Origin of the sequence: Limosilactobacillus vaginalis DSM 5837 = ATCC 49540, assembly GCF_000159435.1 — a bacterium.
Taxonomy (GTDB): Bacteria; Bacillota; Bacilli; order Lactobacillales; family Lactobacillaceae; genus Limosilactobacillus; species Limosilactobacillus vaginalis.
Genome location: NZ_GG693413.1, coordinates 331,950 through 387,199 on the forward strand (window position 1 = coordinate 331,950; position 55,250 = coordinate 387,199).

The 55,250-nt window shown below is 41.6% G+C and carries 50 protein-coding genes, 1 other RNA gene, 1 pseudogene and 1 riboswitch; of the genes and pseudogenes, 20 read left to right on the forward strand and 32 right to left on the reverse strand.

Going from position 1 to position 55,250, the window contains the following annotated elements:
• Positions 1 to 100 precede the first annotated feature (100 nt).
• Positions 101 to 1,348 carry a DUF2075 domain-containing protein gene (locus HMPREF0549_RS04745; RefSeq protein ID WP_050754858.1) on the forward strand — a complete coding sequence of 416 codons (1,248 nt, stop codon included), beginning with the start codon at positions 101 to 103 and terminating at the stop codon, positions 1,346 to 1,348.
• A gap of 16 nt (positions 1,349 to 1,364) precedes the next feature.
• Positions 1,365 to 2,057 (forward strand): TVP38/TMEM64 family protein, encoded by a 693-nt coding sequence (locus HMPREF0549_RS04750; protein ID WP_040531221.1) that lies wholly within the window; start codon positions 1,365 to 1,367, stop codon positions 2,055 to 2,057.
• 45 nt (positions 2,058 to 2,102) lie between these two features.
• Here the strand turns inward: HMPREF0549_RS04750 and HMPREF0549_RS04755 are convergent, their stop codons facing one another.
• From HMPREF0549_RS04755 to HMPREF0549_RS04765, 3 genes are read right to left on the reverse strand one after another with little or no spacing between them, the layout of a single operon-like run.
• Positions 2,103 to 4,628 carry an excinuclease ABC subunit UvrA gene (locus HMPREF0549_RS04755; RefSeq protein ID WP_003717130.1) on the reverse strand — a complete coding sequence of 842 codons (2,526 nt, stop codon included), beginning with the start codon at positions 4,626 to 4,628 and terminating at the stop codon, positions 2,103 to 2,105.
• A gap of 26 nt (positions 4,629 to 4,654) precedes the next feature.
• Complete coding sequence (locus tag HMPREF0549_RS04760) at positions 4,655 to 4,993, reverse strand: CrcB family protein (protein WP_003717131.1); 339 nt, start codon at positions 4,991 to 4,993, stop codon at positions 4,655 to 4,657.
• A complete protein-coding gene (locus tag HMPREF0549_RS04765) occupies positions 4,990 to 5,367 on the reverse strand; it encodes a fluoride efflux transporter FluC (protein ID WP_040531225.1) in 378 nt (125 codons plus the stop codon). The genes HMPREF0549_RS04760 and HMPREF0549_RS04765 overlap by 4 nt, the downstream gene beginning before the upstream one ends.
• A 103-nt stretch (positions 5,368 to 5,470) precedes the next feature.
• On the opposite strand from HMPREF0549_RS04765, the gene HMPREF0549_RS04770 reads away from it, so the two are divergent.
• On the forward strand, positions 5,471 to 5,863 hold the full coding sequence (locus HMPREF0549_RS04770) for a VOC family protein (RefSeq protein ID WP_003717133.1): 393 nt from the start codon (positions 5,471 to 5,473) through the stop codon (positions 5,861 to 5,863).
• A gap of 101 nt (positions 5,864 to 5,964) precedes the next feature.
• Here HMPREF0549_RS04770 and HMPREF0549_RS04775 read toward each other — a convergent pair whose 3' ends face one another.
• The 3 genes from HMPREF0549_RS04775 to HMPREF0549_RS04785 are packed head-to-tail and all read right to left on the reverse strand — an operon-like array spanning position 5,965 to position 9,121.
• Complete coding sequence (locus HMPREF0549_RS04775) at positions 5,965 to 6,912, reverse strand: YdcF family protein (RefSeq protein WP_003717134.1); 948 nt, start codon at positions 6,910 to 6,912, stop codon at positions 5,965 to 5,967.
• On the reverse strand, positions 6,909 to 8,675 hold the full coding sequence (locus HMPREF0549_RS04780) for an ABC1 kinase family protein (protein ID WP_003717135.1): 1,767 nt from the start codon (positions 8,673 to 8,675) through the stop codon (positions 6,909 to 6,911). The genes HMPREF0549_RS04775 and HMPREF0549_RS04780 overlap by 4 nt, the downstream gene beginning before the upstream one ends.
• A 14-nt stretch (positions 8,676 to 8,689) precedes the next feature.
• A complete protein-coding gene (locus HMPREF0549_RS04785; protein WP_003717136.1) occupies positions 8,690 to 9,121 on the reverse strand; it encodes a CopY/TcrY family copper transport repressor in 432 nt (143 codons plus the stop codon).
• A 148-nt stretch (positions 9,122 to 9,269) separates the two neighbouring features.
• Between HMPREF0549_RS04785 and HMPREF0549_RS04790 the strand changes: the two genes are divergently transcribed.
• A complete protein-coding gene (locus HMPREF0549_RS04790) occupies positions 9,270 to 10,637 on the forward strand; it encodes a DHA2 family efflux MFS transporter permease subunit (protein WP_040531228.1) in 1,368 nt (455 codons plus the stop codon).
• 75 nt (positions 10,638 to 10,712) lie between these two features.
• Here the strand turns inward: HMPREF0549_RS04790 and HMPREF0549_RS04795 are convergent, their stop codons facing one another.
• From HMPREF0549_RS04795 to HMPREF0549_RS04805, 3 genes are all read right to left on the reverse strand, one after another.
• The gene (locus tag HMPREF0549_RS04795; RefSeq protein ID WP_003717138.1) at positions 10,713 to 11,051 is read right to left on the reverse strand and encodes a branched-chain amino acid transporter permease; all 339 of its coding nucleotides are present in this window, start codon (positions 11,049 to 11,051) and stop codon (positions 10,713 to 10,715) included.
• A gap of 3 nt (positions 11,052 to 11,054) precedes the next feature.
• Entirely contained in the window at positions 11,055 to 11,750 is a 696-nt protein-coding gene (locus HMPREF0549_RS04800; RefSeq protein WP_003717139.1) for an AzlC family ABC transporter permease, read from the reverse strand.
• A 156-nt stretch (positions 11,751 to 11,906) separates the two neighbouring features.
• Complete coding sequence (locus HMPREF0549_RS04805; RefSeq protein WP_003717140.1) at positions 11,907 to 12,434, reverse strand: GNAT family N-acetyltransferase; 528 nt, start codon at positions 12,432 to 12,434, stop codon at positions 11,907 to 11,909.
• 176 nt (positions 12,435 to 12,610) lie between these two features.
• Here HMPREF0549_RS04805 and HMPREF0549_RS04810 point away from each other — a divergent pair, with 176 nt between their 5' ends.
• A complete protein-coding gene (locus HMPREF0549_RS04810; RefSeq protein WP_003717141.1) occupies positions 12,611 to 13,252 on the forward strand; it encodes an endonuclease III domain-containing protein in 642 nt (213 codons plus the stop codon).
• Here the strand turns inward: HMPREF0549_RS04810 and HMPREF0549_RS04815 are convergent.
• Positions 13,241 to 14,068: a glycosyltransferase family 8 protein gene (locus HMPREF0549_RS04815; RefSeq protein WP_003717142.1), complete on the reverse strand. Its 828-nt coding sequence runs from the start codon at positions 14,066 to 14,068 to the stop codon at positions 13,241 to 13,243. The two genes, HMPREF0549_RS04810 and HMPREF0549_RS04815, sit on opposite strands and share 12 nt — an antisense overlap.
• 70 nt (positions 14,069 to 14,138) lie before the next feature.
• On the opposite strand from HMPREF0549_RS04815, the gene HMPREF0549_RS04820 reads away from it, so the two are divergent.
• Positions 14,139 to 14,795, forward strand: coding sequence for an HD domain-containing protein (locus HMPREF0549_RS04820; protein WP_003717143.1), 657 nt, complete (start codon positions 14,139 to 14,141; stop codon positions 14,793 to 14,795).
• A 44-nt stretch (positions 14,796 to 14,839) separates the two neighbouring features.
• Here the strand turns inward: HMPREF0549_RS04820 and HMPREF0549_RS04825 are convergent, their stop codons facing one another.
• Both HMPREF0549_RS04825 and fakB read right to left on the reverse strand, forming a co-directional pair.
• The gene (locus HMPREF0549_RS04825; protein WP_003717144.1) at positions 14,840 to 15,469 is read right to left on the reverse strand and encodes a hypothetical protein; all 630 of its coding nucleotides are present in this window, start codon (positions 15,467 to 15,469) and stop codon (positions 14,840 to 14,842) included.
• The gene (gene fakB, locus HMPREF0549_RS04830) at positions 15,466 to 16,344 is read right to left on the reverse strand and encodes a DegV family protein (protein ID WP_040531231.1); all 879 of its coding nucleotides are present in this window, start codon (positions 16,342 to 16,344) and stop codon (positions 15,466 to 15,468) included. The genes HMPREF0549_RS04825 and fakB overlap by 4 nt, the downstream gene beginning before the upstream one ends.
• Positions 16,345 to 16,557: 213 nt before the next feature.
• Here fakB and HMPREF0549_RS04835 point away from each other — a divergent pair, with 213 nt between their 5' ends.
• Entirely contained in the window at positions 16,558 to 18,246 is a 1,689-nt protein-coding gene (locus tag HMPREF0549_RS04835; protein ID WP_003717146.1) for an Rqc2 family fibronectin-binding protein, read from the forward strand.
• Positions 18,247 to 18,311: 65 nt separating this feature from the next.
• Here the strand turns inward: HMPREF0549_RS04835 and HMPREF0549_RS04840 are convergent, their stop codons facing one another.
• The 5 genes from HMPREF0549_RS04840 to HMPREF0549_RS04860 form a co-directional block, all read right to left on the reverse strand.
• The gene (locus HMPREF0549_RS04840) at positions 18,312 to 20,801 is read right to left on the reverse strand and encodes an ATP-binding protein (protein ID WP_003717147.1); all 2,490 of its coding nucleotides are present in this window, start codon (positions 20,799 to 20,801) and stop codon (positions 18,312 to 18,314) included.
• Complete coding sequence (locus HMPREF0549_RS04845; protein ID WP_003717148.1) at positions 20,801 to 21,883, reverse strand: carbamoyl phosphate synthase small subunit; 1,083 nt, start codon at positions 21,881 to 21,883, stop codon at positions 20,801 to 20,803. Before HMPREF0549_RS04845 ends, HMPREF0549_RS04840 begins: the two co-directional genes overlap by 1 nt.
• Before the next feature lie 131 nt (positions 21,884 to 22,014).
• Positions 22,015 to 22,932 carry an RluA family pseudouridine synthase gene (locus HMPREF0549_RS04850; RefSeq protein ID WP_003717149.1) on the reverse strand — a complete coding sequence of 306 codons (918 nt, stop codon included), beginning with the start codon at positions 22,930 to 22,932 and terminating at the stop codon, positions 22,015 to 22,017.
• Positions 22,929 to 23,381 (reverse strand): signal peptidase II, encoded by a 453-nt coding sequence (lspA, locus tag HMPREF0549_RS04855; protein WP_003717150.1) that lies wholly within the window; start codon positions 23,379 to 23,381, stop codon positions 22,929 to 22,931. The genes HMPREF0549_RS04850 and lspA overlap by 4 nt, the downstream gene beginning before the upstream one ends.
• Complete coding sequence (locus HMPREF0549_RS04860; RefSeq protein WP_040531235.1) at positions 23,378 to 23,779, reverse strand: EbsA family protein; 402 nt, start codon at positions 23,777 to 23,779, stop codon at positions 23,378 to 23,380. Before HMPREF0549_RS04860 ends, lspA begins: the two co-directional genes overlap by 4 nt.
• Positions 23,780 to 23,818: 39 nt before the next feature.
• Here HMPREF0549_RS04860 and HMPREF0549_RS04865 point away from each other — a divergent pair, with 39 nt between their 5' ends.
• Together HMPREF0549_RS04865 and HMPREF0549_RS04870 are read left to right on the forward strand one after the other, a co-directional pair.
• Positions 23,819 to 24,208 (forward strand): ribonuclease HI family protein, encoded by a 390-nt coding sequence (locus HMPREF0549_RS04865; protein WP_003717152.1) that lies wholly within the window; start codon positions 23,819 to 23,821, stop codon positions 24,206 to 24,208.
• 120 nt (positions 24,209 to 24,328) lie between these two features.
• Entirely contained in the window at positions 24,329 to 26,863 is a 2,535-nt protein-coding gene (locus HMPREF0549_RS04870) for a M1 family metallopeptidase (protein ID WP_003717153.1), read from the forward strand.
• A 67-nt stretch (positions 26,864 to 26,930) separates the two neighbouring features.
• Here the strand turns inward: HMPREF0549_RS04870 and asd are convergent, their stop codons facing one another.
• The 7 genes from asd to lysA are packed head-to-tail and all read right to left on the reverse strand — an operon-like array spanning position 26,931 to position 34,188.
• The gene (gene asd, locus HMPREF0549_RS04875) at positions 26,931 to 28,028 is read right to left on the reverse strand and encodes an aspartate-semialdehyde dehydrogenase (RefSeq protein ID WP_040531239.1); all 1,098 of its coding nucleotides are present in this window, start codon (positions 28,026 to 28,028) and stop codon (positions 26,931 to 26,933) included.
• A gap of 18 nt (positions 28,029 to 28,046) precedes the next feature.
• Positions 28,047 to 29,231, reverse strand: a complete 1,185-nt coding sequence (locus HMPREF0549_RS04880) for an aminotransferase class I/II-fold pyridoxal phosphate-dependent enzyme (RefSeq protein WP_003717155.1) — start codon at positions 29,229 to 29,231, stop codon at positions 28,047 to 28,049.
• 12 nt (positions 29,232 to 29,243) lie between these two features.
• Entirely contained in the window at positions 29,244 to 30,023 is a 780-nt protein-coding gene (gene dapB / locus HMPREF0549_RS04885; protein WP_003717156.1) for a 4-hydroxy-tetrahydrodipicolinate reductase, read from the reverse strand.
• A gap of 19 nt (positions 30,024 to 30,042) precedes the next feature.
• Entirely contained in the window at positions 30,043 to 30,960 is a 918-nt protein-coding gene (gene dapA / locus HMPREF0549_RS04890) for a 4-hydroxy-tetrahydrodipicolinate synthase (protein WP_040531241.1), read from the reverse strand.
• A 15-nt stretch (positions 30,961 to 30,975) separates the two neighbouring features.
• The gene (locus HMPREF0549_RS04895; RefSeq protein WP_003717158.1) at positions 30,976 to 32,121 is read right to left on the reverse strand and encodes an N-acetyldiaminopimelate deacetylase; all 1,146 of its coding nucleotides are present in this window, start codon (positions 32,119 to 32,121) and stop codon (positions 30,976 to 30,978) included.
• Positions 32,122 to 32,130: 9 nt separating this feature from the next.
• Positions 32,131 to 32,841, reverse strand: coding sequence for a 2,3,4,5-tetrahydropyridine-2,6-dicarboxylate N-acetyltransferase (dapD, locus tag HMPREF0549_RS04900; RefSeq protein ID WP_003717159.1), 711 nt, complete (start codon positions 32,839 to 32,841; stop codon positions 32,131 to 32,133).
• Between the two features lie 36 nt (positions 32,842 to 32,877).
• On the reverse strand, positions 32,878 to 34,188 hold the full coding sequence (gene lysA, locus HMPREF0549_RS04905) for a diaminopimelate decarboxylase (RefSeq protein ID WP_040531243.1): 1,311 nt from the start codon (positions 34,186 to 34,188) through the stop codon (positions 32,878 to 32,880).
• 90 nt (positions 34,189 to 34,278) lie between these two features.
• Positions 34,279 to 34,458: riboswitch (Lysine riboswitch) on the reverse strand.
• A gap of 199 nt (positions 34,459 to 34,657) precedes the next feature.
• On the opposite strand from lysA, the gene HMPREF0549_RS04910 reads away from it, so the two are divergent.
• From HMPREF0549_RS04910 to HMPREF0549_RS04930, 5 genes are all read left to right on the forward strand, one after another.
• Complete coding sequence (locus HMPREF0549_RS04910) at positions 34,658 to 35,965, forward strand: NCS2 family permease (protein ID WP_003717161.1); 1,308 nt, start codon at positions 34,658 to 34,660, stop codon at positions 35,963 to 35,965.
• Between the two features lie 427 nt (positions 35,966 to 36,392).
• Positions 36,393 to 37,757 (forward strand): aspartate kinase, encoded by a 1,365-nt coding sequence (locus tag HMPREF0549_RS04915; protein WP_040531245.1) that lies wholly within the window; start codon positions 36,393 to 36,395, stop codon positions 37,755 to 37,757.
• A gap of 10 nt (positions 37,758 to 37,767) precedes the next feature.
• Positions 37,768 to 38,757: a diaminopimelate epimerase gene (gene dapF, locus HMPREF0549_RS04920; protein WP_003717163.1), complete on the forward strand. Its 990-nt coding sequence runs from the start codon at positions 37,768 to 37,770 to the stop codon at positions 38,755 to 38,757.
• A gap of 214 nt (positions 38,758 to 38,971) precedes the next feature.
• A complete protein-coding gene (locus HMPREF0549_RS04925; protein ID WP_003717164.1) occupies positions 38,972 to 40,105 on the forward strand; it encodes a THUMP domain-containing class I SAM-dependent RNA methyltransferase in 1,134 nt (377 codons plus the stop codon).
• 489 nt (positions 40,106 to 40,594) lie between these two features.
• Entirely contained in the window at positions 40,595 to 41,731 is a 1,137-nt protein-coding gene (locus tag HMPREF0549_RS04930; RefSeq protein WP_003717165.1) for an IS110 family RNA-guided transposase, read from the forward strand.
• Positions 41,732 to 42,236: 505 nt separating this feature from the next.
• Here the strand turns inward: HMPREF0549_RS04930 and HMPREF0549_RS04935 are convergent.
• From HMPREF0549_RS04935 to HMPREF0549_RS04945, 4 genes and pseudogenes are all read right to left on the reverse strand, one after another.
• Positions 42,237 to 43,044 (reverse strand): annotated as a pseudogene (locus HMPREF0549_RS04935) (aldo/keto reductase).
• Between the two features lie 145 nt (positions 43,045 to 43,189).
• Positions 43,190 to 43,565: RNase P RNA component class B (gene rnpB, locus HMPREF0549_RS09505), an RNA gene on the reverse strand.
• Between the two features lie 14 nt (positions 43,566 to 43,579).
• The gene (gpsB, locus tag HMPREF0549_RS04940) at positions 43,580 to 43,942 is read right to left on the reverse strand and encodes a cell division regulator GpsB (protein WP_191336754.1); all 363 of its coding nucleotides are present in this window, start codon (positions 43,940 to 43,942) and stop codon (positions 43,580 to 43,582) included.
• Positions 43,943 to 44,039: 97 nt separating this feature from the next.
• Complete coding sequence (locus HMPREF0549_RS04945) at positions 44,040 to 44,621, reverse strand: SLOG family protein (RefSeq protein ID WP_003717168.1); 582 nt, start codon at positions 44,619 to 44,621, stop codon at positions 44,040 to 44,042.
• A gap of 343 nt (positions 44,622 to 44,964) precedes the next feature.
• On the opposite strand from HMPREF0549_RS04945, the gene recU reads away from it, so the two are divergent.
• Positions 44,965 to 45,576, forward strand: a complete 612-nt coding sequence (gene recU / locus HMPREF0549_RS04950; protein WP_040531299.1) for a Holliday junction resolvase RecU — start codon at positions 44,965 to 44,967, stop codon at positions 45,574 to 45,576.
• Between the two features lie 12 nt (positions 45,577 to 45,588).
• Positions 45,589 to 47,841 (forward strand): PBP1A family penicillin-binding protein, encoded by a 2,253-nt coding sequence (locus tag HMPREF0549_RS04955; protein ID WP_003717170.1) that lies wholly within the window; start codon positions 45,589 to 45,591, stop codon positions 47,839 to 47,841.
• Between the two features lie 138 nt (positions 47,842 to 47,979).
• Here HMPREF0549_RS04955 and HMPREF0549_RS10110 read toward each other — a convergent pair whose 3' ends face one another.
• The 3 genes from HMPREF0549_RS10110 to HMPREF0549_RS04965 form a co-directional block, all read right to left on the reverse strand.
• Positions 47,980 to 48,459, reverse strand: a complete 480-nt coding sequence (locus HMPREF0549_RS10110; RefSeq protein ID WP_003717171.1) for an SH3 domain-containing protein — start codon at positions 48,457 to 48,459, stop codon at positions 47,980 to 47,982.
• A gap of 132 nt (positions 48,460 to 48,591) precedes the next feature.
• A complete protein-coding gene (locus HMPREF0549_RS10115; protein ID WP_003717172.1) occupies positions 48,592 to 48,897 on the reverse strand; it encodes a GH25 family lysozyme in 306 nt (101 codons plus the stop codon).
• Between the two features lie 42 nt (positions 48,898 to 48,939).
• Positions 48,940 to 50,427, reverse strand: a complete 1,488-nt coding sequence (locus tag HMPREF0549_RS04965; RefSeq protein ID WP_003717173.1) for an amidase — start codon at positions 50,425 to 50,427, stop codon at positions 48,940 to 48,942.
• 129 nt (positions 50,428 to 50,556) lie between these two features.
• Between HMPREF0549_RS04965 and HMPREF0549_RS04970 the strand changes: the two genes are divergently transcribed.
• The 3 genes from HMPREF0549_RS04970 (at position 50,557) to HMPREF0549_RS10120 (ending at position 52,685) form a co-directional block, all read left to right on the forward strand.
• Positions 50,557 to 51,234, forward strand: a complete 678-nt coding sequence (locus HMPREF0549_RS04970) for an amino acid ABC transporter permease (protein WP_003717174.1) — start codon at positions 50,557 to 50,559, stop codon at positions 51,232 to 51,234.
• 128 nt (positions 51,235 to 51,362) lie between these two features.
• Positions 51,363 to 52,211 (forward strand): transporter substrate-binding domain-containing protein, encoded by an 849-nt coding sequence (locus HMPREF0549_RS04975; protein WP_003717175.1) that lies wholly within the window; start codon positions 51,363 to 51,365, stop codon positions 52,209 to 52,211.
• Positions 52,212 to 52,223: 12 nt separating this feature from the next.
• Complete coding sequence (locus tag HMPREF0549_RS10120; protein ID WP_003717176.1) at positions 52,224 to 52,685, forward strand: LysR family transcriptional regulator; 462 nt, start codon at positions 52,224 to 52,226, stop codon at positions 52,683 to 52,685.
• Between the two features lie 488 nt (positions 52,686 to 53,173).
• Here HMPREF0549_RS10120 and HMPREF0549_RS04985 read toward each other — a convergent pair whose 3' ends face one another.
• The gene (locus HMPREF0549_RS04985) at positions 53,174 to 54,391 is read right to left on the reverse strand and encodes an oxidoreductase (RefSeq protein ID WP_081446184.1); all 1,218 of its coding nucleotides are present in this window, start codon (positions 54,389 to 54,391) and stop codon (positions 53,174 to 53,176) included.
• 187 nt (positions 54,392 to 54,578) lie between these two features.
• Here HMPREF0549_RS04985 and HMPREF0549_RS04990 point away from each other — a divergent pair, with 187 nt between their 5' ends.
• Positions 54,579 to 55,226: a sunset domain-containing protein gene (locus tag HMPREF0549_RS04990; RefSeq protein ID WP_003717179.1), complete on the forward strand. Its 648-nt coding sequence runs from the start codon at positions 54,579 to 54,581 to the stop codon at positions 55,224 to 55,226.
• The last annotated feature ends 24 nt before the right edge of the window (positions 55,227 to 55,250 follow it).

A 55,250-nucleotide genomic window follows, 5' to 3' on the forward strand; every position in this document is an offset into this window, starting at 1 on the left:
ATTTTAACACTTTTTAAAGTTCGCTACAGAAATTCGTCATTACTAAAATTGACGAATACCGCTTCCTCATTTAAAATTAAGCATGATTATCAAAAGAGGGATGAGTGTGTTGAACCAGCTTACCAATAAAGCTACCGAAAAATTATCGCCATTTAAAACCTTAACAACTGAGCAGGAAACATTAGTTAATTCCATTACTGAATTTACAGCAAAGCATTTAAAAAACGACTTTCCTGCAATCTATACGATTTATGGTGATGCCGGAACGGGAAAAAGTGTTGTTTTATCAAACCTCTTCGAACGATTCCAATTAGCAGCTCGTCAGGATCCAGCTTCGCCATTTTTTAAAACTAAAAATTACTTCCTGGTTAATCATCCAGAAATTCTAAAAGTTTATCGCGAAATTGCCGGCCCAATTAAGGGACTTTATAAAAAGGACTTCACCCGTCCCACTTCGCTAATTAACCAGTTAGATAAGAAACAGCAAAATATTGATATTGCCGTAATTGACGAAGCTCATCTCCTATTATCGAAAGCTGATCACTACAATAATTTTTATCACGATAATCAGTTAGTCGAGATTATAAAACGGGCTAAAGTCGTTGTTTTAGTTTTCGATCAATATCAAGTTTTAAGGATGAAGAGTTTATGGACTCCTGAACGGCTTGAAAAAATCACTCACCAATACCCTCATAAAGAGTACCATCTCCATCATCAATTCAGGATGACCGCTAGTGATCAGCTGATCGACTGGTTTAATCACTTTACAGATCAATATGAACTTGCAGCAATTCCAAAGAATAGTCGTCAAAATTATGACTTTCGGATTTATAACGATGCGGAAAAAATGCGTCAGGCAATTGTTAAGCGAAATGATGAGGTTGGCCTTTCACGAATCTTATCGACTTCCGGATACCCTTCAACCCTTGACGGCGGTAAGCACTATATTAAAGAGGGACAATTCAGGTTACCCTGGGATCAATATAACTATACGGTCACTCCTTGGGCTGAACTCCCCCAAACAATTAATGAGGTTGGCTCGATTTATACCTGTCAAGGCTTTGATTTAAACTATACGGGAATTATCATTGGTCCGCCAATTAGTCAACTTCCCGGAACCAAGAAGCTGCAAATTAATCTCGATAAATATACCGATTCAGAAGCATTTAAAAAGCGCGATGATCTAACGGATCCGCAAGAAATTAAAGCTCTTGAAGAACGAATGATTATGAATTCTCTTAATGTTCTTTTTAAGCGGGGCGTGTATGGCACATACATTTACGCTCATGATCCGCTTTTGCGTAATTCGCTCGTTCAGCTCTTCAAAGATGCTGGCCTTAATTATTAAGAAAGTAGAGTACACAATGAAAAAAAAGACTCTTAACAAAAAATTGCTAATTGCCCTAGGAGTTCTCTTAGCAATTATTATTGTGATTTTTGTTTATCAAAACTATAAACCAGAAATTGATGTCCTAATCCACCCCGTACCACACGAAAAAGAAATTCTCCTTCACATGATTAGAGCCCACGGGATCGCTAATTCTCTACTTCTCCTTGGCTTAATCGCTGTCTTAAACTCTATTCCCGGCCTTTCAAATTCAGTTATTTGTATCCTTTCGGGGCTTTGTTACGGCCCCTTCTTTGGCTTTATTATTAACTGGATGGGAAATGTTCTTGGAAACTGTATTGTAATGAGTTTGATCAGAAAAATTAATTTTTCAAAAAGGGTTAAACAACACAAACTAATTAAATCATTAATGCACCAAAAACATCCCCTTATTGGTCTGACAATTGGTTTTATGATCCCAGTTATTCCCAGTATCCTTGTTAATTACGCTGGTGCTCAGTTAAACGTCAACCGCCGACAATATATGGCAATGGTTCTGGTAGGAATGGCACCAACATCATTTCTCTATGCCTTTGGTGGGGATGCGATCTTCCGGGGTAGTCTCAAACGAATTATTAGTGCCGCCATTTGCATCCTAATCCTTATTGGTATCTACCTGATTGTAAAAAAGATCGATGACGAACATAAAAAACGGTTAGAAACTGAATAACTAAAACAACTCTCCAAGTCAGGGAATCCTCCTTGGAGAGTTGTTTTAATTTTGGAAACGGCTAACGAATTCTGCAAGATACTGAGTGGTTAAGCTCTTCGGGTTATGAATGAGGCTAGTTGGATGACCTTGGGCAACAATCCGTCCACCATTTCTACCCCCACGTGGTCCCAAATCAATTAAATAATCAGCGTTTACCATTAAGTTGACATCATGAGTAATGATAATAATCGTTGCTCCCCGATCAATTAACCGTTGCATTACCTGAAGCAAGACTTGGACGTCAAGGGGATGGAGACCAACCGATGGCTCATCGAAGACAAAAAGAGTTGTTTTTTGTTGACGATTCAAATGCTTAACGAGTTTCAACCGCTGAGCTTCTCCACCAGATAATGTTGGCGTACTTTCACCAAGATGAAGATAGCCAAGGCCGACCTCGTCAAGAAGCTTTAATTCACGCTGAATTTTCGGTATATCCTTAAAGATCGGAATTGCATGGCGAACATCGAGGTTTAACAAATCAACGATTGAATAATCATGCCACTTAATTTGTTGAATTTTCTTATTATACCGATCACCGTTACAAACGGGACAAACCTGCTGCATGTCCGGTAAGTATTGTATATCAAGGGTTACGATCCCTGTCCCACCACAGTTTGGACAAGCGCCCTGTTTATTATTGTAAGAGAAGTAACTTGCAGTCCAGTGCTTCTCCTTTGCAGCTGGTTGAGCCGCAAAAAGCCGCCGGAGATTATCCATGATACTTGTATACGTCGCAACTGTTGAACGGGTACTCTTTCCCACCGGAACAGCATCAACACTGACAACACTTTTGAGTGGAGTATCTAAGTTGTCGACCTGTTTGGGAAGTGGTTCCCCTTTCTCTTGAGCTTTTAAAGCCGGAACTAAGCTATCAAGAATTAGACTAGTTTTCCCCGCACCCGAAAATCCAGTGACTGCGGTAATTCGATTTGTTGGAATCGTGGCAGTAACATTTTTTAGGTTAAAGTAGTCACTAACTGTAAAATTAGTTTCAGAAGCTGCCCGTTTACTTGATGTTTTGCGAACTTTGATCCGGGCTTTACCGTTCAAAAATGGACCAATTAGTGAACTTTTCTTCCGCTTTAATTCAGCAGGAGTCCCCTGATCAATTACCTTTCCTCCTTCGGCACCAGAACCAGGACCAATCTCAATCACCCAATCTGCAGCACTAATAATATCAATATTATGGTCAACCACCACCAGTGAATTACCTTGTTCAACCAGTTCATGAAATACATGAAGGAGACCGTTAATGTTATCGGGATGGAGACCAATCGACGGTTCATCCAGAACATACAAAACGCCTGTTGTCTGTGTCCGTAATGTCCGGGATAATTGAATTCGCTGTAACTCACCAGTTGATAAGGTATTACCGTTCCGTGAAAGGGAAAGGTAATCTAAACCAAGCTCTAACAATGGGCGAAGATTGTCATCAAATTGCTTAAAGATTGCAGTTGCCATTTTACCCATGTTCGTTGGCAATTCGCTTAGAACCTTTTGCTTCCATTGTTCAAGTTCGCCAAGAGTTAAATCAGTGACTTCTGCAATGTTTTTTCCGCCAGCTAGTTGAGTTAGAAGTTCCGGTCGTAAGCGGGTCCCATGGCAAACAGGACAAACGGATGAATGAAAGAACTCATTAATTCGTTGCTGTGCCCGAGCACTTTTACTTGTCTTTGCCGACTCAAGAACTGCTTCATGAGCATTTTCATACAAGGCATTAAAATCATGAAAGACTCGACCAGTTCCCGAGACAAAATCCATCTTGTATTTCTTGCTTGGTCCATTCAAGACAAAGTTCTTTTCCTTAGGTGAAAGATCCTTATAGGGGACGTTAATTCGGACGCCAGCCTGCTCAGCAACTTGAGGCATAAAATTCCGACCAGGAAGGTGCCATGAAGCCACTGCACCTTCATCCAGCGTCAGATTCTCATCGCCAATTAGTTTTTCTTCGTCTAGTTCACGAACTCGGCCAGTTCCTTGGCATCGTTTGCAGGCCCCATCAGAATTAAAGGCAAAGTCTTCAGCGGAAAAGGCATTAAACTTCACGCCGCATTCAGGGCAGGTTAAAACGCCCATTTCGTCTCCAGACTTGCTCATCGCCTGTGCTACCTCAAGACTTGGCTTTAATCGGTGGCCATTTGGACAGACAGGTGAACCTAAGCGAGAAAAAATTAGTCGAATTACATTAAAGATCTCACTCATTGTTCCAACAGTTGCTCGCTCAGACGGAACTGCTGGACGTTGATGAAGTGCTAGTGCTGACGGGATTTGTTTAACGCTATCAACCTGTGCCTGGGCACCCAATTTGATCCGCCGTCGCGTATACGTAGATAAAGCTTCCAAGTACCGCCGGGAACCTTCTTCATACAGGATTCCCATTGCTAACGAGCTTTTCCCAGAACCAGATAAACCAGAAATTGCGACAAATTTATGTAGCGGAATATTAACGTTAATATTTTTCAAATTATGAACCCGACCACCCCGCACTTCAATTTCTGCAGGAATCGTTGATTGCACTGCCTTATTCAAAAGCTCTTCCCCTTTTCTTTAAAAGCTTAAAGCTGCATTCCAAGCCAAGCAAGGCTAAGTCCACCAAGATATGATAAAGTGCCATAGATTATTAAACTGCGCCACTGATGCTCATTATACATTGCAATTAATTCAGTGTTTAACGTTGAAAAAGTTGTGTAGCCGCCTAAAAATCCGGTTTCCCAAAAAAGGATCGTAAACTGACTAGTGGGAAAGCGGTGAATTAATATTCCTAAACAAAACGCACCAGTAAGGTTAATGAGTAATGTTGCTCCTGGCCAGTCGACTTGCAATTGCTTCCACAAATAAGTAAATAGGTAACGAAGGAGGGCACCGCATGATGCACCAAAACCAACTAAAATCATTTATCTTCCTCCATTCTTACCAATAATTGCGCCAAAATAAAACCAATAATGGCTGCAAAGAACCCTCCTAGAAGACTAACCAGAAAGTAACCACTGCCAACCCAAAAATTGCTTTCACTAAGTTTTAAGACACTAGTAATAAATGACGAAAACGTTGTAAAGGCCCCAATCAATCCCGTTCCTAATCCTAAGTTCAACCAACCGGCTAAAAGATCCCGTTCAATTACATAATAGGTAAGAAATGATAACAAAAAGCACCCTACAAAATTAGCGATCAGGATCCCCCATTCACCTAAATTAAAACTGAATAGATAGCGAAAAATACCACCAAAGAAAGCGAAAGCAGCAACCGCAACCAAATTTTTTATTTTCATTTTTATCCTCCATTTCCACCAACTGATTTTACGCTTTGAATTCCTGTTTGCCAATCTAAAACGGAACATCGTATAATAATAGCCGAGAAAAGAGGAATCAGTTATGAAAATGCGAAGAATCGATCATATTGTATTGACCGTTAGCAATCTTGAAGAGTCCATGCGCTTTTACCATGAAGTCTTTGACATGCCAGTAATTGACCAGCAAAGTAATGATGATGTAATTACTCTCCGGTGTGGTCACCAGCTTATACGGCTGCAAAAGGTTGACCGACCAACTAAATTGGTGGCTAATCATCCAACCGTCGGATCAGCTGACCTTTGTTTAGTTGCTGGAGATAAGGTCGACGATATTCTTCACCACTTTAATAGTTATTACGTCGATGTTGTTGAAGGGCCTGTAGAAAAGCAGGGTTCTGAAGGAGCAATGACTTCAATCTACGTTCATGATCCCGACAAGAACCTAATTGAAGTTTCGGTTTATGCAAATAAATAAAGAAAGCCTTGATTTAGACACTTAGACGCGGTAAGTTCGAAAGCATTAACAAATAAGTAGAGACCTGGAAAAATTTTGTCTTTCCAGGTCTCTACTTATTTTCATCCAAGCAACTCAGCAATAACCAGGATAACAAGCAGGATGGCTAACCAACTACGATAATGATCACGAATAATTCCTAAATAGTCTCGAACAACGGTTAAAGGCTGCAGCTTCCACGGAGTCTTGCTAGAAACAAGCGGCCAGGATAACTTCAGCTTTCGTAAATAATTAAAGGTTCTGAAGATGTGGAATGAGCTAGTTATAACGACAATTTTTTGCTTAGGATCAGCTTGCTTTTGCAATAACCTTTGGCAGTTGCGTAAATTATCCCAGGTATTCATCGCCTGCTCCTCTAAAATAATCCGGTCTTGAGGGATTCCGTGATTAATCAAATATTTTGCCATTGCTTGGGCTTCAGATAATTGCTCACCATGCAAAATACCACCAGTAACAATAATTGTAGCGTTATGATTTAACTTCCAGCAGGCAATGGCTTGTTGCAGTCGCGCTGTCAGAACAGGCGGCACTTTGCCCTGACGCAGGCCAGCACCGAGGGCAATTAAATAATCAGCCTTAACAGGTCTTGAAAGGAGTTGTGCAGTAATAATTGCACCCCAGAAAATTACTAATCCAAGAGTGGTAATCCCATTAACTATTAGTGCAGTCAAAATTACCTGGTGGTTAAACCAGGTAAAATATCCTTGATACTTAAATAGTAGCGGTAAGCAGATAAATAGGTTTAAGAACATTAAGCCAAATGTCTTCTGATTATACTTAATCAGCTGCGCGTCTGTTGAAAAGTGACGAACCAAAATTGCCCTAATTGATTCCAGCCAGCTCAAGAGACTTGCAACTCCTAAGCTAACCGCAGTAAATGTTTTCGGGTAGCCAATTTGTCCGCCGATCAAAATTAATAGCAAGCCAGTCCAGCACAACGCCCACTCATTCTTTTTGGGTAACGGCCACCACAGGAGAATGATCAACAAAGAAAGAGTTAAAATAATCATTTCTTCCCGTACTCCTTTTTCTGCCGACGATATTTTCGGTAGCGACGAATCAATTCACTAACCGCCATTGTGACAATTATAATGATTGCTAACGAATAGCCAAAGACACCAAGACGGTAGATGTGCGGATGGTCAGTACTGCCCTCTACTAACAACGATGAGCCAACAATAATTGCTGCTAAAATAATTGCAATAATTATCCGGTTAACAATCCGACTAAGCCACTTCATTAGATTTTCCTGGTCAGCGTAATGAAAATTAATTCGAGCATCCCCATCACTAATTGCATCAAAAAAGGTGTTCAGCTTCCCTGGCATTTGGGTAATATTCTTCACAGCACGATAACTTCCCCACAAGCTATTATCTAATTGAGTACGCAAATCGAAATGCTGCTTCAAGTACTGCTTACCAAATGGTCGGGCAACCTCCAACATTGAAAGTGAAGGATCAAGCTTAGCAATAATTGTTTCTAGGATCCCAAATGCCCGTACCAGCATCGTCACTTGGGAATGAATCTGGAGATTATTATTTTGACATAATTGAACGATCTGATAGAGCATCTTAGTGAAATTAATTTCAGCAAGGCCAGCATTCAAGTACGGCCGCAGGAATTTACCAAGTTCCCGATAGAATTTCTGCTCGTCAAGCGGTCCCACTTGCTCACACATTGGAATAATTGATTGACCGATCTCATGAATATCCTGTGAATTAACGGCCAATACTATTTTGGCAATTCCGTCCGCTGTTGCTGGCGAAATTCTTCCCATCATCCCAAAGTCAATCCAGATAACCCGGTATGGTGGAAGGCTCTTCTCTTGCTGATAGCTGATTTTAGTAGGGCCAATCTGCTTCTCTAATTTCTTTTCTACCTCAACCTGGTCCGTTTGAGCTTCATCCTGAGACAGGTGACGAATTAAGATATTCCCTGGATGCGGATCAGCCTGAAAGAAGTGATCGACAAAGACTTGCCTAAGGAAGTTCTTAACTAATACTTGGGCAATCTCATGGCGAACCTGTCGTTGCGTTTTTGCTTGTTCAGGGTTCGTACTTAATGAAGCGTTAGCCAGGTACTTAATACTCTTCCCCGGCATATATTCATTAACCAAAATTTTAGGGGCGCAGTATTTGAAGTAAACCTTAGGAACCCGAATAATTGACTGGCCATTATTAAGGCGGTAAAATTCAACCCCGTTTTTGGCTTCTTGAATTGTGTCAATTTCACTCCTTAGCGAGTCACTTAAAGCGTTGAAGATTTTTACGGGATCAACAACAGTAATCCCAGTTGGAACGTATTTCAGTAGTTCAACCGCCCGTTTTAAAAGCGCCAAATCTGTATCTACCAATTTAGTAACATCAGGATGCTGAATTTTAACAACTACCGACGTCCCATCCTTTAACTCAGCATGATGAACTTGACCGATCGAGGCTGAGGCAAATGGTTCTTGATCAAATGTCTTAAAAACTTCACTGATCTTTTTTCCAGTTTCCGTCTCAAAAGTCTTTTTAACACTTGCGAAGCTATCAGCCGGAACATCATCCTGAAGCTTTCGTAAGGCCTTTATATATTCTGGGCTTACCAGGTCTGCACGAGTAGAAAGGATTTGCCCCATTTTAATAAAGGTTGGGCCGAGTTCTTCTAATGCCTGACAAACTTCTTCCGGATTTTTTTGATGATAAAAATTGCTCAAAAAGTGATATTGACGCATTACCTGCATGATCCGCCGAAGACGTTTTCTTGGGGATGGTACTGTTTCTTCAGCCATTAATAAGATCCTCCTTACTCACAATCCATGGGCATCCCCGGAACACAGTTGCATTCAACCTTCTCTGGGGCATTTTTCTTCTTTTCAGCTAACAATTTTTGAAGTTGTTCAATATCCTTTCGACTAAGAACGGCATCATCTATTACATGGCTAAGCGTAGCACCAACATGCATCTCGCAAATGCTGTTAAACAAATGATCTGCGGCTTCGTTCATGGTAATCTGCTCCTTAATTAATGGGGAGTAGATAAAGCCACGGCCTTGACGGGTTGTCTTTAATGCTCCTTTTTCCACTAGACGCCGGAGTAATGTCTTAATTGTTGCGGGTTTCCAATCAACTTTTTGTTGAAGGATTTCAATTACTTGGGTACTAGTTGCTTTACTGAGGGTCCAGATAATTCGCATTACTTGCCATTCTGCTGGCGTAATATCTGTTTTTTCTTCCATGTCCTCACCTCAATTTAAAATCTACACCTGTCGATAAAAAGCGTCAAACAATTTCTGGTTTAATCCAAATACTTATTGTGACCTAGATCAAGATCTGCTAAACTACTGCATTAGTTATGCTAATTTTTCTAAAAAGGAGTCGATGTTCTTGAGCGACCAGCGAATTAGGCGTGCCCTAATTATAATGGTTTTTGGAACTTTCTTCGGGATTCTTTGTTCAACCTTAATGAATATTGCATTGCCAACATTTATGGACGTTTTTCATATTAGTGAAGCCCACGTTCAATGGGTAACGAACGGCTATATGTTAGTCAATGCGTTAATGATTCCGGTTAGTTCCTACCTTATTAAACGATTCTCATTTAAATGGCTATTTATCTTCTTTACGGGAATTTTTCTTTGCGGAACCTTAATCGGCGGGTTAGCGAATTCCTTTAACCTCCTAGTAATTGCTCGGATGATCCAAGCAATCGGTGCCGGAATGATGATGCCCCTTGTCAATGTTCTTGCAATTCGTTATGCTCTCCCAGGGAAGAAGGGCCGAATAATGGGAATTATTGGTCTTGCATTTAACTGTGCACCAATCCTTGGACCCGCGGTATCAGGTTTTATGCTTGATTACCTCTCGTGGCGATACCTATTTATTTTGATTATCCCCTTTGCAGTGATTACATTACTTTTATCACTTTGGATGCTCCCTTATATTCCCCATAACGAATTCCCCCAATTTAACGGTTTAGGTTTTACGGTAATTACCCTCGGCTTATGGTCCTTATTAATGGGCCTTTCAAATGTTTCTAATTATCCGCTATTATCGTTTAATGTTGGTGGAATGGCAATTATTGGGCTAGTATTCATTGTTATTTTTTATCTCAATCAACGAAGAAGTACCCACCCATTGATTAACCTCAGTGTGTTTGAACATCGACAATTTCTCCTGGCAACCGTCATTAATATGCTAATTACCGCGACAATGTACGGCAATGCTATTTTGATTCCGTTGCTTGTTCAGATTGTTCTTGAAGAAAGTACCGTGATCTCCGCAATCGCTGTTCTTCCAGGGGCAATCCTTACAGGGCTATTGTCAACAACTAGCGGTCGATTCTATGATCACTACCCTATTCAATGGCTTGTTGGTGCTGGACTACTAATTGATATTTTCGGGACAACCGGACAGGCAATGATCGGTGCCCGGAGTTCAGTGGTTATCATTACGGTTTTTCAAACGGTACGCCAATTTGGACTAGTAACAATGTTAATTCCACTTCAGACACAGGCGCTTTCACTCTTACCCAACGAAATTGTTCCCGATGCGGTGGCCTGTTTTAATACCTTGCGACAAATTGCAGCAGCATTTGGGACCGCACTAATCGTCTCTGTTGTCGGGATCGTAAACCACCTTATCCATAACTCAACCTCCCATTTAGGAATCCAATCAGGATTTGCTTTTTGCCTAGTTCTTCTCTTGATTTCTCTCATTCTCAGCAGGAAGCTTTATCACCAAATAAAAAGTTAGAATATAAAAATAAAGTCGGACAATGGACCGAAAATGGTTCATTGCCCGGCTTTTTAACAAGATCAAGATTTCTTTTTAGAAAACAAAATTCACTAAAATAATGTAGCTAACCGTCCCCACCAATAGCGACAAACACATGCTTCGTTTTCGTAAGTGGACGAGGATTGTAATAATACTAGCAATAATTTCTGGTAAGCCAAAATCGCCACTAAGGAAGTGAACATTTCTAAAGCAATAGACCACGAGCATCCCCATAATTGCTGGTGGAAGAAAATCACCTAGTCCTTCAATAAAGGGACTCAATTCTTCTTTACCATTTCGTTGGCGGCCAAAAACAAGGAATGGAACGACACGGGTAAAGAAGTTAGCGACTGCAGCGATCGCTATTGAAATCACTTGTTGAACAACTGTCATTTCTTAATCATCCCCCTTTGCATGACGCCTTGTTAAATAGTAATATTCCGCAACCAGCAAGAGTAAGGTAACAATCAAAAAGTACGTCTTGCCAACAGCCAGCAAGCTAATGATGGTAATTAAGACCCCACTAATGGAACTAACATGACTCTTTTCTTGTAAGAATTGATCCAATGCCAAAACAATGAATAGGGCCGTCATAACAAAATCAAGTCCCTTAACTTGGAGCTGGAAGACACTTCCCAAGAAGCCGCCTAAGAAGGCCCCAAGAACCCAATAACCCCAATCCAAGACCGTGATCCATGTATTAACCTTTACTTGACTCATTTCTTGTGGAACTTTGGTGTAGTGGTTAATAACAAAGGTCTCATCAGTTAGGCCAAAGATTAACAGCCACTTTCGCCATCCAGCATGTCGGTACTGTTTGAGCATTGATAGGGCATAGAATGACTGACGAAAACCGACCACCAAGGTAATTAAAAGGACGTTCAAGGGATTAAAATGTTGGACTAGCATATTGGCAATCACAAATTCAACTGATCCTCCATAAATCGTTAGCGCCATCAATGTCGGATACCAAAAAGAAAACCCCAGGTTGTGCATGTAAAGGCCGTACCCCAGACCCAGTGTCACATAACCAAACAGGACTGGCATCGACTTTCCCAATGCAAAGCGGAATTCACCATCCAGCTTTTTCATTACTTACTCCCCCTCGGAATAAAAAATCAATTGACTTTTATTTTAGCGAACGACCTTGATGCATACAAGAACTAAATTGTATGCATTACAGTGCGACCGCAAAAAAAGACATGATACCGATTAACCATCGGTACCATGCCCAAGATTACAATTTGTTTAATCCTTTTGTGTTACTAGTTCGTAAACGTAGGATTCTTCTTCAGGACGATATACACCGTGAAGTTCACCAACTTTAGTGAAGCCATTCTTGGTGATTAAGTGTTGCATGATTTCGTTGTTTTCATGGGTATCAATCCGAAGAGACTTAATATCCTTCCGATTTTCTTTGATATAATCAATCACACTTTCAAAAAGTCGTGAAGCGTAACCGTGACCGGCATGCTTTGAATGGATCGCAACCCGGTGAATAACTTGGTACTTATCAGTATCTACCAACCACTTGCCATCCAGAGCATCGTATGAGTGGTCTGGTGCATCCACAATGGCTAAGGCACCTACAGTTTGGTCATCGTCTGACTCAACTAGGTATGCCCAACCGTGCTGAATATCTTCCTTAATGTGTTCTTCGTTCGGGTAATCACCCTGCCATTGATCAATTCCCCGTTCTGCTAATTGGTTACGACCATCGCGAAGAATATCCATCACTGTATCCAAGTCTTCCATGGTAGCTTTGCGTAATTGCATTCGTATTACCTTCCCTTCTGATAAATTGAAATTTAATTTTCACAAATTAACAACCATACTAACTTACCATATTAACAATGACATGTGCAAGCCAAAAGTTTTGCTTCCCTTAATCCTACCGCAAAGCCCGGTTTAATGATAAATTAAGGGTATCATTACGAGGAGGAAAAGGAAGCATGAATCTTACCATTACGGAATTATATGAGAAAATGCACCAAAATATGGGAAATTCCGGTTGGTGGCCTGCTGAATCAAAAGCCGAAATCATCGTTGGTGCAATCATGATTCAGAATACCAATTGGCGAAATGCCGATAAAGCTGTTGCTGGGTTTCGAAAGCAAACTAATTTTGATCTCAATAAAATTCGCCAACTAACTACTGAGGAATTACAGGCTCTCGTTCGACCAGCAGGATTTTATAAGAATAAAAGTCGAGCAGTTGCGGCTATTTTTACCTGGCTATTGCAATATGACAACGACTACCAACAAGTTTGCCAAGTTCTAGGCCCAAAATTACGACAAGAACTGCTCAAACTTCACGGAATTGGTGATGAAACCGCTGATGTCCTGCTCACCTATATTTTTGAACAGCCAACGTTTATCAGCGATAAATATGCCCGGGTATTGTTCACCCAACTAGGCGTTCCCAACCTTACTAATTACCAAAGTCTCGCAAAGCAAGTTAAACTGCCTGCTGACTTCACTAGTACAGCTGCTCAAGACTTTCATGGTTTAATTGACGAGTTTGGCAAAATCTATTTTCATCCACTGACAAAATTTCAAGAAAGTTTTCTTGCTGGTGATCAGCTAATTCTGTAAACTTGACTGAAGTTTTGCTGTCATGTGGAAATACTGCTTATATAGAGCCGTCAGTCTCCCTGAGTTTTTCGTTGGCAACCACGGCTTTTCACGACCACAGTAATGTAAAATCACCGTATTTTTGATTACCCAATCAAGGTCCCACTCGCCAAGCGAAATCGTTTCATAAATTTTTCCGTTGCGGGTATCAAAGTTATATAATTGGTCAGGAATTGTTTTGATCCGCTCACTATAGAGCGCATTTAATACATCCTGATCGGGAAGAAGCAAAATGTGGCGGCGAATGTAATCAAAAATTTGATCAGCATCAACCTCTTGACGCATCAAATCAAGATTCATTAAGAGCACCCCTGAGTTATAATAGCCATCTGCTCCGAAGTTCTGTAAACGAATCTTATTAATTACGTCAGTAGTATTCGTTAAGCTGGCATGGATTGCTGAAGCGAAAAGGTTATTGCCCAATGCAGTACTATATAAGGGTGAAAGGTCATTAATACAAAGTATGTCAGCATCCAGATAAAGGATTTTATGGAGATCCTGAGGAAGCATTTGGTGAGCTAGTAGTCGGTAATAAATCGTGGTTGGGTAGCGATCGGTTACCGGAGCATTTTCAAATAACGATTGCTTAACCATTACTGGATGGTACGCCATCTTTAAGTGCTTGCAAAAAGCAGCTAATTCCGCTTCCTTTGTCAGCCGATTTTTCTGCAAAACATAAATATTGAATTCCTGAGACTTGGTGTTTAAATGAATCGACAGTAAGACGGTTTCTAACTGTTGAACAAAATTATCATCAATCGCAAATAATAAGTTCATTATAAATTTCCTCCAAACACTACTAATTATATCAATTGTACTAACTAAAATACTTGAAAGGATTGATTTGATGAATCAAGAACAACAACTAGCGACAGTTAAGCAATTTACGGTTAATAAACTCGCCAATGATCGGACTGGTCACGGGATGGACCATATTAATCGAGTTGTGAAGAATGCCGCCCGGATTGCGATCGGTGAGGGTTATGATCCCTTCCTGCCCCAAGTAGCGGCCTATCTTCACGACACAGTAGACGAAAAGATTGTTGATAGTGTTACTGCTGCTCAAAATGAGGTCAAAGGATTTCTTCAAAAAATCGGAATGACCACCGAGCACGTGAACACCGTGATGGAAACAATTGATAACATCTCGTTTGCTCATACCCTAGAGGGACATCAGATTCAGCTTAGCAAAACAGCCCAGATTGTGCGAGACGCTGACTGGTTAGATGCAATTGGGGCAATTGGAATCACCCGTGCAATCTACTATGGTGGTGCTCATGGCGAAGTTATTTATGACCCGAAAATTAAGCCACGGAAAAAAATGAGCAAACAAGAATACCGTAATCTTGACGATGAGACAATCATTAACCATTTTGACGAAAAGCTTCTTGGGCTAAAAGACAAACTTTTTACGCCAACCGCACGCGCAATTGCTGAATATCGACAACAAGTAATGCTTGATTTTCTTCATGAATTTCATCAAGAATGGGACGCTAAAGCATAAAAACATCTCTGTAGTTAACACAATTGTTAATTACAGAGATGTTTTTATTTTTGCTTATCCTGATCTTTTTTCTTCTGATTATTACCCATATCAATAATTACCGAATCGTTTGAAGTATCGTGGTTTGTTGAATCAGGTAACAATTTTTTACCAAGATGTAACAATAGAATACTAAGTGGCGGAACTAATAATGCGTAGCAAAGGCCTGTTAATAAAGAAGTAGGCAATGCTAACCGGGCAATTTCAATCATCCCGTTGCTACTGCCAGTTAATCGCCAGCCGACAATTAAGTAGGCAAGTTCGAGCAGCACAAGAATGATCAATCCACTACTAATTCCAATAGTAATCATTTGTTGATGACGTAACTCTTGTGAAGTTGCTTGCTGCCACCTAACTACCCAGCCACTGAAAAGTGTGGCTAAAGCAGTTACCACCACGGTTAACCAATCGCTTTGGCTAAACCCTAATAAAATCAATTGGGAAGCAACAATTAATAACGCAGAATTCAACATTCCTAACAATGGAATCGTTGCGATTGCTAGTAGAGAAGTCACCGGAGCAATAATTGTTCCGCTAGGTAAGACGCCATGCAGGTTTAGCGGTGATAGCAGACAAATAGCTAATAGGATAATTAACCAAACAATAACGTGAAATAAACGAATTCTCTTCATCATGGCAAAGGCTTCTTTTCCGTATCTTGCAACCAAGCAAGAGCCAGTGCCCCCTGTCCCAAGTGAACACCAACGACCGGACCAAAGTAAGATAATTCAAATTTAATGTCAGGATGATCCGCTTGTAGCTTAGTTAGCCACTTCTCTCCTGCTTCCTTATCGTTAGCATGGAGAACAATTGCACGTACTGGATAATCCAGCTTTTCAATTGACTCGTTAAAAAGCTGTTCACACCGGGCCTTTGCCTTCTTCATTGACCGGACCTTTTCAAAAGCTTCGATATCATGATTAGGATTATCAAAAGAAAGCAATGGCTTAATCCTTAAAATTGATCCAACAAAGGCGGATGCGTTTGATAGTCGTCCCCCACGCACTAAGTTTTGCAAGTCATCAACAACAAAGACATCACGGAACGTATCTCGTAACTCAGTTAATTTCTTTACGATCTCGTCAACGTCTGCTCCTTGCTTAGCTAATTGTGAAGCTTCAATTGCAAGATACCCCATTAACTTAACCGTGATTCCAGAATCAAAGGGAACAATCTTAATCGTATCCTTCATTTGTTCTGAAAGCTGGGTAATATTGTTGAGAAATCCTGAAATAGTCTTTGTAAGGTGGATACTAATCACAGCATCATAGCCATCATCAGCAAGTTTCTGGTAAAGCTCCATCATCTCACCAATTGAGGGCTGAGACGTACTGGGGAAAGTACTAGCCGTCTTTAATTGATCATAAAATTCCTCGGTGGTGATATCAACACCTTCATGGTAAGTCTTACCATTGAGGATAAACGGGATTGGTACCACATGAATATTATTGGCTGCGATCTCTTCTTTAGAAAGATAGCAGGTACTGTCAGTTACAACAGCTATTTTCATTAATACTACCTCCATTGGAATGTTGTTATTAATGATTAAAGAATAATTGCATAGTAAAGGTATTCTAACAACATCGTAATAGATATAGAATACCACATCGCTGTACAGAAACCAATAATCCTAATCCTTTGAATTGTTTATTTGGCAAAACAAACGGTATAATAGTAATCGCTATAAAAAATCGTTTAATGAAATTAAAGGAGGAACTAACTAATGGCATTTGATGGTTTCTTTACCCATGCAGTCGTCCATGAATTAGATCAGACTCTGTCGACTGGACGAGTGGCCAAGGTTAACCAGCCTTACCCTGCAGAACTAATTATGACCATCCGCGCACACCGGCATAATTATTCTCTGCTTCTTTCAGCCAACCCGACATATCCGCGAATGCAAATTACGCAAATTGCCTACCAAAATCCAGCAGTTCCCAGCAATTTTGCAATGACTATGCGTAAATACCTTGAGGGAGCAATTTTAGAATCAATTGAACAGGTTGATAACGACCGGATTATTAAGATGAACTTTAAGACGCGGGATGAATTGGGAGATCAACAACGGCTTGTCCTCGTAATCGAAATAATGGCCCGTCATAGTAACGTTTCATTAGTTAACGAAAAAAATCATAAAATTATTGATACGATTAAACACGTGGGATCCGATCAAAACCGTGTCCGCCTGCTTCTCCCTGGCGCAACCTTTGTAATGCCGCCAAAGCAAGATAAAGTTAACCCGTACCTGCCTAATCAAATCTATACGGATCTAGTTCGTAAGGATCTCGATGAAAACGAACTAGCTAAACAACTTCAAGCACGTTATCAGGGATTGGGACGCCAATCTGCTCAAGAACTAGCACGCGAACTTCAAGCAAGTTCTGATTTACCAACGACTTATCACACTTTTTTAAAGCAGTTTGAAAATCCAGATCCCGTGATTTATGACGACAATAATGGAAAACGGCAATTTGCAGCATTTCTGCCAAGCAATATTAAAGAAGAACAGCTGACCCATTATGATACCCTTTCTGTAATGCTTGATGCTTTCTATGCCCAAAAAGCCGAACGGGATCGGTCTAAAGAGTTAGCTGGTCAGGTTCTTAAAGTACTTCATAACGAACTAAAGAAGGACCGCCGTAAAGTTAAGAAACTAAAGCAACAACTTGAGGATGCGGCAAAAGCAGATTATTACCGGATTCGTGGTGAAATCTTGACGACTTATTTAGGGAAGCTGACTGCGGGGATGACGGAAATTACCCTGCCAAACTTTTATGATGATAATAAGCCACTCAAGATCAAACTCGATCCAGAGCTCTCCCCTTCTCGCAATGCTCAAAAATACTTTACAAAGTATGACAAGTTAAAGACGTCGGTCGATTACGTTAAGGAGCAACTGAAACTAGCCAATGACGAAATTAACTACCTTGCAAATATCGAGAGTCAAATCGATCTTGCTTCACCAGCTGATATTCAGGAAATTCGCTTAGAGCTTCAGCAACAAGGTTACATTAAGCAAAAACGACAAAAAAGTAAGAAACGGCGAAAAGTTAGGGTAAGTAAGCCAGAAGAATTTCATACCAGCAACGGGACAACTGTTCTTGTTGGTAAAAATAACCTGCAAAACGATCGCCTTAGCTTTAAGATTGCCAACAAAAATGATATTTGGCTTCACGTTAAGGATATTCCTGGTTCACACGTTATCATTCGTGATAGTGATCCGGATGAACAAACCCTGCTTGAGGCTGCCCAACTCGCTGCCTACTTCTCAAAGGGACGGAATTCTGATAACGTCCCTGTTGATTACCTGCCCGCTAAGCGTCTCCATAAGCCAAATGGTGCTAAGCCCGGTTTTGTAACTTTTACCGGCCAGAAAACATTGTATGTCACGCCACATAAACTGAAAAATTAAACAAAACAGAGACTTGGAGTACGGTTAAGCCGTTTTTCCGAGTCTCTGTTTTTTGTAATTACTTACTAGTTCATAAATTGGATTTCTGCACCGATAATCTTATTTGGGCCAAGAATTCCTTGGGGCTTCATCCGGAGCGACTCAAAGGGAAAAGTTGCACGGTAGGTTACAGTTCCCTTTGGTTGCGTGATTTCAGTATCAGCAAGGTTAAAGTCCTGATCACTAACAATCTTCCCCAGAAGCGCTGGGAGGTTAATCCCTAGTGATTTTGAAAGGAATGCTACTTCTGGAAGACTAATTGATTGAACGGTTAGTGCCTTATATTCTAGTCCGTCTTGCTCAAAAATTACCTGATAAAAACCTGGATTCGACTGCTGCTCAACTACCTCACGAGCAGTAGCCTGCATTTTCTTTAGTTCCACATCATTGACTGCGGCTGGTAGCTGTAGATTAATCATCTCATAATCAAAATTAGTGGCAGATTGTAAAGCCGCGGTTGAAGCAAGAAACTTTTCATTTTCACCGTCCCAGAGATAATCAAGTGCTACCAACTGGTTAGAGCGTGGTTTCAAATTACCTAAACGGTCATCTGGCAAGGTAATAACTTTGCTTTGCAAGTCGTATTTCTTTAACGTTTCTAAGAGATTAGTGTAGCTAGCAGGAATAAAAATTAACTGTGGTTGATCGATTTCAACAACCGAAAGAACATTCTCTGCTGATGCAGGCTCAATATACCGCTTATCAGCAATCAGCGTATTAAGGGTGACAGAACTGGGATTACAATTCATGATAATTGTATGAAACTTCTGCCGGTGAAGCTGCATCATCATGGAAGCAACAAAGAAGTCTCCGGCATTACTAAGTCCCAGTCGTAGCCCCCCTGTTCCGATAAATAAGGCACTTGGTTGAGGCAACGTTAATGCTTCATTTTCATCTTCATAGGCTGAATAGAACGTCTGGGTGTGCTGATCAAATTCACCAGCAGACGGTTCAACTTCCTTATACTTTACTGTAAGGTTATGGTCCTGCATCATTTGGTAAATCTGCTTAGGAGTTGTTTTCCAGAGCTTAGCAATTAGCTGGTTGCTTAACCCGTTATGCTTTGCCTTAGCCAAAACCGGCTCTTTCCCCGGATGTTCAACTAATTCGGTTATAAGCTCCTTCATTTTTGCTAGTTGATCAAAGTAGAAGGGATCAATCTTGGTCATTTCAACCAGTTCATAGGCGGTATAGCCCCGCTGCATTGCTTCCAAAAGAGAAAATAGCCGTTCAGCATGCGGATGGACCAGTCGATCCACCAACTCATCATCGGACAACTTTGCCTGTGATTGGATGTGGAAGTCAGTCGGTTCATGGTAACGTGACTCAATCGCCTTAAATAATGCTTCGGCTGGACTTCTACCAATACCGAAGACCGTTCCAACAGACTTCTTTTCAGTACCCAATAATTGCTTTTGCGCTTGTTCTGGACTAAATCCCCAAACTGGTACCCGTGCCGCAATATGATCCATTGCTGGCTCAATTAAGGCCGCATGTTTAGCGAATCCCGGTCCTAAGTCAATCTCACGCAAGGTTTTACCTAAATATAATTGGGAGCTCACCATCGCAACCGGGTAGCCAGTCGACTGGGCAACGAAGGAAACCATTCGGTCAAAGTATGGGCTGCTCTTAATGACATAAAAATTATCATTAACTGGATCCAAGGCAAATTGAACATGATTAACCCCAACAATTCGTAACTTCCGGGTAATTGCAAATGCAGTATCCCGCATATCTTGGATTTGCCGATCAAGAAGCGTCTGTGCTGGATTAAAGGCAATCGAATCACCAGCATGAATCCCAATTGGATCCATATCTTCGACCATCCCGAGCATCATCATTGTTCCGGATTGATCACGCTGAACAACCACTTCAATTTCCTTATAGCCACCAAGACTTTGCTGAACGTAAACCTGTTCTGCTCGCGATTGACTAAGACACTTGCTAACAGCAGCTGCTAACTCGCTTTGATCGTGGACGATCTGCCTGGTACTTGTAATCTTAGGTAAGACGGAGCGAATAATTACCGGATAACCAAGTCGCTGAGCTTCTTCTAGCGCATCAGGATAATTATTAACCGTGACGATCTTCTTCATCGGTGCACCCATTTGACGAAGAGTTCGTTCAAGCAACACTGGATTATTAACTTGGCGCACGGTTGCTTCCGGTACCCCGAGAAGTTCAATCTCCTTTTTTCGCAAGATTCCCTTTTCAAGTAATTCCTGTGTAAGAAGAAATGCTTGCCGATTACCTAATGTCGGCAGGATTGCCCGTGGTTGGTATTTTTCGATCAATTCGATCAGATGATTAACGGTTAATGGTCCAATTGATGAGTGATCGATCACGGAAGAATCATTCAGGCTATAAGAAAATGGGTTGTTGTCCGCTAAGATCGTGGTAACGCCAGCTCGACGAAGGTAGGTTGCTACCTGGTAAGTTGCGGAATCAACTTCATCCCCATGCTGAATATTATTCGGTCCAGCACCGATAATCAAAATTGATTTCTTATTTGTCACTACCGCCGTTCCTCCTTCCGCTTCATTGTATCAATAAACTCGTCAAACAAGCCATCTGTTTCATCTGGGCCTGGTGCGCCATCCGGGAAGAACTGGACAGAGAAGGCCGGAAACTGCCGGTGACGTAATCCCTGAACACTGCTATCAATCATATCAGTATACGTAACGAGTAATTTTGACCGGTCTACTGTACTCCAATCAACGGTATACCCTTCTGATTGGTTCGCATAAACGATGTGATCGGTAATAATTTCCTTAATTGGGTGGTTCATCCCGTGATGCTCAACACCAAGCGGAATTACTTGAGCACCATTAGCTAATGCAAATAATTCGTGACCAAGGCCAATTCCAAAGAGCGGTACTTGTTCCTGAACTTTTCGGATCATTTCGAGAACCGCTGATTTTACATAATGCGGATCGCCAGGGCCACTTGAAAGAACTACGCCGTCAGGATCAAGCCGTAAAATTTCGTCAGCAGTCGCATTATATGGCAGAACAGTGACGTTGCACTTTCGCCGACTCAACTCTCGAAGGATCCCGTTCTTTAATCCAAAATCGACTACAACCACGCTCATCCCAACTCCAGGATTAGGGTATGGCTTAGGTGTCGAAACCTGAGCTACTTGCTGGTTGGTCAAAACAGTCGCGTGCAGCTGATCAAAGGCATGGTCATCAGGAACCGGAACGATACTCCCTTTTAATGGTTTGCCAGCATCACGAAGCTTATGGGTAATTGCCCGAGTATCAATGTTAGTAATTCCGGGAATATTCATTTGTTTTAAATATTGATCCAGGGTTAATCGACGAATATTATCGGTTGCTACATTTGATAATGAGCGAACGATTACCCCTTTAATAGTGGGGACAATTGATTCATAAATGTTCCGTTGGATTCCGTAACCGCCAATATTGGGTTGGGTAAAGGTTACGATTTGGTTATCGTAAATCTGATTAGTAATAATTTCCTGGTAACCCGTCATGCTGGTATTAAAAACCACTTCGCCAAAGGTTACTGCTGGTGAGCCAAATCCATCTCCCTCAAAGATGGTTCCGTCTTCAAAAATTAGGTAGCGTGCTGCCATAGCGCTCACTCCTTTTTCAACGCATTTGTTTCCTTAACCATTATATAAATGATCGGAAGCGTTTCAAAGAGCTATTAAATAAAAAATCCTAGCAAATTTTAAAAATCGTCTGCTAAGCGTTCAATAATTCACTATGAAGGTCGATCCGTTTTTTCTAAATGATCAATCATTTTTTGAAAATACTCCGGTAGCGGTGACGTAAAAGTCATCTGCTTACCTGTCCGGGGGTGTTTAAACCCTAACAACCGTGCATGAAGGTATTGACCATTACCAGGAAGGGTCTTCCGTGGCCCATATAGTGGATCACCTGCTAGCGGGTGCCCAATATACTTCATGTGAACACGAATCTGGTGCGTCCGTCCGGTTTCTAACCGACAGCTAACTAGCGTATAATGCTGGAAAAGTTCCAAAACTTTAAAATGGGTCACCGCATGACGACCATCCTCAACCACTGCCTGCTTTTTCCGATCCTTCTTTGATCGACCAAGTGGCGCGTCAATCGTCCCCCGCTCTTCTTTAATTACCCCATGAACTAGGGCAACGTATTCCCGCTCATTAGTCTTTGCCTTTAATTGCGCAGCCAATGACCGATGAGCAAGATCATTTTTAGCAATCATTAATAATCCAGAAGTATCTTTATCGATCCGATGAACAATTCCCGGACGAAATTCACCATTAATTGTAGATAAGGGTGAATGATATAGAAGAGCGTTAACCAGGGTATGGTTGGGGTGCCCTGGAGCCGGGTGTACTACCATTCCTTGTGGCTTATTAACAACAATCACGTCATCATCCTCATACACAATATCTAAAGGAATATTTTCTGGCTCTAAATCTATTTTTTGTGGTTTTTTAGGTTGAACAACAACCCTATCGCCAACTACAAGCTTATATTTGGGCTTAACTTTCTCTCCATTTACGGTAACGTTACCGTCTTCAATCCATTTTTGCAATTGGGATCGCGAAATATCCGTTAAATGGTGGGCAAGTTCTTTATCAATTCGTCCAGTCATCGCTGAGTCAATCGTTAACTTCAACTCATCTGTCACTTTTCATCATCCTCACGAAGCACAATAATAATCAGCATAATTACCCCAAGCGTTAGGCACATATCCGCAATATTAAACACCGGGAAATTAACTGGTAAGAATTCAAACATATCAACGACATAGCCCTGAAGCAAGCGGTCAATAAAATTACCAATTGCCCCTGCCAGAATTAAACTCAGGCACAGTAAAATCGGGTGACGGTGACGAAATCGCCAAAAGCAATAGCCAATTCCCGCAATCACAACAACCGTTACAATACTGAAAAACAGTTGCTGCCCCTGAAACATACTCCAGGCAGCCCCATAGTTATGAAGGTTGGTTAAATCCATGACTCCGGGAATGAAGTGTTGGCTGTGACTCAACGCAATATTAGTACTTACCCAAATCTTCAGCCATTGATCAAGGCAGATTAAAGCGAGGACCAATAAGAGGTAGCTAAAAAAGATCATCCCTGTTGTTCCCCCTTTAAGTTGTTCAATGCCAGTTTTAAGCGTCGAATAGCCTTATTGGAAAAGGCAAAGTTAAATACTTCCCCATTGACGGTCAAACTAACCGTATGCTTAGTGAAGCGTGGCTGACGAATATCAGCTAACGGGATTACTAAGTAGTCTTTTTGCAAAACTCTGCTAAAAACCATTTTACTTGGAGTAATTAGCACGGTTCGCCGAAAAATTCCCAAAAGCGTTACAATAATAAAAAGCAAAAAGAGAAGGGCCGTTACCCACTGAAAGTGAGTAATTTCAAGCCAAACCACTAGGCCAGCAATGAAAATCAAGAATGTCCAGCACCAGCTAATGATTGTCGTGGTAAGGTTGGGTTGATAAAAATAACGAGTTTCTTCTTCCATAAAGTAAAGTTTTCCTTTCAATTGGGGTGAATTAATTCTATGCTAAAAATTTATACGGATGCTGCAACTAAGGGTAATCCCGGACCAACAGGATTGGGAATCCTAATTATTAATCAACACCAGCAACACCAGCTCTCGCAGACTCTTGAATCTGCGACAAACCATGAAGGCGAGTTTGCAGCGGCGATTGCTGGTTTTCAGTACTTGGTTGACCATTATGACCATCAGGAAACAGTTTTATTCTATACCGATAGTCGGTTATTAAGCGATGCTATTGGTAAAAATTATACTAAACATTACCAATCACAATTAAAACAGTTAAATCAGCTTCTTAGTCAATTTACAACGGTGGTTACCCAGTGGGTCAGCGAACGGGAGAATCATGGTGCCCATAATTTAGCCAATCAAGCTCTCCAACAACTTGAATGAAATCGCCCACTATTATAGCAAATTTTAGGTTAGAATGCTGTCTTATTCAGCTAAGAACCAAGTTACGGTATAATGGTAAAAGAACTTGTTAAAGCAGTTAAGTAAAGGACTGGTGAATTTATGTCAACAATTAAACGTCTTTATGAAAAATTTCAACCTTCCCATTATGATGTCTTTATTGATATCAATCGGGAAAAGAAAACTATCACTGGGAACACTACCATTACAGGAAATGCAAGTGACCGTCAAATTAGTGTTAACCAAAAATTCCTCACGATCTCAGCTGTTCAAATTACCGGTGAAGATGTCCCCTTCACTGTGAATAACGATAATGAAACGGTAAATATTACCGTACCTGAAACCGGAGAAGTTACCCTAACAATTAATTACTCCGCCCCATTAACAGACACAATGATGGGTATTTATCCTTCATACTACAAGGTTGACGGTGAAAAGAAACAAATTATTGGAACTCAATTTGAAACTACCTTTGCTCGTCAAGCATTCCCTTGTGTTGATGAGCCTGAAGCTAAGGCTACTTTTAGTTTAGCAATTAAATTCGATGAACATCCGGGAGAAACAATTATCGCTAACATGCCAGAAGATCACGTTTCAGCTGGGGTACACTACTTCCAACAAACCGTTCGGATGTCCACCTACCTAGTTGCCTTCGCTTTTGGTGAACTTCAATCCAAGAAGACAACTACTGATAGCGGTGTTGAGGTCGGTGTCTTTGCTACCAAAGCTCACCAACCAAAAGAACTGGACTTTGCCCTTGGAATTGCAAAGCAGGCAATTGAATTCTATGAAAAGTTCTACCAAACACCATACCCGCTGCCTCACTCATGGCAACTAGCGCTTCCTGACTTTTCCGCGGGAGCAATGGAAAACTGGGGCTTGGTAACATACCGGGAAGCATACCTCCTTCTCGATCCAGACAACACTTCATTAGATATGAAGCGCCTTGTTGCTACCGTTATTACTCACGAACTGGCTCACCAATGGTTTGGTGATCTGGTCACAATGAAGTGGTGGGATGATCTGTGGCTTAACGAAAGCTTTGCTAACATGATGGAGTACGTTGCAGTAGACGCAATCCATCCTGAATGGAAGATTTGGGAACTATTCCAAACTTCTGAAGCACCAATGGCTTTGCAACGTGACGCTACTGATGGTGTTCAACCGGTCCACGTTCAAGTTAACAATCCTGCTGAGATTGATGCCTTATTTGACGGTGCAATTGTCTATGCCAAGGGTGCACGGATGCTCGTAATGGTTCGGGCATTAATTGGCGATGATGCTTTACGTGAAGGGCTGAAGAACTACTTTGAAGCTCATAAGTACCATAATGCAACTGGAGCGGATCTCTGGGATGCTCTCGGTAAAGCTGCCAACCTTGATATTGGTGCCATCATGAAGTCATGGCTTGAACAACCTGGTTACCCAGTTGTTGAGGCAAAAGCGGTTGATGGGCAGCTTCAATTGAGTCAGCAACAATTCTTTATTGGTGATGGTCATGGCACTGGTCGTTTATGGCAAATTCCATTAAACGCTAACTACAAGGAAGCACCGCAAATCATGAAGGAAAAGGCCATTAACCTTGGTAATTACCAGGAATTACGGCAACAAAATGGCAAACCATTCAGACTCAATGTTGGTAATAATTCACACTTTATCGTTAAGTATGATCAAACCTTAATGAATGATTTGCTCGATCACCTTGATGAGTTAAATGCGATTGATCAGCGGCAACTTCTTCAAGATTTCCGTCTCCTTGCTGACGGTCAGCAATTATACTACGCGGACATTATTCCGCTCTTGCCGCAGTTTGCTGATAGCCATTCAGAAATCGTCAATACTGCCCTCTATGCAATCGTGAATAAGCTAAAGCAATTCGTAACCCCTGACAGTGCCGAAGAAAAGGCACTCAAGAAGTTCGTTAACCAACTGAGTGCTAAACAAGTTAGTCGACTCGGTTGGGAACCACGTGCTGGTGAATCAAATGACGATCAATTAACACGACCAATCGTCTTGGGAGCTGCTCTCTATGCAGAAAATTCAGAAGCAATTAGGGCTGCGCATGAAATCTTCACTAATAACCATCAGCGTTTGGAAAAGCTCTCTGCCGACATTCGGCCACTAGTATTGCGCAATGAGGTTAAGCATTACGGAAGCAAAGATCTCTTCAATGAATTTCTTGAAGATTACCGCGAAACGACAGATGCTAGTTATAAGGGTGACTTAAACAGTGCGATTACCAGTACCCCAGATAATTCATTAATCACCGAACTAATTAGTGAATTTGAAAACGCGGATACGATTAAACCACAAGATCTCCGTGGTTGGTACCGCAACGTTCTTGCAAATAATGCTGGTCAACAAGCTGCTTGGGATTGGATCCGTAATGATTGGGACTGGCTTGAAAAGACCGTTGGTGGTGATATGGAATTTGCAACCTACATCACTGTAACCGCAAACGTATTCCATACTCCAACCCGATTAACTGAATTCAAGCAGTTCTTTGAACCAAAGATTGATACTCCAGGATTAACGCGTGAAATCACCATGGATATTAGCGTAATCGAAAGTAAGGTTAAGCTGATTCAAGCTGAAAAGAATGCCGTAATTCAGGCACTTGAGTCGGTTAATCGTTAGTAAATAAGACCGTTTAAAAATGAAAAGCGATTCAGAACTTCTGAGTCGCTTTTTATTTTAAATATTATTAATCACGGGGTTCAAGGTAACCCTTAGCAGCCAGGAGTTCGGCAAGCTCAATTGCGCCACCAGCAGCTCCCCGGGCAGTGTTATGGGATAAACCAACAAACTTCCAATCAAAGATCTTGTCAGGACGAAGCCGACCGATCGAAATCCCCATGCCGTGTTCAAAGTTGACGTCATAACGGACTTGCGGACGGTCATCATCATTCAAGTATTGAATAAATTGACGTGGTGCACTTGGCAATTCTAACTCTTGTGGAACACCGCTGTATTCTTGTAATGCTTCTACCAATTCTTCCTTACTTGGATTTTGCTTAAAGTTAATAAAGGTAGCAACGGTATGCCCATAGAGTACGGGAACCCGTAAGCATTGACTCGTAATTACTGGAGATTGTGCTTTCACGATTTCTTTCTTTTCCGAATCAAGATGACCAAAGATCTTTAGTGGTTCATCTTCAGACTTAGCTTCTTCACCAGGAATATATGGGATAACGTTATTTTGAATTTCAGGAGCAGTCTCCAGAGTTTTTCCAGCACCGGAAATTGCTTGATAAGTACAAGCCAGTACCTGAGTTGGTTCAAACTTCTGCCAAGCAGCGATTGCAGGCGTATAGCTTTGAATTGAACAATTTGGCTTAACAGCAACAAATCCACGCTGGGTTCCTAACCGTTCTTGCTGAGCCTTAATGACTTCAATGTGGTCGGGATTAATTTCTGGAACAACCATCGGAACGTCGGGAGTCCAGCGGTGCGCACTGTTATTTGAAACCACTGGAATTTCGTGCTTAGCATACTCGTCTTCCAGCTTCCGGGTATCTGCCTTATCCAGGTTAATTGCTGAAAAAATAAAGTCAACTTGTGACGCAACCGCATCAACGTCTTCCGCATCAAGTACTGTCAAATCCTTAACTGCCTCTGGAATTGGCGTTTCCCCCATCTTCCAACGGCCATTGACAGCTTCACCATACGTTTTTCCAGCACTCCGCTTACTAGCAGCAACCGTTGTCACTTCGAACCAGGGATGATTGGCAAGCAGGGTAACATAACGCTGACCAACCATTCCCGTTGCCCCGATAATACCCACTTTTAATTTTTCACTCATCATAAATTCCTTCTTACTTTAATTTAACTGTTCCATAAAGGATCCTAACCGGCTAATTACTGTTTCAATATCGTCGTCCGAAGCGGCATAGGAAAGACGAATGTGTCCTTCACCACCAGGGCCAAATGCTTGACCAGGGATTACCCCGACCTTAGCTTCATGGGCTAACTGCCGAGCAAACTTGAAATCATCATTATCAAACGCTTCCGGAATCTTCGCAAAGATATAGAAAGCACCATCCGGTACCGCAATTTCAAAGCCCATCTTCTTCATTGCCCCTGCTAAGCGATCCCGACGCTTTTGATAATGCTGCTTAAATTCAACTGGATCAGCAGCGCCATTAGTCAGGGCTTCAAGCGCTGCTGCCTGAGCAGTATCGTTTGGTGCCGTTACCATGAACGAATGCATCTTTGAGATTTGATTGATTGCGTCTTGCGGAGCTGCCACATAGCCTAATCGCCAGCCCGTCATCGCATGGGATTTTGACAAGCCGCTAATGAGAATCGTCTGTTCAGGAAGGAGTGTTGCTAACGAGGTAAACGGTTGATCATAAATCAATTCACTATAAATCTCATCTACAACTGCTAGCAGGTGATGCTCCTTAATTACCTTTGCCAGCGAAACTAGTTCATCTCGGGAATAGCATCGCCCGGTAGGATTATTCGGGTAGTTAAGAATGATTGCTTTAACCTTGCTGCCCTCACGCTTTAGGATCTTTTCTAATCGTTCCGCAGTTAGCAAAAAGCCATCATTTGAAGTATCAACCTTGACTGGTATTGCTCCCGTAAGCGAAATACTCGGAAAGTAAAGGGAGAAGATTGGTGTCGGAATAATCACCTCATCCCCAGGATTTAGCAGGGCAAAGGTTGTTGCCGTAATCGCTTCAGTTGCCCCAACAGTTACGATGATCTCCTTTTCTGGATCATAATGAACTGACCGGGTCTTCATTAGATAATCACTGATTGCTTTACGCAACGGTAATGTTCCCCGACTTGCTGAATAGTGAGAATCATTGTCATTAATGCTATCAATTGCTGCTTGCTTAACGTGTTTCGGAACATCAAAGTCTGGTTCGCCTAGAGTTAACTTAACAATTCCCGGAATCGCGGAAATTTCATCATCAAATGCCCGAATCTGTGCAGGAGGTAATTCAGCAACCCGCTGATTGACAACCTGTTCTAAGTGTTGATCTAATTTTGGCATTTCAAATTCCTCCTACAAGATCTTTTCAAGGCCAACGACAAGGTGATCTAAGTCACCTACCTTTTCTAGGGCAACCTTAACCCCACTCATAAAGGATTGTCGGTCAAATGAGTCCTGGCGAATTGTCAATGCTTCACCTGCACCACCAAAAAGGACCTGTTCATGAGCAATGTAGCCAGGAAGGCGGACAGAATGAATCTTAATTCCGTGGTAGTCACCACCACGAACACCAGCCAAGGACTCGGTTTCATCAGGATTGCTCTCGTGTGGTTCACGAACCTGATCAATTAATTTTGCTGTACTCAAGGCAGTCCCAGATGGCGCATCCTTTTTATCTGCATGGTGCATTTCGATCACTTCCACATCTGGGAAGTACTTGGCTGCCTCTTGAGCAAACTTCATTAAAAGAACCGCTGACATCCCGAAGTTTGGCGCAATTAGGCCACCAAGGTGCTTACTTTCACTCAGTTCAATCAATTCTTGTTCTTGCTCATCAGTCAACCCGGTCGTCCCAACAACTGGCAATAAGCCATTATTCAACGCATACTTTACGTTCTCGTAAACGGCATTTGGAACTGTAAAGTCAAGCCAAATATCCGCTACCGTCGGATCAACATCCGTTAATGAATTAAATACCTTCACATTCCCACTTAAATGGTATTGCTCACGGTCAGCAGCATCCAGATGTGGTGCTAAAACAGCAGTAATTTCCATATTTGCCATTGAGTTAACCAGTTCAACAGCCTTTTGCCCCATTGCACCGGTTGCCCCTGCAATTAATACGTTTGCCATTAGCTATCTTCCCTTCATTTTATAAGTCTAACGGAAGTGTCTTGTTTTCTAAGGAGTCAGCTGGTAAGTCGAGTGCTTGTTCGAGCTGAGTCTGCTCTTCCTTATTAAGGGAAAGAATTGGCAGACGGCAGTCACCAGCATTAAAGCCTTGGGCATTCAGAATGGCCTTGACTGGAGATGGGGATGGGAACATGAAGCATGCTGCCATCCGTGGAGTTAACCACCGCTGAAGCTTTCCGGCAAGCTTGTAATCGCCACGGTAAAGGGCATCGAACATTTGCCGCATTTCCTTAACATAAATATGCGAAGCGACTGAAACAACCCCATTAGCGCCTAATACTCGTGAAGTCAATGCCTGGGCATCTTCACCGGTAAAGACAAGGAAATCATCCGCCTTATGTTCAATGATGTATTCCATATCTTCTAGTGGTGCACACTGCTTAATTCCAGCGATATTTGGGTGTTGGGAAAGTTCAACGACAGTTTCTGGAGCCATCTTTGAGCCGGTCCGTCCTGGAATATTGTAGATAATAATTGGCAAGTTCACGTTGTCTGCTACCGTCTTAAAGTGGGCAAGCATCCCCCGTTGGTTTGGCTTGTTGTAAGGTGGTACTACTACTAAAGCGTAGTCAATCCCGTTAATTTGGCCAACTTCATTAGTGAGGGCAATTGTTTCTTGAGGATTATTACTTCCTGTACCAGCGATTACAGGAACCCGACCATCAACGATTTCCCCAAACCGGGTATATAAAGCAATCTTCTCATCATGGGTTAGTTCCGGAGTTTCACCAGTAGTTCCACCGATGACAAAGCCGTTACAACCACGGTCAATCAATGAGTTGGTTAACTTTTCTAATGCGTTAAAGTCGATCTCGTTATCACTATTAAAAGGCGTTACAATCGCTGTTAATAAATCTGCATTTGCTAATGTTGTCATATTCTCTTCCTCCAATTATTCTGTCATCCGATATTCCAAGAAACCTGTAATTGCGTCAACACCGCGCTGAATGGCTTCTTTCTTTGGCTTTAAGGTTGCCGAATGCAATTGCGAATCATCATCGACTCCCAACCAAAACATCGTTCCCGGAAACTTTGCCAAAAGGAAGCCAAAGTCTTCTCCGGTCATTGCTGGTTCAGTCTCAATAAAGTTTACACTGGGCGTTGATTTCATGTATGAGATAAAACGCTTGGTCAATTCAGAATTATTCTCAACTGGCCAATAACCACCCTGGTTTAATTCCAAATTAACCGTCATATTATAACTTCGGCCGATTCCTTCACAAATATCTTTTAACCGCTGATCAATCGTTTCAATCATCTTTTGGGTTAGTCCGCGAATTGTCCCTTCAATTCGGGTATGACCAGCAATCACATTCCGAATCGTTCCGCCATCAATTTTTCCTAAAGTAACTACCCCGCTTTGAATTGGGTCAATACTCCGTGAAATTACCGTTTGCACCTGGCTGATCAACATTGCCGCCGCGACAATTGTATCATTAGCGTCTTGCGGGTAGGCAGCGTGACCACCCTTTCCGGTCAAGTCAATATTCACTTCAGTTGTCCCTGCAAATAGGGTTCCCATTCGACAACCAATTGCCCCAGCAGGCAAATCTGGATTATCGTGTAAGCCATAAAATTCGTCAGGACACCAGCGACCATGAAATAGCCCTAGTTCATATGATTGCTTACCACCACTCTCGCTTTCTTCCGCTGGTTGGAAGAAAAAGAGTAGGTTGTCCTTGGGCTGGTGTTCACTAAAGTAGGAAAGGACGCCTAAAGCCACAGTCATGTGAATATCATGTCCACAGGCGTGCATCACTCCCGGGTGCTGAGAAGAATATGGCAAACCAGTCTGTTCTTCTACCGGCAAAGCGTCAATATCCGTGCGATAGCCAATTGTCCGTTGCGGATCAAAGCCGTGAACTAACACCATCATTGAAGTTGGCAACTCATCCGGATTACGAATTTCTAAGAATTCTTGATCCATCGCCTTTACCGTTTCTAAAAGGAACTGGTGAGTTTCAGTTTCCTGAAGTGCTAATTCCGGAATCTGATGAAGATGACGACGAATCTTAATTAAATCACTTTCGCTTAACATTTTGCGCTCCTATAACTTCCGCAAGTCGTCTTCTAAGCCGGTCTTACTTTCAGTCTTGGCATCAACCTTTTTGACAAACTTAGCTGGAACCCCGGCAACCATTGTATGCGGCTCAACGTCATGGGTAACGATTGCTCCGGCAGCGACAACAGCACCTTCACCAACATGAACTCCTTCAATAACCACGGCATTAGCGCCGATTAACACGTTATCGTCAATCCGCACCGGTTGAGCTGATGCTGGTTCAACAACTCCAGCAAGAACGGTTCCCGCACCGATATGACAATGCTTGCCAACAATTGCTCGGCCACCAAGGATTACCCCCATATCAATCATCGTGTCATCACCAATTTCAGCACCAATATTAATTGTTGCTCCCATCATAATAACGGCATTGTTCCCAATTAGAACCTTGTCACGAATGGTTGCTCCTGGTTCAATCCGGGCATTAATTCCCTTCAAATCAAGCAAGGGAACTGCAGAATTACGACAATCATTTTCAATATGGTAATCAGCAATCAAATCAGCGTTTTCTTTTAATAATGGTTCAACCACTGACCAATCACCGAAAATTACACCGGTATGATCGTCAACAAATGATTGCACTTCTTCTGGAAAGTTAATTTCACTTAAGTTTCCCTTTAAATAAACCTTTACGGGTGTTTTCTTCGGAGCATTGCCAATGTAGTTAATAATCGCTTGCGCATCTAATTCAGCCATTGTTGTTACCTCTCTCTTCCTATTATTTACTAGTCATTATTGTTGATATTTACGATCTAAGTGAACCAAGTCAGCTAAAGACTCCCGCTCAATCACAAGCTGAGCCTTGCCATCTTCTGCAAAGACAACTGCTGGACGGGGATTACGGTTATAATTTGAAGCCATTGAATAACCATAAGCACCAGTATCAAGCATGGCAAGAACGTCACCTGGCTGAGTTTCCGGTAATCCTTGATCCTGGGCTAAAATATCACCAGATTCACAGTACTTTCCGGCAAGGCGGACATGTTCCTTGATTGGTGCTTGCGGATTGCTTGCCAAAACGGTTTCGTATTCAGCTTGATAGAGTGCTGGACGAATATTGTCACCCATCCCCCCGTCAACCGTGACGTATGGTTTCAGACCCGGCACATCCTTGCGGGAACCAACTGTATAGAGGTTATATCCTGCTGGTCCAACAATTGACCGTCCTGGTTCAATCCAAATTGCCGGCATCGAGAGTCCTTTTTCAGCGGTTTCCTTTTTAATTGCTTTGATAATCGCATCGACAAATTCTTCGGGTTTGAGGGGGTGATCAGCAGCGACGTAACGAATCCCAAAGCCACCACCAACGTTAATTACCTGTGCTTCATAGCCAAATTCATCTCGCCAATGAGCGGCAACTTCAACTAACTTCTTTGCCACACCTTCAAATCCTGCTAATTCAAAGATTTGTGAACCAATATGAGCATGAAGGCCACGCATCTTCATTCGCGGATTAGCCAAAACCTTTTGCAATGCTTCATCCGCTTGACCAGATTGAAGATCGAAGCCAAACTTGCTATCAACTTGCCCGGTTTGGATGTATTTATTTGTATGAGCTGAAATTCCGGGAGTGATTCTTAGCATTACGTCAACGGATTCATTGCGTTCTTCAAGCACCGTGGCTAATAATTCAATCTCATGGAAGTTATCAATCATGATTGTCCCAACATGGTGGTCGATTGCCATTTCCAGTTCTTCACGCGACTTGTTATTACCATGGAAACTTACTCGTTCGATCGGGAAGTCAGCCTTAATTGCTGTATAAAGTTCCCCTGCCGAAACAACATCAACGTGAGCTCCTTCAGCGGCAGCAACCTGGTACATTGCAATTGCGGCAAAAGCCTTACTTGCATAGCTGACTGCATAATCAACGTGGTTAGCATCAAATACTCGCCGGAAGCTTCGAATTTGCTGGCGAATTTGGGAAACATCGTAAACAACTAATGGCGTTCCGTACTCATGAGCTAATTCAATTGAATCACAACCACCTATCATCAGGTGTCCCGCGTCATTCAACTGGTCAGCTGTAATTTGTTGATTCATACTCATTCCTCCATTACTCATTCGGGGAAAACAAAGTGATAAAAAAATCCACTGTCTGCGCGAAGACAAACAGTGGATGCATTTTATCCGTTTTGTCGATAGCGCAACGTGGGCTGATATTGTCCCACGACAGTCCGTAACTTATTCAGCCACGCCCCAGTGCCTTAACCGTGCCAAGTTAAGTACTTCGGCGACCGCCCTGTTCATCAATCCTCATTGCTTGGCAGGCTAAAATTGATTACTGGTGTTGGCCGCGCCTCTTCGATTTATAAATATAATAAAGTTATTAGATTAGAATGTCAACGAAATCATTAAATTTTCTCATATTTATTTAATTAAATTTCATTAGTAATTGTATATTCCTTTCATATTTAGTCAATCTTCAAGTTTGGCAATCATTAGCCAGCATTCTGTGATATTCTAGTAGGAATAAGTTTTTAAATTTATTTAAAGAAGAGGAGAATTGATCGTGTTAGAACGGATCTTTCATTTAAGTGACGCTCATACCACCGTCAAGGGCGAATTAATTGCTGCCCTGACGACCTTCGTGAGTTTGTCATATATTCTATTTGTTAACCCGAACATCCTGCATGCGGCAGGAATTAACAAGGGTGCCGCCTTTACGGTTACCGCAGTCGCAACCGCAGTCGGATGTTTCTTAATGGGATTAATCGCCAACTACCCAATTGCCTTAGCGCCAACGCTAGGAAGTGCTGCTTTCTTTACCTATAATGTTGTTATCGGTATGCACATTAACTGGCAGACAGCCTTAGCCAGTGTCCTCGTAGCCTCATTCCTATTTATTTTAATTACAATCCTAAAGTTGCGGGAAAAAGTGGTTGATGCGATTCCACAAGATATTAAATACGCGATTTCTGCTGGGATTGGGTTATTCATCGCATTCATCGGTTTACAAAACGGTAAACTAATCGTTAACAATTCATCATCCCTGGTTGGTCTTGGCTCATTTGGTAATCCAGATGTTTGGTTAACCCTCTTTGGTTTAATCCTAACCGTCATTTTAATGGCTGCCCGCGTACCGGGGTCAATCTTTATCGGAATGATCGTTACCGCTATTTTCGGGATGTGCATCGGTCAAATCCCGCTACCTCACGGAATCATCTCTACAGCACCAAGCATGGCCCCGACATTTGGTCACGCTATCTTCCACTTAAAGGACATTAATACACCACAGCTATTTATGGTTGTCCTCACCTTCCTGTTAGTTACCTTCTTCGATACTGCAGGAACATTAATTGGAATGACCCAGCAAGCTGGAATGGTTGATAAGAATGGTAAGATTCCCCGGATCGGTAAGGCCTTCCTCTCTGACTCTCTTGCCATGGTTGAAGGGGCAATTTGTGGTACCGCACCGCTAGGAACTTCCGTTGAATCCAGTGCCGGAATTGCCATGGGTGGTCGAACAGGATTAACCGCTGTCTTTGTCGGTATTCTATTCTTGATTTCCATGATCTTTAGTCCTCTGCTAGCGGTAATTCCAACAACGGTCACCGCACCAGCATTAATTATTGTCGGGGTCCTAATGGCAAATAATCTGAAGTACATTAACTGGGATCGCTTTGAAGTGGCCTTTCCTGCCTTTCTTGTTGTGGTCGGAATGCCATTAACCTACTCCATTTCCGATGGTTTAGCCCTTGGTATGATCGCTTACCCAATTACCATGATTGCTTCCAAGCACCACAAAGACGTCTCACCAATGATGTACGCCCTCTTCGTTATCTTTATTCTGTTCTTTGGAATAACGAATATGAAGTAGAAGGAAGTGCGAGCCGTGACGGATTAGCAACTGAGCACTAGGAAATCTCGGACGATGATTGGCAACAATCAAGGACGAGATCACTAGGCGGAAGTTGCGGTCACGGTAAGCACGTTATGACTAGGTTGATTTCAGCCTAGTCTTTTTTGATCTCTTTATGGGGTTAACGTTCTAATGCAACTGTGTCAAAATATGCTTCGTCCGAGTTTCTTCTACTGCTACATAGTCAAGATCGGTTCGCCCTAACCTTCCTCGAGCTAACGACCTCCACTTCCGATGATAAATCATCGTTCAGTGGAGAAATCGTTAGCCACCGGAAGGTTTTAACGGGCTCACACTCTATTTTTCTCTTGCATATTTATCAATCAATGTTAAAATTCGATTAAAAAGTTTGCGTGGGGTTCTCATGCAAGAAGGAGAATTGAGAATGAAAGTAGTTAAATTTGGTGGTAGTTCATTAGCTGATGGGGCCAGTTATGAACACGCAATTAAGATTATTACGAGTGATCCTGAACGGCGAGTAGTGGTTACTTCAGCCCCTGGGAAAAGAAATGCGGATGATATTAAGGTAACCGATCTCTTAATTAAATATGCACATGCAATTATTAAGAATGACGATCAGGAAGCCATGGTCGTTCGCAAAACTATTCTAGATCGCTACCAAGCAATCGCGGATTATTTTGATCTTCCAAGCGGGCAAATGCAACCGCTAGTTGAGCGACTCGCTAATTTACCTAATGGGAATTACCCTAATAATAATTACCTGCTGGCCGCTTTTAAGGCTCATGGTGAACGACTAAATGCCGAGTTAATGTCATTGGTTCTTAACCGCCTCGGCCATCCTGCCCGGTTTGTCACTCCCGAAGAAGTGGGCTTAAAGGTCGCTGGGACGCCAAATAATGCTACTGTGATTCCAGAAACTTATGCACGATTAGCCAACTTTTCTTTTAGCAAGCATGACATTATCGTTTTCCCTGGTTTTTACGGAATTACGCTTGCTGGTCATATTGCAACCTTCTCGCGGGGTGGTTCTGATATTACCGGAGCGATTCTTGCACGGGGACTACATGCTGAAATGTATGAGAATTTCACCGACGTTGATGCAATCTACTCCGCTAACCCAAATGTAGTTAAAGATCCTCAACCAATTGCAAAGATGACCTATCGCGAAATGCGGGAACTTTCCTATGCTGGTTTCTCTGTATTCCATGATGAAGCGTTAATTCCAGCAATCCAAGGAAATGTTCCAATCAACGTTAAAAATACTAATAACCCTGAAAAACCGGGTACACTGATTGTTCCTGACCACTCTTTCCAACCAACTGATATTATTACGGGAGTCGTTAGCGGAAAGCACTTTGCGGCCTTATACTTACATAAATACTTACTGAATAAAGAATCCGGATTCACTTTACGCATTCTTGAAATTCTCGCTCGCCATGATGTTTCATACGAACACATGCCTTCAGGGATTGACGATATTACAATTATTTTTGATAAGAAGGAACTCGATGATGAGCTAGTTGATATTATTTGCAACGAAATTCAGGAAGAAATCAATCCTGATCGTTTAGAATGGATTGATAACTACGCAATTACAATGGTAGTTGGCGAAGGGATGCGTAATCGGACCGGTGTTATCAATGACATCTTGAATCCCCTTGCCGAAAAGCATATCGCTGTACCAATGATTAACATGGGGGCTTCCCGAATTGCGATTATGATTGGGACATATAACCAAGACGCAGATGCTGCAGTTCGTGCAATTTACCACCGCTTTTTTGTTAACTAGGAGGAAATTTATGACTGAATTATTAAAAGTTCATGGTTCTCAGAATTGTTTCTTTATTCTGGACCAAACCAAACTCCAACGAGAATTAACCGATGATGAGTTAGTTGCCCTTGCCCAGCAAATTACTAGCAAGGAGCATGGCCTCCTGGGTGGCGCTGACGGTGTTTTAGTGGTTAATCGGCCTGTCCGTGAAGGAGCCACCGCTCAAATGCGAGTAATTAACGCTGACGGCAGTGAAGCATCCATGTGCGGTAATGGACTGCGAACCGTTGCCCGTTATGTCGCTGAACGTGACAACCTAGAAGATTTTAAGGTTGATACAATGGATGCCAGTCTAAGAGTCAGGAAGCAACCCGACTTAGCTTCTGGTGTGCCTGCATTTGCCGTTGAGATTTCACCTGTTCGTTTTAATAAGGAAGCCTTACCCTATGATCACTTAGGTCATGATCGTTTGTTAAATACCCTTGTTCCAGAACTTCTCCCTGGCTACCGCTTTTCAGGCATTGCTGTCCCTAACCCACACTTGATCTCATTTGTCGATGAAAATGGCTTCAAGGAACTGGGACCGCTGGGTGAATGGCTTAATGGTGAAAATCCTTACTTCTCGGATGGGGTAAACGTTAACTTCGGTCATATTCTTGGGCCAAATAAGATTTTTGTAAAGACTTATGAACGTGGTGTGGGCTTTACAAATGCATGTGGTACGGGAATGTCTGCTACTTCCTTAGCATTTGCCCTCATTCATCCTGAATTAGCTAGTTTTGGTAAGCCGATTACTGTTTTCAACCCAGGAGGAATGGTCCGGACAATTCTTCATCATGAAAATCACCGTTACTGGATTGAGCTGATTGGTAATGCAACATTTACCCATCGTATTGCGGTTTCTGAAGAGTCCTTACATAGTGCAACAATTACGGATCAAAATTCTAAAGTAGTCCCTACTGGCGAACAAGAAAACTATCTTAAATTCATTAACAACTTGGATAAACCAGGATTTTAAATAATTATCCATTTAGGGCTTGCGATACTATCGAGTAGGCACTATAATAAAAGTGTTATAAAAAGTTCTGGGATCCAGTAATTTTACAGTTCTAGAAAAAAGAGACGTGATGTTTGGTCACGTCTCTTTTTTAGTTATTGGACTTACTTGGTTTCTTTTTGCTTTTAAATTAAATATAATTAAAGTTGAGAATAATTTTTAAGGAGTTCTTACCTTGCAAGAATATCAACTAATAGCCACCGCTGCTTCTGGAATTGAAGCACTGGTTGGTAAAGAATTACGAAATCTTGGTTACGATACCCGAGTAGAAAACGGTCGAGTACGTTATATTGGGACAATTAAAGATATTTTAAATACAAATATTTGGTTGCGAACAGCCGATCGGGTCAAAATTATTGTTGGTGAATTTGAGGCCAAAACATTTGAAGAGCTTTTCGACCGAACCGAAGCCTTGCCTTGGGAATGTCTATTACCAGTTGATGCCCAATTCCCGGTAGAGGGTAAAAGTCATCATTCACAATTACATAACGTTCCTTCAGTCCAAGCAATTGTTAAAAAGGCAATTGTCCGACGATTGAGCGATGTTTACCACCGTCGGACACGTCTTCCGGAAGCTGGCGCTCTCTACCCGTTAGAAGTAGCTATTAATAAGGATCATGTAATGCTAACGCTTGATACTACTGGTGATAGTTTATTTAAGCGTGGCTATCGAAAAGCAAAAGGTGGTGCACCATTAAAAGAAAACATGGCAGCTGCTCTTGTAATGCTCGCTCACTGGTTTCCTGACAACCCATTTGTCGATCCAGTATGTGGTTCGGGAACTATTCCAATTGAAGCAGCACTATATGGTCATAACATTGCACCAGGAATCAATCGTTCCTTTGTTTGTGAGCAATGGACTAACTTGGTCCCAGATGGCTTAGCTGATGATGTTCGTGATGAGGCAGATAGTAAAGCAGATTATGACGTTGAATTGGATATTCATGGTTATGATATCGATCAAAATATGATTGACATTGCTCAAGAAAATTGCCGAGCAGCTGGATTAACTCATGACATTACTTTCAAACAGTTAGCAGTTAAAGATTGGCATACTGATAAGATCAACGGTGTTATTGTTGCCAACCCTCCTTATGGTGAACGGCTGAGTGATAAAGAAACTGTCCATGAGCTTTATCAGCAAATGGGAAAGCTTTACCGACCAATGACAACCTGGAGTAAGTATATCCTAACGGCAGATTTGGAATTTGAAAAGTACTATGGTGCCTCAGCAACCAAAAAGCGGAAGCTATATAATGGAGCATTGAGAACCGATCTTTTCCAATATTGGGGAAAGAAAAAGCTGTAGAGTTTATTGTTCCTATAACCATTTGTAGAGGGTAGTTATAAAATGTAGGAAATCGGCGGTTTAAAATTGTTGGTTTTCCTACATTTTTTGTATACTCACTTTATCAATCTTTTGAGGAAGTGATGAGTATGCGAAAAGACGTTTACGAAAGGATGAGATATTTTGTGGTAGAAAACAGACTAAGATTAGTAGTGAAATTTTTAATCGACGGATTGAAAGTTTCACTACTTTTCTGCTTTAAAAGTAGTTATTCGAAGTTGACATGTCGAAAAGTACTTTGACACGTGATGTCGGAATAAAAAGTGGCAACTTCACTTTTCTTTCCATAATCTGTTTTGAGTCTGTTGGCTTTAAAGTCGTGTACAGAAAATTAGAAATGGAAGAAACGATTGAACTTCAAGAGGAGATGGAGATAATGCGGTGTGTATTTGGAATTGATGTCAGTAAGGATTCAATTAGTGTGGCAATCCAATCGTCATTGATCAAACGATGTTTAAGGAGACAAAACTTCCGCTAAACCGTGATGGCTTCAGGAAACTAGAAGAAGCCCTGCAGTCTTTTAACAATCCTGAGGTCGTTTTTGAAGCTACCGGTGTTTACTCACGACGGCTTCAGCGATTTCTTGATGATCTCGGCCAAGATTATACCTGCCTGAACCCGCTAGTTGCGAAAAAACAGCTTGATGGTCTGCGCCCGTATAAAACTGACCGTAATGATGCCCGACACCTTGCCGAAACTCAATTCATTATGAACCGGGCAGTAACCTATAAGATTAGTCCGGTCTACCGGAAGTTAATGGATTTTAGCCGGTTTTATCAAGAAGTCAGTAAAGACGTCGCAACCCACAAAAACCGCCTTCATCGGTCGCTCCAGCTTGTTTTTCCCGAGATTGAACATGTATTGAGCAATACCAATAATGAATTGTACTGGTCGGTAGTTAGTCAGTTCTCGCAAGCAAGTCAGGTAACTGAAGAATATTCTTTTAACGAAGTCGTTGATCTAATCCTTAAGGGGACCCAAAAGAAGATCTCACATGCCCGCGCAGAACAAATTGCCCACAGTCTTTATTCGGCAGCTCGCCTTTCATATTCAGCAGTTGACGATGATTCACCGGTTTATCTTCAAGTGAAGCACCTCGTAAACCAAATTCAGGAAGAAACCAAACTTAAAGCTAGCATCATTGAGCAAATGACTGCACTCGCCAAGGAACTACCTGAATATAACAAACTGCTTAGTATCCCAGGATTAGGCGTCCGAACCGTGGTGTCCTTGATTGGTGAGCTTGGTGATATTCGGCTTTTCCGCAACAGCAATGTCTTGAACGCCTTTATTGGGATCGATTTACGGCACTATGAGTCCGGCGATTATGTCGCTAATGATCATATTAGTAAGCGGGGAAATACGGTAGCCAGGAAGATTCTCTTCAAGGCAATTCAAAACATCGCCTCAGCTGCTCATTATCACCCAAACCACATCAATAACTATTACCAACGCCGGAAATTAGAGAACGGTCAACAAGGAACGAAGAAGATTGCGATCGCTGCTATTCACCGGTTAATTCGCACTATTTATCATCTCGTCATAAATAACCAATTCTATGATTACATCTTAGCTACTAAAGGGTAAGTCCAGAATTAGTTCATTGTCTTAAGTTCAGTCCACTGTTTAAACAGATGTAAGCAATGGGCTTTTTTGTCGTGGGCTTTAAACCTGCTTTTCGACCTTAATTACCTAATTTAAACCAAAAGAAAAGCGAGACTACCAACATAAAAGTAAATAATGTCGGTAATCTCGCTTGACTAAGCGTAGAAAAGTACTAATTGGATCCAATAATTACTTTGAATCATCATTACTATATTAGACTTGTGACAAAATTTCAACTATTTTTAACAAATTCTTCTCGTTTTCGTAACAAAACGATAAAGCAATTCACATATTTATAAGAAATTGTCCATTAAGAGAGTTGAAGCCGTTTTTGTAGTGATAAGTTAAAAATAGTGATTTTACGCATTAATCCTTGTCCTTAAAGGATTCTTAATTGATCAATTAGAAGAGCTCATTTACCCCCCCCCACTTTAAAATTTGCAATTTCACTTATCCATTTATTAGTGAAAACTTTTTTGAAAATTTTTTAGTAATTATTTTCTTGCATTGCAGCTGGCCAGCCATCAATTGACTTTTTAGCATCAAGATCACGGAGTTTTGCCATTTCTTCACCGTTAAGTTCAAAATCAAAAATATCAATATTTTCTTCCATATGTTTAGTATTTAACGATTTAGGAATTACAACAATTCCACATTGATTTAAGTAGCGTAAGGTAACTTGAGCTGGTGTCTTCTGATACTTGTCTCCGATTTCCTTCAAAATAGGAATATCTAAGAAGCCAGGATTTGCTTCTCCTAGAGGTGCATATGATTCATGAACAATGTTATTTGCGGTTAAATAATCATGCATCCGCTGTTGCTGCCAAAGAATATGAGTCTCAATTTGGTCGACAACTGGTTTGATTGATGAATGATCAATAATCTCTTGAACTTGTGGTTCATTGTAGTTGCTTAAGCCAATTGCGCGAATCTTGCCTTCCTGATACGCATCTTCCAATGCTCGGTATGTTTCTAGATCATTCCCCATCGGCCAGTGGATTAACACAAGATCAAAGTAGTCCTGGTTGAAGTCGAGCAATGAATTATCTAACCCCTTTTTAGTTTCTACATAGCCACTTGTTTGAACCTTAGTTGTTACAAAAAGCTTCTCACGATCAAGGCCGCTTTCTTTGATTGCTTCGCCAACACCCTCTTCATTACCATAATATTGTGCCTCGGTAACCCAGTCGAAGTGCCTTAGCAACATTTAATAAGGTTGTGTTAGGAGTAATTTGATATGTCCCAAAACCAATCATTGGCATTTCGAGGCCATTATTAAGTTTTACTGTTTTCATTTGGTTCATCTCCTCACCTATATTATATTATTTCTTTATTGAGATTGTTATTTTGAATATTAGTTAAAGTAAATATCTGCTTATTGTTAATGTGGAATTTAAAAATAAAAAAGCCCGGGCGAACCCGGACCACCTGAATGCAAGAATCTGTAGGCCATGTTTTGTCGTAGTATAACTATCAGGTAAAAGTTATACCGAGGTAATCATCTATCTCAGAGCATTAAGCTCTCCCCTGGAATCACTTCAATTCGTTATCCAAAGCTCCCCTACCGTAGTTTGGGTTTACCGCTTGAGGGGTTTACCGCGTTCCACCAATAAAGTTTCCCTTATTGTATCGTCACTGTGGCACTTTTCAGGAATACTCGGACATAGTAAAAACCGTAGTCGTTTCTTCCGCCGTTACCGAATAAATCGGTACCCCGCCTTATTTTTTCAGCGAGCACAAACACTACAGACATCGCAGTCTGTGCGAGCATGGACCTTCCTAACATAACATAAGCTATGCTCAATTACCCAAGACTTGCATATGAAATTATTAAAGTAAGTGTGAGTCGTTCTCTTGACCATTAGCTCCCATTTGAGAACCAAAGACACGCCGTTCCAAATTAGATAACCGCTTCAGGATATCCATGTTAGTAGCGTTAGAAACTGGTTGAGAAGCAGCTCCATTATTCATTGATGAACCAACTTCAACTTGACGGTTAAGTTCATCAACCTTAGCACGAAGTCGTTCATTCTCACTATTTAAACGATCAACTTCCTTATTAAAGGTGTCGTAATCTTTGATAACATCGTCCAAGAAGGAATCAACATCAGCTTCATCGTAGCCTTTTCCGATGTTCCGTTCTTTAAATTGCTTATGCAAAATATCTTGTGGAGTAAATTTAATGTTATCCAATTTATACACCTCAATTGCTAAACTTCAAAAGTACATTAATTATCATACCTAACTCATCCCGCAAATTCAAGCAATTTTGTCCGATATTCACGAAAACCTAGAATTTATCTGCTTCTCCCGCTTCCCGTTGACGTTCTTGCCATTCAATGGCTGCTTCCTGAAGTTCATCAAAGTCGATTAAGCGATAAGAATAATCATGGTTAGCTTGATACTTTTGAATTGCCTGGTAACCATACTTTTCCTTTCCTTCATGGTCTGGATCGTAAAGTAAGAGCGCCTCATCGGTATGAGTTAACATGAACTGCTGAAAGGCACGAAGCTGTTGCGGTGACTGATATGGATGATCGCTGACACTCGCACTGAAATCAACAGCCGATTGAAGGTTAGCTAATTTAGCTTGATTATTCTCATTCCATTGTTGACCAAACTCGGTAAACGGCAGCATCATCGAAATCTTCAACTGTGGATAATCATCCCTTAGTTTCAACGCTACTTCAATTGCCCATTGCTCAGTTCCCAACTGAGGACCAGTAATCAACCAAAATTCTTCATCACTCTCTTCTAGTCGTGCTTTTAGTTCACGAGAAAGGACATCTTTGATTACAGCAACTTTTGGATCATCATCCTTGAAAACATTTAATTCATAGCTCCGATAACCCGTGATCCATAATCGACGCATTTAATCGCCACCTTTTCTACTATTATATAGGTAAAGTTATTTTTAGAGGAAGTGTTCGCCAGGAACTTTCCTACTGCAACATAGACCAAACGTGTTTGATGTGACCGCAACTTCCGCCTAGCGTTCTAGGCAACATAGTCGAAACGTGCTTCGCCCAAGTTTCCTAGAGCTAGCAACCTCCTTCCTAGGCGCAAGTCGCCTTCGTCAGGAGAAATTGCTAGCTTTCCGGAAACTCTTTGGGACGAAGACACTTTGCTGGCTCGCACTCTAAATTTAATCATTCTGTATCAATCATCTTGATGTATCTCTGGTATAATACTTCTAGTTAGGAGAGTGATCAATGGTGAATATTCACTATCCCAATGGTCAGCAGCCGAAGCGGGAATATAATCCGCAACGAGATTTGCCGACCCCCCATCAATCAATTTACGCAAAACGGGGAATGTCACTGGAAGATGAAATTAATCATAGCAACCAGTATTATTTAGCAAACCACATTGCTGTGATTCATAAGAAGCCAACACCAATCCAGTTAGTAAAGGTCGATTATCCGAAGCGGAGTGCTGCCGTTATTAAGGAAGCATATTTTCGTCGACCATCAACGACCGACTATAACGGTGTCTACAAGGGCTACTATATTGACTTTGACGCGAAGGAAACGCGGAATAAGCGATCGTTCCCGTTAAAGAATTTTCATCCCCACCAAATTCGCCACATGCGTGAATGTATCAAACAGGGTGGGATCTGTTTTGCATTTATCAAATTTACCGAACTAGATCTTATTTATTTACTACCAGCTACCAACCTGTTTGAATTCTGGGATCAGCAATCCGGTGGTCGGAAATCAATTCCGCTTGCTTCAATTGAGAAGTGCGGCTATCAAATTGGTTACCGGCTCAATCCACGTCTTCCATACTTGGAAGCGGTCGACCGAATTATTGCTAATACAAAGTAAAAGGAGAATATCATGTCGAATAACGATGAACCACGACGCGAAGATCAGTATCGTGCCGATGGTAGTTACTATGATGGCGGAAAGAAGCCATTATTAAAGCGCATCCTCCTCTGGATAGCAGGGGCGATTGTCCTCTTGTTTGTGGCTGGATGTGCACTATTTTTCTACTACGCTTCAAGCGCCCCGAAGATTAGTCAACGGGAACTATCAAGTCAGAACACAACGATTATCTATGATGCTAATAATAAGGTGATTTCTCGTCTTGGTGCCCAAAAACGTGATTATGCTAAGGATTCGCAAATTCCTGACACTTTGAAGCACGCAGTAGTCGCAATCGAAGACCGGCGCTTCTATAAGCACCACGGAGTTGATGTTCGGCGAATCTTCGGTGCAGCGATCAATAATGTGATTGGTCGTTCAGACGGAATGCAAGGTGGGAGTACCTTAACCCAACAACTGGTTAAATTATCGGTCTTCTCAACTGCTCAATCTGACCGGACATTTAAGCGGAAAGCCCAGGAAGCCTGGTTAGCCCTAAACGTTGAACGGCACTTCAGTAAGGATCAAATTCTTAAGTATTACATCAACAAGGTTTACATGGGTAATGGAGTCTACGGAATGCGAACCGCCGCTCAATACTACTATGGTAAAGAGTTGAAAGACTTGGACCTTTCTCAATTAGCATTGCTTGCCGGAATGCCCCAATCACCAACCAACTACAACCCGCTAGCTTCAAATACTAAGTACGCGACAGCACGGCGGAATGAAGTTTTGAACGCAATGGTTCGGGCCGGCTACATCACTAAGTCAGCTGCTCAAAGTGCTGCTAGTGAAAGTGTTACTGATGGCCTTGACCCCGATCATGGTGACGTTGAATCAAGCGAGACTAACGTTAAGGAAAAGATCGTTGATCCATACGTCAAGGAAGTTCTTGCCCAATTGCAAGCAGAAGGATACAATCCAAACACTGACGGCTTGCTAGTCCACACTAACATGGATCTTGGCGCTCAAAAGAAGCTCTACAACGCTGCTAATAGCGAAGTATCTTTCCAAAGCGACCAAATGCAAGCTGGTGCAGCGGTTACCGATCCGCATAACGGTCAAGTAATCGCCATGCTTGGTGGTCGGCATTCTAATGTCATTTATGGTCTTAACCGGGCCGTTCAGGAAAACCGGAGTTCTGGTTCTACTGCTAAGCCACTAATGGATTACGGTCCAGCGATTGAATATCTTCAATGGCCAACCTTCAAGACCGTTTCCGATACGAAGTTCTACTGGCCAGGAACAAATAAGGTTCTTCACGACTTTGATAACAAGTACAAGGGGAACATGACGATGCGTTCCGCACTGGTAGAATCACGAAACGTTCCTGCTATCCGGACATTGCAAGAAGTTGGGATTAAACGAGCAACAACCTTCTTGGGTGGCTTAGGAATTTCACAAAAGGATCCTTATACCCTCCAAAACGGGATTGCCCTCTACATCTCCCCACTTCAAATGTCAGCCGCCTATGCAGCCTTCGCTAACGGTGGGACGTACTACAAGCCATACTACATTAGTTCAATTACTACCATGGATGGTAAGACTAAGACTTATTCTCCTCACGGTAAGCGAGCAATGAGCAAGGCAACTGCATACATGATGACTGATATGTTAAAGGGTGTCTTCACTAATTCTGCTTCTACCGGGACTTCTGCTTACTTAAGCGGTGTTCACCAAGCTGGGAAGACCGGGACAACCGACTTCCCTAACCAGAACCAATCAGGAGTAATGGATTCCTGGATGGCTGGTTACACCAAGAACTACTCAATCGGAATTTGGACTGGTTTTGATCACCCAATGAATGGTGGTGCAATTTCTAGTCAATATGAACGAACTGCGGTCCTCCTTTACAAGAGCATCATGCAGTACCTCGACGAACAAAACCACGCTTCTAACTGGAAGATGCCTGATACTGTTGAAGCTGTTCGGGTAAATGGTAAACGCCAACTCGTAATCAAAGATTCCAAGTGGGCCTTAATGTATGGTGCTTGGGATGGCGGTGATGACGACAATGAATCATCACACTCTGGTTCTAGTTCGAGTTCCAGTTCTTCTTCCGGTAGTCGGAGTGAATCAATTTCTGAAAGTCGTTCCATTGAAAGTATCTTAAATGGTGGCTCAAAGAATGAAAACAATTCATCATCGACTACTCAGAGCAGTAGCGCAAGTTCTGCTTCAACTACAACAACACCTACCCCGAATGCTGGTGGCAACAATCAATAGTAATTAATCATTAACCTTTAAATTAAGGACACCCCACGTTTGATCATTCAGACGTGAGGTGTTTTTTAGTTCTCTATGCTACTTTGCTGTCAATCCGCCATCAACAATAAATTCAGATCCTGAGGCATCATAATTTCATTATTCACTAAATGTTCCGTATGCTTCATTCGTAACGGCATTGCGACACGGCAAGTAACCATATTGACCATTACTACGTGGTTGACGGATCCAAACTTCACCATCATGACATGACCAGGCATCGTAGTCAATCACTGAACCTGCTGGTAACTCTGCAATTGCAGTTGAGGTCGGTAAAGCACCCCAGCGCAAAGTTAATGGCCGATTACTCGTGAACCGTCCAACTTCACGGTGCCAAGTATCACCAAGATTATCAGTCCAAGTCTCGTCACTAGATATACTGCTACCGGAAGGATCTCCAGAGATTACTGGTTGTGAACTTACCTGACCAGTAGGATTAGCTAACCGCTGCCAACCATCCCGATCCACTGTAGCAATCGAGCGATCCTCGTCATCCCCCGCAAATTGCCATAACGTATATACCGACCATGGTGCAGTATTAACCTGCATATCCGGTACCTGCCAAGAGTGCCAGTTCATTGATGGATACTTAGCAACCCAAAGGCCACAATCATTAGCACAATTTGCAACCTGCCAAATTGCCGACTCCTGAACATAGATTAACGGCCAGACATTTGTTTGCCGATGAACTTCATCAACAAACTTTCGGACCTAATTCGTATTACCCCAAGCTGCATTTTGGTACTGTTCCCAATCAATCGCCAAAACCGCTTCACCGATCTTTTCTTGGATATGATTGAGAAAATACGTTGCTTCGGCAATCGGGTCATTACCGCCTGCATAGTGGTAAAGGCCCAATAAACGACCGTTAGTTTTCGCTAAAGAATACTGGTATTCATATTTTGGGTTAACATAGCCTGTTCCCTGGGAGACCTTCACGATCGTCCCCTGAGCATGGGGATCAGTTACTATCCAATCCGCGCTTCCAGAAAAGACATCCGTAAAATATAGTGCCATCTGACCTCACTTCTTCCTGATTAGATACTTTCATTATACCTTTTATGAGAAAAGTGTCGGCTGAAGCATTTTAAATTGATGCTGATCCTCAAATAACTTAGCCATTTGGAGAAGCAAGCTTTCATTTCCCTTCCGAGCAATAAACTGAATCCCTAGTGGTGTCCCATTAGCACAAACATGGGTTGGTAAACTAATTGCTGGCTCACCAGTCATATTCGCTTGTTCGGTAAATGGCGTATAGGTCAGCGCTGGAAGCCATTGATCATAAATCAATTGACGCTGTTCATCCGGTGATAGTTCAGTAATATGTTCCATTCGCTTACGATCGGTTGGCGTAATTAAGTCATGATCGACTCGGGGCGCCGGTTGAGCATTGGTTGGCGTAAGAAATAATGGATACTGATCATGTAACTGATCATGAATGGAGCTCGCTTGATCCCACTGACTTAGTGCTTCACTGTATTGAGCTGCTGAAACATTCTCACCAGTTTTCCAAAGAGCATACGTTAATAATTCCATATCATCCCGGCTAGCAGGGCGACCAAGGTAACGTTCGATTCCATCAAACATCGCTGCAGTTTCCCCAGCATTCATCGTGTAATAGCTATTCATTAGTGCTACACCATCAACCGGATCAGTAAATTCAGTACATTTAAATCCCTGATCACTTAAAAAGGTTACTGCATCCAAGACCGCTTGCTTAGCTTCATCACTGACTGGAGTCCCAACTGGCGATTTAACTGTATAACCAATTTCGATGTTTTTCATTGGCTGTTCCAAAACGTGATTAAATCCAGGAGTAAACTTCGGCACTTGGAAAACAGCTGCTGATTGAACAGTTTGTAACTGATCTAATAACCGTGCAGAATCTTCAACTGATCGTGTCAGAGCAAAGTTAATCGAGGCTCCCTGCCAAGATCGCCAATCACTCGGTCCGGTTGGTACACGGCCACGAGTAGGCTTCAACCCAATTAACCCTGACCAGCTAGAGGGAATCCGGATCGAACCGCCACCATCATTTCCAGCAGCCAACGGAACCCAGCCAGCAGCCACTGCAGCCGCTGATCCACCGGAAGAACCGCCAGGAGTAACCGCAGTATTCCACGGATTCCGGGCCGGGCCAAAGAGCTTTGCGTCAGTGATATTCTTCCAACCAAACTCGGGGAAATTAGTCTGGCCAATAATAATGAAACCCGCTTGTTGCAAGGCCTGAACAAAGTTATTAGTCGCTTGGGCAACATTATTTTGAAATAACTTATTGCCGTTAGTATCTGGCTCGCCAGCAAGTTGTTGACCCAAACCTTTAATCAAAATTGGCACCCCTAAAAACGGTTGTCCGTGATCAGTTAATTGACGAGCCTCATTTAAGGCCGACTTCTCACGCAGGTGAATCACTGCATTTAGTTGCGGGTTCTCCGCTTTGACTTTTTCAATTGCAGCACTTACTAATTCAAAACTACTGACTTTCTTCGATCTAACCAAATCAACTAATTGGTAAGCTGGTTTTCTTAATAAAGAATCAATATCCATCTATTTTCTTCTTTCTGATAATCACAGTTACAAATAGGCATTTATATTATAAATCGTCCATTAATCATTGTAAAAGCGTTTTCAAGATAATATACTTTAAGCTAATACCTTAACTTGGAGATGGTTTGATTGAATTGGGAACACTTTTTTAACATTCCCGGCTTTTTTGATGCGCCACTAGCATGGCAGTCACTACCAACTATTCTTAGCGGCTTACCCTTATCAATTATCCTACTGGCAATTTGTTTTGTTACTTCTAACGTTGTTGGCATTTTAATAATGCTGATGCGAATTAGTAAATATCGCTTTCTCAGCGGGATTGCTCGCTTCTACATTTCATTTTTCCGTGGTGTTCCGATGCTGGTCGTGCTTTTCTTAACTTATTTTGGATTGAACATGGCTGCCCTGCCCGCAGCAGTTCTTTCTTTTACTGTCGTCCCGAGTGCCTTCCTCGCCGAGTATTATCGATCTGCTCTCAAAGGCGTTAGTCAAACCCAGTACGATTCTGCTAAAGCTTTGGGAATGTCTTACCGGATCATGATGACTTACATTATTTTGCCCCAGGCCTTTCGGATCGTCCTTCCATCATTGGGAAATGTTTTACTCGACATGTTTAAAAGTACTTCTCTTGCCGCAATGATTACCGTTTCCGAAATGTTCATGAAAGCAAAAGTTGTTGCTGGAGTTAATCAGGATTACATGACCATTTATATTGAAATTGCCATTATCTACTGGATTGTTTGCTGCGTTCTTAGTTGGGGCGAGCAACGGGTTGAAAATCATTTACAACTTTATGTTAATGAATGATCATACTTAATAATGTTTAGCATTATGGACCAGTTACGCAAATTTGATTGAATTGTCTAAGTGATCGGAATATAATTGAAGCGTTTTCACGTCACTATCAGAATAAATTACAGGAAGAAGTCTCCTACATGAAGAAAAAATTTTTGACCATTCTCTCAGTAGTTGTTTTAACAATTATTGGGTTGTCTGCTTGTGGAAAGAAGAGTGCCGCAGACAAAGATACCTGGACCGTTGCTACGTCAGGAACACTCTATCCCACTTCTTATCATGATCCGAAGACTAAGAAGTTGACTGGTTATGATGTTGAGGTTATTCGTGCGGTTGCTAAGGGACTCCATAAGAAGGTCAAGTTTAAGGAATACGATGTTGATGGGATGTTAACCGCGGTCAAAACCGGAAAAGCAGATATGGCAGCGGATGACTTTGCCATTTCACCTGCCCGCCAAAAGAATTATCTGATGTCATCCCCAATCAAGCACTCATTCAATAGTTTGATTGTTCGGCAAAGCGATAACTCTGGAATCAACAACTGGAAAGACATTAAAGGAAAGAAGTCTGCCGGTGAAGCTGGAACCAACTACCAACGATTAGCACAACAACTAGGCGCCAAGTTAGTCAACTACGACAACGTTTCTAATGATGTTTACATGAAGGGTGTTGCCAGTGGGAAGACTGACTTTATTATGAATGATTACTATCTTCAAAAGTTAGCCCTCAAAGCACAACCGAATAGCGGGCTTAAGATCAAGCAGGGGATGTACTTTACCACTAACGAAGACGGCAAAGGTGAAGGAATCGTCTTTAACAAGAATGACCAAAAGCTGCAAAAGCAATTTAACGATGAATTAGCTAAGTTAAAGAAGAACGGAACGCTATCTAAAATTGCGAAGAAGTACTACGGTGCCGATGTTACTAAGAAGCCACATGTTCACATTGACCGCCACTTTACGATTCAGAGTAAGTATAAGGGTGATTAGAGAGGTCACCTCATGAATTATGAGCAACTTTTATACGTTACTGAGCTTGCTAACCACCAAACGCTTCAAGAAACAGCGGATTTCCTTCATATTTCTAAGTCGGGATTAAGCCAATCAATCTCTCAATTAGAATCCGAACTGGATATTCAATTATTCAAACGCAGCCATCAAGGAACTGTTTTAACTTCTAAAGGGCAGGAATTGTTACCATATATCAAAAACATGATGTCAGCTAATATGAATTTAATCCAACAAGCTGGAAGATTAGGTAAAATCCAAAATATCCACACGATTAAATTAGCTTACGCGAATACATTCCTAAAGCCAATGTTAACGGAATTTCTGAAACTGTATAACGGAAATGCTACTCTAGTGATTAAGCGTATATCAAGTTCAGAAATTATCGAGCAAGTGAGCCATAAAGAATTAGACGCTGCTTTATTGCAATTGATAGCAAACATCAAGAGCAATTAAATGGTCTTAATTTTATTAAAGTTCATGATGGCCATATCAGTTTAATTACCAGTGACAGGAATCCATTATTAAAGCTAGGGAGGATTACCAAGCAAGACTTAGTTAAGCAAAAGTTTGCTTTATTTAATGGCCCTTACAATGATCAATTATTTGAACATCTCCAATTTATTTGTGGGCCACTTGAAACGATTGCACGGTTAGATGATAGTTGGGCAATGTATACCGTTATAAATCAACTAGATGCTGTGTGCTTAGCACGTGATTGGCAAGCCAGACATTCTACAGATAAACGATTTACTACTCTTCCTAAAATTAACCTCAGTAATATTATTAACGATCGTTTCTCTCTTGGCTGGGTCATTAATCCAGATACTCATTTAGACCAATTTACTAAATTACTATTACAAAATATTAATAATGAACTTACAAAAAGAGACTAACTAGTAACAACAATTAAGTTATTGGTTAGTCCCTTAACTTTTATTAGGTTATTTCTTGAAATGATCGAGGTTGAAAGATGAGCTAGTACCGTTCTTTAACACATCTTTATTTAGTGAACCAGTTTGATGAAGTGAGTAAATCGTTTCTCTTCCAGGAAGGTGCGGTTCCATCTGCGGATCAGAAAAGAGATTAATCAACCCTGGTGTCAGGTGTGATCTTTTTACCTGTTCAGGAGAAATTTTCCGAATAATCTCATCCCCGCGTCCTTCTTCAATTTTCAACCCAATTGCTGGATCAATTAACATTGCCCGTGCCATCGCTACCAAATCGGTCAATTTCAAGGCATCTTGAGCATCCGCTTCTGACATAACATTACCAACAATAATCTCCTTTGCTTCACTACCAATTGCTGGTTGAAATAGTTCAGCAAAAGTTGAGCTTGAATCTTGTGGCTTAGCATTATATTGGGGAAGTGAAAGATGGATATAGTCCAAATCATAATTATCAGTGATTACTTTAATTAATTGAGTTGATTCATGCCAAGTATAACCAACCGTTTGGTGAATCTCTTCTGGACTAATTCGATAACCAACAATAAAATCTTTAGGCGCATACTGCTTTACAACATCCATCACTTCTTTAACAACTGCTAATGGGAAGTTCATTCGCTTTTCGAGACTACCACCCCATTTATCTGTCCGGTGGTTAGAAAATGCTGAGAAGAATTGTTGAATTAAATAATGGTTAGCGCCATGAATTTCAACCCCATCAAAGCCACAGTCAATTGCTCGCTTGGTCGCTGCTCCAAAGTCCTTTACCACTTGTTCTACTTCTTCACTAGTCAATTCATGAAGCGGGTAATCAATCCATGGGAAGTCCATTTGACTAGGAACTTCAACTGTTCGCCCAAGTTTAGGCGCATAATTTGCTTCCCGACCTGAATGGACTAGTTGTAAGATTGCTTTATTTCCATCCTTCTTTAATGCCTTAGCAACTTTTGTCATCCCTGGCTTAAAACGATCATCATAAATTGCTAATTGCTCACGGTTATCTGCCCAGCTACGTGATGGTCCCCCATTTTTCCGAACCGAGGTATACTCAACAATCACCATTCCTGCAGATTGTGAACGAGCACCATAATAATCCAGGGTATCTTGGGAAACGGCTTCGTTATCACCACTATTGGTTAGCATCGGCGCTTGAACAAGACGATTATTAATTGTTGCGCCATGGCGAAATGTAATGTGGTCAGTTAATTGTTTCATAATAGTTCCTCCATTCATTTTCTTTCTACATGTTCAATGTATCACGAGAGATCAGTGAAAGAAATTAGTTGTTTTGGAACATGAGGTTTAGGAAAAGTGAACTTTCAAATTCACCTTATTATTTATACTAAAATATGATAATCTGTTATAGACAAGCGTAGAAATAACCAAGGAGGAGTATTTCTATATGAAAAGATTTATAGCGGTTTTGAGCGGAGTATTTGCTGGATTATGTTTATTCGTTACACCTACTTTAGCTAGTAGAACGCAGCTTACCGTTAATATTCCAGATGGTCATAATGCACAAGTGACAAATCAAAGCATTAAAATTGACTCGGAAAATGACGGAAGTGTCACTTTCACAGGTAAGGCTGAAAAAGATGCGGTTATCACTATCGAAAAACATAATGGTAATAAGCATCATTATAAGGTTAAACCTGATGATAATGGGAATTTTACCAAAAAGATAAATCTGGCTACCTCAACTAAAAAATGTAAATTTATTATCTCAGCTAAATCTACTGAGGAAAGTCTGAGTAATAAAGAAGTCTTTGTAGTAAAAAATACTGCTTATGTTAAACCGGTTCCCAAAAATGATGATAGTAGCGCATCAAGTGAGGAACCAAACAACATAATATCATCATCAAGTTCATCCATTGAAAACAATGGAGACATGAAGACTGATGAAGCTAACGGATTAATAGTTGGCAATTCTCGTTCAAAGATTTACCATACACCAGATCAACAAGGTTATCATATGAATTCCGCCAATGCAGTTTACTTCAATTCTGAAGCTGAAGCACAAGCTGCCGGTTACCGAAAATCATTAAGATGAGTAAAAAAGAAGTTAGGGGGTTCG

Excerpts from the sequence above, each read along its gene's own strand:
- HMPREF0549_RS04770 (WP_003717133.1), top strand. The coding sequence starts at position 5,471 with ATGAAAATGCGAAGAATCGATCATATTGTATTGACCGTTAGCAATCTT.
- HMPREF0549_RS04880 (WP_003717155.1), bottom strand. The coding sequence starts at position 29,231 with ATGCCAAAATTAGATCAACACTTAGAACAGGTTGTCAATCAGCGGGTT.
- HMPREF0549_RS04945 (WP_003717168.1), bottom strand. The coding sequence starts at position 44,621 with ATGCGTCGATTATGGATCACGGGTTATCGGAGCTATGAATTAAATGTT.
- HMPREF0549_RS04975 (WP_003717175.1), top strand. The coding sequence starts at position 51,363 with ATGAAGAAAAAATTTTTGACCATTCTCTCAGTAGTTGTTTTAACAATT.
- HMPREF0549_RS04775 (WP_003717134.1), bottom strand. The coding sequence starts at position 6,912 with ATGATTATTTTAACTCTTTCTTTGTTGATCATTCTCCTGTGGTGGCCG.
- asd (WP_040531239.1), bottom strand. The coding sequence starts at position 28,028 with ATGAGTGAAAAATTAAAAGTGGGTATTATCGGGGCAACGGGAATGGTT.
- HMPREF0549_RS04745 (WP_050754858.1), top strand. The coding sequence starts at position 101 with ATGAGTGTGTTGAACCAGCTTACCAATAAAGCTACCGAAAAATTATCG.
- dapA (WP_040531241.1), bottom strand. The coding sequence starts at position 30,960 with ATGACAACATTAGCAAATGCAGATTTATTAACAGCGATTGTAACGCCT.
- HMPREF0549_RS10110 (WP_003717171.1), bottom strand. The coding sequence starts at position 48,459 with ATGAACTGGCACTCTTGGCAGGTACCGGATATGCAGGTTAATACTGCA.
- HMPREF0549_RS04765 (WP_040531225.1), bottom strand. The coding sequence starts at position 5,367 with ATGAAAATAAAAAATTTGGTTGCGGTTGCTGCTTTCGCTTTCTTTGGT.
- HMPREF0549_RS04865 (WP_003717152.1), top strand. The coding sequence starts at position 23,819 with ATGCTAAAAATTTATACGGATGCTGCAACTAAGGGTAATCCCGGACCA.
- HMPREF0549_RS04990 (WP_003717179.1), top strand. The coding sequence starts at position 54,579 with ATGAAAAGATTTATAGCGGTTTTGAGCGGAGTATTTGCTGGATTATGT.
- HMPREF0549_RS04860 (WP_040531235.1), bottom strand. The coding sequence starts at position 23,779 with ATGGAAGAAGAAACTCGTTATTTTTATCAACCCAACCTTACCACGACA.
- HMPREF0549_RS04985 (WP_081446184.1), bottom strand. The coding sequence starts at position 54,391 with ATGAAACAATTAACTGACCACATTACATTTCGCCATGGCGCAACAATT.
- HMPREF0549_RS10120 (WP_003717176.1), top strand. The coding sequence starts at position 52,224 with ATGAATTATGAGCAACTTTTATACGTTACTGAGCTTGCTAACCACCAA.
- HMPREF0549_RS04785 (WP_003717136.1), bottom strand. The coding sequence starts at position 9,121 with ATGGAAGAAAAAACAGATATTACGCCAGCAGAATGGCAAGTAATGCGA.
- HMPREF0549_RS04805 (WP_003717140.1), bottom strand. The coding sequence starts at position 12,434 with ATGCAATTACGCAAAGCTACCATGGAAGACTTGGATACAGTGATGGAT.
- HMPREF0549_RS04930 (WP_003717165.1), top strand. The coding sequence starts at position 40,595 with ATGTTTAAGGAGACAAAACTTCCGCTAAACCGTGATGGCTTCAGGAAA.
- HMPREF0549_RS04825 (WP_003717144.1), bottom strand. The coding sequence starts at position 15,469 with ATGATGAAGAGAATTCGTTTATTTCACGTTATTGTTTGGTTAATTATC.
- lspA (WP_003717150.1), bottom strand. The coding sequence starts at position 23,381 with ATGATCTTTTTTAGCTACCTCTTATTGGTCCTCGCTTTAATCTGCCTT.
- HMPREF0549_RS04750 (WP_040531221.1), top strand. The coding sequence starts at position 1,365 with ATGAAAAAAAAGACTCTTAACAAAAAATTGCTAATTGCCCTAGGAGTT.
- fakB (WP_040531231.1), bottom strand. The coding sequence starts at position 16,344 with ATGAAAATAGCTGTTGTAACTGACAGTACCTGCTATCTTTCTAAAGAA.
- HMPREF0549_RS10115 (WP_003717172.1), bottom strand. The coding sequence starts at position 48,897 with ATGGCACTATATTTTACGGATGTCTTTTCTGGAAGCGCGGATTGGATA.
- HMPREF0549_RS04955 (WP_003717170.1), top strand. The coding sequence starts at position 45,589 with ATGTCGAATAACGATGAACCACGACGCGAAGATCAGTATCGTGCCGAT.
- HMPREF0549_RS04835 (WP_003717146.1), top strand. The coding sequence starts at position 16,558 with ATGGCATTTGATGGTTTCTTTACCCATGCAGTCGTCCATGAATTAGAT.
- dapF (WP_003717163.1), top strand. The coding sequence starts at position 37,768 with ATGACTGAATTATTAAAAGTTCATGGTTCTCAGAATTGTTTCTTTATT.
- HMPREF0549_RS04800 (WP_003717139.1), bottom strand. The coding sequence starts at position 11,750 with ATGAAAAAGCTGGATGGTGAATTCCGCTTTGCATTGGGAAAGTCGATG.
- HMPREF0549_RS04820 (WP_003717143.1), top strand. The coding sequence starts at position 14,139 with ATGAATCAAGAACAACAACTAGCGACAGTTAAGCAATTTACGGTTAAT.
- HMPREF0549_RS04780 (WP_003717135.1), bottom strand. The coding sequence starts at position 8,675 with ATGGCTGAAGAAACAGTACCATCCCCAAGAAAACGTCTTCGGCGGATC.
- HMPREF0549_RS04760 (WP_003717131.1), bottom strand. The coding sequence starts at position 4,993 with ATGATTTTAGTTGGTTTTGGTGCATCATGCGGTGCCCTCCTTCGTTAC.
- HMPREF0549_RS04895 (WP_003717158.1), bottom strand. The coding sequence starts at position 32,121 with ATGTTAAGCGAAAGTGATTTAATTAAGATTCGTCGTCATCTTCATCAG.
- dapD (WP_003717159.1), bottom strand. The coding sequence starts at position 32,841 with ATGGCTGAATTAGATGCGCAAGCGATTATTAACTACATTGGCAATGCT.
- HMPREF0549_RS04845 (WP_003717148.1), bottom strand. The coding sequence starts at position 21,883 with ATGGCAGCACGCTACCTAATTTTTGAAGACGGAACCATCTTTGAGGGA.
- HMPREF0549_RS04915 (WP_040531245.1), top strand. The coding sequence starts at position 36,393 with ATGAAAGTAGTTAAATTTGGTGGTAGTTCATTAGCTGATGGGGCCAGT.
- HMPREF0549_RS04810 (WP_003717141.1), top strand. The coding sequence starts at position 12,611 with ATGAATCTTACCATTACGGAATTATATGAGAAAATGCACCAAAATATG.
- dapB (WP_003717156.1), bottom strand. The coding sequence starts at position 30,023 with ATGGCAAACGTATTAATTGCAGGGGCAACCGGTGCAATGGGGCAAAAG.
- HMPREF0549_RS04965 (WP_003717173.1), bottom strand. The coding sequence starts at position 50,427 with ATGGATATTGATTCTTTATTAAGAAAACCAGCTTACCAATTAGTTGAT.
- HMPREF0549_RS04870 (WP_003717153.1), top strand. The coding sequence starts at position 24,329 with ATGTCAACAATTAAACGTCTTTATGAAAAATTTCAACCTTCCCATTAT.
- HMPREF0549_RS04815 (WP_003717142.1), bottom strand. The coding sequence starts at position 14,068 with ATGAACTTATTATTTGCGATTGATGATAATTTTGTTCAACAGTTAGAA.
- HMPREF0549_RS04795 (WP_003717138.1), bottom strand. The coding sequence starts at position 11,051 with ATGACAGTTGTTCAACAAGTGATTTCAATAGCGATCGCTGCAGTCGCT.
- lysA (WP_040531243.1), bottom strand. The coding sequence starts at position 34,188 with ATGAATCAACAAATTACAGCTGACCAGTTGAATGACGCGGGACACCTG.